Raw genomic sequence first — 51,899 nt, forward strand, 5'->3', positions numbered from 1 at the left:
CTCGGGAGTGAACGCGGGCTCGTACCAGCAGGCCGGCGGCTTCCAGTTGGGGTCGATGGTGGCGAGGTTGCCCCTTTTGTCGCCTCCTCCTCCTCCTCCTCCTCCGCTCGGGTAGGAGATACGGATGCTGGACGTGGAGGCCGACAGGCTCCCGTTGCCGTCGGACTCGCCCTTCGTGTCGTTCTTGGTGTCTCCCTCACCGAAGGCGTGAGCGGTGGTGGCGGTGAGAACGATCGTCATGGCTGAGGCAACGACTCCGGTCAGCAGTCTGCCGTGTCGCGTGCTCCGTCGGCTCATCAGGCGCAGCCTCCCCGCTTCGACGTGGTCGACACGGTCTGCCATACGCCCTGGTCGTTCTTCTGCATCGTGACGGTGTAGGCGACCTCGGGGTCGGTGCCCGCAGGGTTGCCCACTTCCTTGCCCGTCTCGCGGTTCTTCGTACGGGCCTTGCTTTCGTTCGTGCAGTACCGGAGCTGCGCCTTCGTCTTCTTCGCGAAGAGCGCGGCCTTGGGATCGAAGACGGGGAGGGCGCCGACGACGGTGACGTTCTTGTCCGTGTAGGACTTGACCCACTCCCGGTCCTGGGAAAGGCCGGCCTTGGTGTCGTAGAAGGCGAGGGCCTCGCTGTCGGGGTCGTTCGCGATGATCGCCGCGTAGCCCGCCCGGAGCTGTTCCCTGCCGTCGTCGAGTACGGCCTGTTCGTCGGGGTCGCTGCTCGTCCAGTCCTCGAATGTCAGCCGGAAGCTGCTGGGGAGAGTGATCTCGGGGCGTTCGGTGCCGGATGGCCCTGAGGGCGCGGATGCCGACGGCGACGGCGACGAACTGCTCGCCGTGTCCGCGCCCTTGATGTCGTCCGAGGGGGAGTCGGATTCTCCGCCGCAGGCCGTCAGCAGCAGGGTCGCTGCCGTGGTGAGTGCTGCGGCGGTCGTGGTCGGTGCGCGGCGGGCCACGGACGTCTCCCCCTGGTTCGGCTGTGTGTAACGGGAGCGAAGCTATCAGGGGCAGGGCAAGGGGACTTGAGAGGAGCTGGCGGGTTGTGTGGGGAATGTGGGGAGTGTGACGTGGTGAGGGCGAAGGTGCCCTTCGACGGGGACGGTGCGAGTCAATAGGATCTCTGTAGGCTCAGTTCCTTCCTCATCGGCTCGACTCAGCTCGTTCTGCTTCAGGCCGTCACTCCGACTCCTCCCACACCACACGACCCGGGACACCCGCCATGCCACGACGCCGCAGTTCAAGCTCGTCCAGCTCGACGGGAAACCGCAGCGGAGGGTCCGCCGCTCCGCGGAACCGGACGCCGCAGCCCGTGCGGATCCGGCAGCGGACGTTCGGGGACTTCGTCAAGGCGTTCCTCGCCTTCGTGGCGTTGCTCGTGCTGGTCGTCGGGGTGCCGCTCGCGCTCGCCATGACGGCGGGCTGGCCGTTCCCGGAGACCTTCGAGCCCATGGATTGGCTCAGGCGGGATGTCTCCGTCTCCACCTTCCAGAGCATCCTGGTGTTCTTCGTCTGGCTTGCCTGGGCCCAGTTCACCGCCTGTGTGCTCGTCGAGATGAAGGCCGCGCTGTCCGGGGTCGGGGTGCCGGGGCGGGTGCCCGGGGCCGGACCCAGCCAGCTGCTCGCGCGGCAACTCGTCGCCGCACTGCTGCTCGTGGGTGCCGCCGCGGCGAGTTTCACGCCGGGGCTCTCGCAGGTGGGGCAGGGCATGGAGGGCAATCAGCAGTCCATCGCCGCCGCCCAGCAGACGCCGGGGCTGTTCGCCCAGCAGCAGGAGCAGGCCGCCGGGACCGCCGCCGCCCTCGCCGAGCAGGCGTCCCACGCCGCCGCGCACGCCGAGGCCGGCGGTGGCGGTGCGGCCAAGCAGGGTGACACGAAGTTCTACCGGATCCAGCCGCCCGAGGGGCGCCACCACGACTCCCTCTGGGAGATCTCCGAGCGGCACCTCGGGGACGGGCGCCGGTACAAGGAGATCTTCGAGCTCAACAAGGACCGCGTGCAGCCGGACGGTTCGAAGCTGTCCGAGGCCAGCCTCATCCGGCCCGGCTGGATCATGGAGATGCCCGGCGACGCGCGCGGCGGCGACCTCGTCGAGATGCCGGACGACGCCCCCGAGGTCTCGCCGGAGGCGCGGCAGCAGATCCACGACTACGCCAAGACGGGGGACACCGCCCAGGGCGGGGGCGGCAGTGGTGCCGCGCAGGTGTCCCTGCCCGAACAGCGGCCCGCACCCGCACCGACGCCCGAGCCCGCACCTGCGCCCGCGCAGGACGACGCCGGTCACCGGCAGGAGCACGCCGCCTCCGCGCAGGACACCTCCGCCTTCGGCCTGCCCGAAGCCCTGCTCACCGCGCCGCTCCTCGCCGCCGGTCTCCTCGGTGCCCTCGGGCACCGGCGCCGGCAGGCGCTCTGGCAGTCGGCGTTCGGAGGGATCGGCGGACGGCGCGGAATGGAGCCGCCCACGCCGGAGGGGGACGCCCAGGACGCCCAGGACGCGCTGCTCGTCGGCGCCGACCCCGAGGGCGTACGGCTGCTCGACCGGTCGCTGCGCGGGCTCGCCGCGTCCCTCGCCGCCGAGTCCCGCGCGCTGCCGACGGTCTACGCGGCCTGGCTCAGCGACGGCGACCTGCACCTCCAGCTCGCCCAGCCGGCCGGCAAGCCGCCGGCGCCCTGGCAGCTCGGGCAGGACCAGACGTTCTGGATGCTGGCCAAGGACGACGCCGGGCAGTACGAGGACAGTGACACCGCCGCCCCGTACCCCGGCCTGGTCAGCCTCGGCACCATGGACGACTCGCGGCTGCTGCTCAACCTGGAGTCCGTCCCCGGCATCGTCTCGCTGAGCGGCCGCGAGGCCGACCGGGCCGCCGTGTTCGCCTCCGTCGCCGCCGAACTGGCCACCAACGGATGGTCGGACCGGATGACCGTCACCCTCGTCGGGTTCGGTGAGGACCTGACCCCGCTCGCCCCCAACCGGCTCCGCCACCTCGACGACGTCGAGGCGCTCATCGAGACCATGGAGGCCGAGACCCGGCAGCGACGCGGCGCGCTGGGTGCCGCCGGTCACGACTCCGTCCTCACCGGGCGCACCGGACCGGCCCAGCACACCCGTTGGGCCCCGCAGCTCGTCCTGCTCGCCGCCGAGCCGTCCGCCGACGACGCCGTCAAGCTCGCCGAACTCGCCGCCGACGCGAGCCGCCTCGGCATCGGCTACCTCGTCGGCGCCGGGAGCGGCGATCTGCCGGGCGCGGCCTGGGAGATGGAGATCACCGCGGAGGGCAAGCTGCTCGCGCCGCTCCTCGGCCTCGAACTCGACGCGCAGCTCCTGCCCGCCGCCCAACAGCGCGCGGTCGTCGAACTGTTCGTGGAGGCCGACCCGGACCGCGGGCCCGACGGCCCGGTCCACACCCCGCCGTTCCTGGTCGACATCAGCGAACAGGGCCGGCCGGCCGTCTACGCGCGCCTCGTCGGACCGTACGAGATCATCGGGCTCGACACCCCGGACGGGGAGCGCAGCGCCCTGCTCCACGAGGCGCTCGCCCTCCTGCTCCTGCACCGCGAAGGTGTGCACCCGCGCGTGCTGTCCTCCGCGCTGTGGCCGCGCGGGGTCACCGACGACGTGCGCGAGGCGCTCATCGAGCGGCTGCGCGCCTGGCTCGGCACCGACCCCGACGGCACGCCCCGCCTCGGCACGGACCTCACCGGGCGGCTCACCCTCGCCAAGTCCGTCGTCTCCGACCTGGACGTGCTGCGGTCGCTGTACCACGAGGCGACCCAGGGCAAGGGCGTCGACAGCCGGGCCGTCCGCGGGCGGCTGCTCACCGACGCGCTGGTGCTGGTGCGCGGACCGCTGCTCGCCGACCGGCCCGAGGGCCGCTACCGCTGGCTCACCCACGAGATCGTCGACGCCCAGCTCCCGCTGCTGGTCGCGGACACCGGGCTCGCCCTCTCCGAGTTCCACATGGAGAAGGACCGCGCGGAGAAGGCCATCGAGGCGCTGGACGCGGCGCTGCGGACCGCCCCGGTCGACGAGCGGCTGTGGAACGAGCTGCTGCGCGCCACTCACGCCCTCGGCGACCCGGAACGGCTCACCGCCCTCGCCGCCGACCTCATGGGCCGCAGCGGCGCCCGCGGGCTGCCGCCGCGCACCGAGGCGTTGCTCGACGAACTGCTGCCGACCTGGCGCGGCGCGGTCGCGGCGGGATGAGCGCAGAGCGGTGAGCAGGACGATGAGCAGGGCGGGGACGAGCGCGGCGGGGATGAGTACGGGGTGACGACCGGTCTGCTGGTCGCGGCCGCCGCGCTGTGGGGTGCGGCGGCGGGTGCGCTGCTGCCGCGGGCGGCCTACCGGTTCTCCGTACCGGCGGGGGAGGAGTGGCGGGCGGTCTGCCCCGCGGAACACCCCCTGGCGGGCTGGCTCGGAGCGGCCCGGTGCGGGCGGTGTGCGACGGCGCCCCCGTACGGCTCGAGCACCGCCCTCGTCGCCGTCACCGCCCTTGTCTGCGCCGCCCTCGCCGCCGCCACCGGCACGCGGCCCGAGGTGGGCGTCTGGCTGCTGCTCGCGCCGGTCGGCGTGCTGCTGGCGGTCGTCGACTTCCGGGTCCAGCGGCTGCCCGACCCGCTCACCCTCCCGCTCACCGGAGCCGCCCTCGCCCTGCTCGGCCTGGTCACCCTCGTTCCCGAGCACGCGGGCGAGTGGACGACCGCCCTGCTGGGCGCCCTCGCGCTCGGCGCCGGCTACTTCGTCCTGTTCCTCGTCAACCCGGGCGGCATGGGTTTCGGCGACGTGAAGCTCGCCCTCGGCGCGGGGGCCGTCCTCGGCTGGTACGGCTGGCCCACCGTGCTGCTAGGCACCTTCGCCGGGTTCCTGTTCGGGGCGCTGTACGGCGGTGCCCTCGTCGTCACGCGGCGGGCGGGGCGCAAGACGGCCATACCGTTCGGGCCGTTCCTGATCGCCGGCGCGTTCGCCGGGCTGCTGATCGGCGCGTACACGGCCTGACGTCGGGTGCCGTGGACCGCTGGCGTAGGCTGGTCCAGCCCGTCTGCAACCCTTGCGAACCTCACGAACCTTACGAACCTTACGAAAGGGACGCCCGGTGACCGAGAAGGCCGACCTTCAGCCCATCCTCGACCGTGCTGCCGCAGGCGGGCGGATCACTCCCGAAGAGGCGCTCGACCTCTACCGTGACGCCCCGCTGCACGCGCTGGGTGCCGCCGCCGACGCCGTACGCCGCCGCCGGTACGCCGGGACCGAGCACATCGCGACGTACATCATCGAGCGCAACATCAACTACACGAACGTGTGCGTCACGGCGTGCAGGTTCTGCGCCTTCTACGCCGCGCCCAAGGACACCGCCAAGGGCTGGACCCGCGACCTCGACGACATCCTGCGGCGCTGTGCCGAGACCGTCGAACTCGGCGGTACGCAGATCATGTTCCAGGGCGGTCACCACCCGGACTACGGCGTCGAGTACTACGAGAAGCACTTCGCCGCCATCAAGAAGGAGTTCCCGCAGCTCGTCATCCACAGCCTGGGGGCGAGCGAGGTCGAGCACATGGCCCGGATCTCGAAGATGTCGGTCGAGGAGGCCATCACGCGCATCCACGCGGCCGGGCTCGACTCCTTCGCCGGGGCGGGCGCCGAACTGCTGCCCGAGCGGCCGCGCAAGGCCATCGCGCCGCTGAAGGAGTCCGGCGAACGCTGGCTGGAGATCATGGAGATCGCGCACGGGCTGGGCGTCGAGTCGACGTCCACCATGCTGATGGGCACCGGCGAGACCAACGCCGAGCGCATCGAGCACCTGCGCATGATCCGGGACGTGCAGGACCGCACGGGCGGCTTCCGCGCCTTCATCCCGTACACCTACCAGCCCGAGAACAACCACCTGAAGGGCCGCACCCAGGCCACGATCTTCGAGTACCTGCGGATGATCGCCATCGCCCGGCTGTTCTTCGACAACGTCGCCCACATCCAGGGCTCCTGGCTGACCACGGGCAAGGAGGTCGGCCAGCTCTCGATGCACTACGGGGCGGACGACCTCGGCTCGATCATGCTGGAGGAGAACGTCGTCTCCTCCGCCGGCGCCAAGCACCGCTCCAACCGTCTGGAGATCATCGACCTGATCCGCAAGGCGGGCCGGGTCCCCGCGCAGCGGAGCACGACGTACGAGCACATCGTGGTGCACGACGACCCGGCCGACGACCCGGTCGACGAGCGCGTCGTCTCGCACATCTCGTCCACGGCGATCGAGGGCGGCACGGCCCACCCGGAGCTGAAGCTGCTCCCCGCGAACTGACGCGACCGTGCTCACGATCCACGTCGCCGAGGCCACGCCCGAACTGGCCGTCCTGATCGACGGCGCGACCGTCGCCGCCGTCGGCCCGTACGAGGAGCTGGCCGCCGCCCGTCCGCAGGCGCGGGTGCGGCGGTGGCCCGGCATCCTCACCCCCGGGTTGCTCAACCCCTACGGGCCCGAGCTGCTCGAAGGCACCTATCACCCGGACCCGCGCGAGGCCGACGAGTTCGGCACCGAGCCGATCACCGGGGAGCGGGCGCAGGCGATCTTCCGCGCCGACGAGTCACGGCGCGGCGCCAGTGCGCGCCGCGGGGTGCAGCGGCTGCTGGCGCACGGAACGGTCGCCGTCGCGGGCGAGCTGCGCAGCCGACCGGTCCTGGACGCCGTTCGCCGGGCCGGACTCGTGGTGGGCGCTCGCCCGGCGCGCCTGCCGGGGCCGCCGTCCTTCTCGCCGGTGCCGCTCGTCCTGCTGCCGGGGCCGGTTCCGGGCGGCCCCGCCCGGTTCGCGGTGTTCGACGTGGCGGACCGGGCCGAGCTGGTCCGTCATGGGGCGTCGACCTGCGTGGCCACCGTCGTCGGCGGCCGACTGGTGCACCGGCGTCGCTGACGGGCCGACCGGGGCGGCGAGGCGGCGAGGCGGCGGGGCGGCGAGACAGAGGGGACCGACTGAGACAATGACATACACACCGCTCCTGAGACAGCCCCGTACCCGGACAAGTGAGGCCGAACGACAGTGACCCGCGCATCCCTGGACAAGCAGCCGCACGAAGTCGCCTCGATGTTCGACGACGTGGCGGAACGGTACGACCTGACGAATGACGTGCTGTCGCTCGGCCAGGACCGGATCTGGCGCAAGGAGGTGGCGAAGGCGGTCGACGCGCGTCCCGCGCAGAAGGTCCTGGACCTGGCGGCCGGCACGGGCACGTCGTCGGAGCCCTTCGCGCGGACCGGCGCCTACGTCGTCCCCTGCGACTTCTCCCTCGGCATGCTCCGGGTCGGCAAGCAGCGCCGGAACTGGCTGCCCTACACCGCCGGCGACGCGACCCGGCTGCCGTTCAAGGACGACGTCTTCGACGCCGTCACCATCTCCTTCGGGCTGCGCAACGTCCAGGAGACGGACGCCGCGCTGCGCGAGATGCACCGGGTGACCCGGCCCGGCGGACGGATCGTCATCTGCGAGTTCTCGCACCCCACGTGGGCGCCGTTCCGCACCGTCTACACCGAGTACCTGATGCGCGCGCTGCCGCCGGTCGCGCGGTCGGTGTCGTCGAACCCCGACGCGTACGTCTACCTCGCCGAGTCCATCCGGGCCTGGCCCGACCAGCCCGCCCTGGCCGAGCGGCTGCGGGGCGCCGGCTGGACGAAGGTGGCGTGGCGCAACCTCACGGGCGGTGTGGTCGCGCTGCACCGGGGCTTCAAGGCCGGCTGAGGACGGCCGCGCAGGGGGCGGCCGGTTCACGGGGTTCCTCCAGTTCGCGCCGGAGGCCGCCGCCGGGCGGTACGGGGGCGCGCGGCTCGCGCACCCCTCCTCCGCCGTCCCCCTCACCGAAGTCGAACCACACATGGACCAGGGAACCCCTGGGCACCTCGACGCCCGGCTGCGGATACTGGCGTACGACGTGGTCGACGACGGTGCGGCGGAAGTCCGGCCGGTCCGGCGCGTCGAGGTACAGGCCGTGTGCACGGGCGGACTCGCGCGCGTCCACGGCCATCAGGCCGACCAGGCGCGGAACGCGCACTTCCGGTGTCCTGTCGGATGTCCTGGGTGTCACACGCACGGACGTCACCCCCCAGCGGTACCGGCAGGGTAGACCCGGCCACGCGCCGGCAGGAAGCAATGCGTGGCTATCTGTGACAATCAGTCACAATGGGTTGTCGAAGTGGTGGTTCGGGCTTCCGGTTTCCTCCGGGTCTCCGGTTTCCTCCGGCCTCCTCCGGGTCTCCGGTTTCAGAGGGCCAGGCGGTAGCAGTGTCCTTCCCGGCGCGAGACCGGGGTGGTGAACGTCCCGGCGAGACGCATGCCGAGCCGCCGGGTGACCGCCGCCGAGCGGGTGTTGCGGGCGTCGACCATGGCGACCACGTCCGAGACGCCCGTGGCGCGCACCCGCTCCAGGGTCTGCCGGGCGGCGGCGGTCGCGTACCCCCTGCCCCAGTGCTCCCGGCCGAGGCGCCAGCCGATCTCGATCTCGCCCGTCGGGCCCCAGTCCTGCTCCCAGGGCTGGGCGCCCGTGAAGCCGAGGACGCGGTCCGTCTCGTCGACCACGGTCCACAGGCAGAACCCGCGCTCGGCGTCGTGCCGCCGCTGGCGGGCGGTGAGTTCCTCGTAGACCGACAGCTCCGCGGCCTCGCCGCCGTGGAACTCCATGACGTCCGGATCGGCGAAGGTCCGGTGCCAGGCGAAGGCGTCCTCGTGGGTGGGCACACGGAGCCGTACAGCGGGCAGAGCTCGGTTCACGGAGGCAGCCCTTCAGCCGGGTGATCAATTCTGCTGCATAGACTGCCCGTGTCCAGTGCCTGTCGGCACGCAGATATCGAACTTGGGGAGATCCCGCCGTGACCGAGCCCCTCTCCGACAACACCGCCGACGTGATCGTCGTGGGCGCGGGGCCAGCCGGCTCCACCACCGCGTACCACCTGGCCAGGTCCGGTCTCGACGTGCTCCTGCTGGAGAAGACCGCGTTTCCGCGGGAGAAGGTCTGCGGCGACGGCCTCACCCCGCGCGCCACGAAGCAGCTCGTCGCGATGGGCATCGACATCTCCGAGGAGGCGGGCTGGCTGCGCAACAAGGGCCTGCGCATCATCGGCGGCGGTGTCCGTCTCCAGCTCGACTGGCCGGAACTCGCCTCCTTCCCCGACTACGGTCTGGTCCGCAAGCGCGACGACTTCGACGAGCAGCTCGCCCGGCAGGCCCAGAAGGCCGGCGCGCGGCTGTACGAGCGCTGCAACGTGGGCGCGCCGATCATCGACGACCGCACCGGCCGCATCACCGGCGTGAAGGCGAAGCTCGGCGAGGAGAAGCGGGAAGTCACCTTCCACGCCCCGCTGGTGGTGGCCGCCGACGGCAACTCCACCCGGCTGTCCCTGGCGATGGGGCTGCACCGACGCGAGGACCGCCCGATGGGTGTCGCGGTCCGTACGTACTTCACCTCGCCCCGCCACGACGACGACTACCTGGAGTCCTGGCTGGAACTGTGGGACCGCCGCGGCCCGCAGGACCGGCTGCTGCCCGGCTACGGCTGGATCTTCGGCATGGGCGACGGGACGAGCAACGTCGGCCTGGGGGTGCTCAACACCTCGGCCTCCTTCAAGGAACTGGACTGGCGCGAGATCCTGAAGGCCTGGTGCGCCTCGATGCCCGAGGACTGGGGCTACACCCCGGACAACATGACCGGTCCGATCCGCGGCGCCGCGCTCCCGATGGCCTTCAACCGCCAGCCGCACTACACGCGCGGGCTGCTGCTCGTCGGTGACGCGGGCGGCCTGGTGAACCCCTTCAACGGCGAGGGCATCGCCTACGCCATGGAGTCCGCGCAGATCGCCGCCGAGGTCATCGTCCAGGCGCACGCCCGGACGACGCCGGCCCAGCGGGAGATCGCCCTCCAGCGCTATCCGCGCGTCCTGAAGGACACCTACGGCGGCTACTACACGCTCGGCCGCGCGTTCGTGAAGCTCATCGGCAATCCGAAGATCATGCAGATCGCGGCCCAGCGCGGGCTGACGCACCCGATGCTGATGAGGTTCACCCTGAAGCTGCTCGCCAACCTGACGGACCCGACGGGGGGCGACGCGATGGACCGCGTCATCAACGGTCTGAGCAAGGTGGCGCCGAAGGCGTGAGGCGTCCCGCGCGTGCGGGAGCCGTGAGGGGCGCTGTGGGCGGCCGGGGCCGGATGGACGGACCCTCGGCCGCCGAGGCGTGTCCGGGGCGCCGTGAGGGGCCGCCACGGCGCCGCAGGGCGCTCGGTCGATGCGGTGTCACCCCGTCAACGCACGCCGTACGGGTGATGATTCGGGCATGCGGGACATCTTGGCCGGGTGTCCGGGTGAGTGGGGAGCGCGCGAACGGGAGGGCCGCTGCCACCGAGTGGCAGCGGCCCTCCCGCCCGTGCGAACCCGGGCCCGTTCGGGCCCGATCCGTTCGTGGCGACGCGGCTCAGAGCACGCGCACGGCACCCGAGGCGGGGTAGCCGGAGAGGTCCTGGATGACGACGCCCTTGGACGGGTTGGCGGCGTCCAGGTACTGGCCGTCACCGATGTAGACGCCCGTGTGGTACGCGGAACCCTTGCCGCCCCAGTACAGGATGTCGCCGACCTGGAGGTTGGACAGCGAGACGTCGGTGCCGACGGTCGACTGGTCCTGCGAGACGCGCGGGAGGTCGACGCCGACCTGCTTGAACGCGGCCTGCACCAGGCTGGAGCAGTCCCAGGCGTTGGGGCCCGTGGCGCCCATGACGTAGGCGTCGCCCACCTGCGCCTTGAGGAAGGCGATGACGGTCGCGACGCTGCCGCCGGTCGGCGCGGAGGCGGTGACCGCGGTGGCCGCCGCGCTCGTGGCGCCCGCGTCGGCGGTGAGGACGGCGCGCTCCGCGTCGCGCGTGGCGCGCTCGGCGGCGGCCTTGCGGGCCTCCTCGGCGGCCTTCTTCTTCGCCTCGGCCTTCTTCTTGGCCTCGGCGAGGTCGGCCTTCGCCTCCTTGGCGGCCTCGGCCGCGGCGGCGTCCCGCTCGGCCTGCAGTTGGTAGTTCGCGGCGGCCTGCTGGGTGGCCTGTGCGGACTGGGCGACCTGGGTGGACAGGTCGGCCGTCAGGGTGGGCAGCTCGAGGGTCTGCGTCACCGGCTCGGCGGCGTTCGCCGCCGACGCCCCGGCCACTGCCAGAGTGCTGAGAACACCACTGGCGACTCCGGCCCGCATCGCCATCGTGGAGGGCGCGGTGCGGCGGGGTTTCCGGTGGCTGCGTATGTGAGCGGTGTGGGACATGGGAACAACCGGTACCAGGGGCTCCTTCATATCCACAAGAAACGTGTGCTGCGCCACAGTTGTTCAACGGCAGCCGAGAATCCCGGGCGTGTCGCTCTTTATTGACGCCGTAACGGACATTGCGGGCGGGCCGTAATGGGCCCGTGATCACGGTCTTTCATCTTTACGTCCGAATTGCCCCGGCACCTACCATCGCTCGGAACGATTGGCCAAGCCCTCTTCCCTCGTCGCCTCGCAGGGTGTGGCGGAGGTCACGGAACGGTTACCCGTCCCGACGCGTCCGGAATGCGCGCCGTGGTCGGTTGCGGCCGGGTTGCGGTGAGATCGCGAGCGGATCGCGGGTGGGTCACGACCGGATCGCAGCCTGATCGCGGCCGGATCGCGGCGCCGGGACTTCGTGAACGCGTGCACGCGTCCACATCGCGCCTCGCGTCCCCCTGATGTGTGAACGCCTCCTCTAACAAGGGAACGAGTCCAGCGCCAATTTGCATGCAGGGGAACCTTCTTGATATTGAGACGACCCCTCTGACCTGCACTGACGTGGTAAATTGTCACTTCTGGTGACCGCGCGGACGCTTCGCGTGTGAAGATCACTGCTCATCCGGCTTCATGATCGTTCGTCAGGTGGTGGAGATCACAAAGCTTTGGCAATACCCCGTGTCGCAGATCACAGACCTGCGGGCATAGGATGCGGAGCGGTTGGGCTTGTGACCCGCTTCACATGTTCTCGATCTCCGCCGGGGCGGGCGTGGTTCGGGGGACGCGTGGGGCGGAAGTGAGCTCGACTCGCCAGCAGTCAGTGCCGACTGAGAGGAGCGAGGAGCGGTGAACGCGTATGCGCCCATCCTCGTACTGGGAGCCCTCGGGGCAGGCTTTGCGATCTTCTCCGTGGTCATGGCCACGCTGATCGGTCCGAAGCGGTACAACCGCGCCAGGCTCGAGGCCTACGAGTGCGGTATCGAGCCGACCCCCACGCCGGCCGGCGGCGGGCGCTTCCCCATCAAGTACTACCTGACGGCGATGCTCTTCATCGTCTTCGACATCGAGATCGTCTTCCTTTATCCCTGGGCCGTCAGCTTCGACGCGCTGGGGATTTTCGGGCTCGTGGAGATGTTGCTCTTCGTGCTCACCGTCTTCGTCGCATACGCGTACGTATGGCGGCGGGGCGGCCTGGAATGGGACTGAAGGGCCTTTGACCATGGGACTCGAAGAAAAGCTGCCGAGCGGATTCCTGCTGACCACCGTCGAGCAGGCCGCGGGCTGGGTGCGCAAGTCGTCCATGTTCCCCGCCACGTTCGGACTCGCCTGCTGTGCCATCGAGATGATGACCACCGGCGCCGGCCGCTACGACCTGGCGCGTTTCGGCATGGAGGTCTTCCGCGGCTCGCCGCGGCAGGCGGACCTGATGATCGTGGCCGGCCGGGTCAGCCAGAAGATGGCGCCGGTGCTGCGGCAGGTCTACGACCAGATGCCGAACCCCAAGTGGGTGATCTCCATGGGGGTCTGCGCCTCCTCGGGCGGCATGTTCAACAACTACGCGATCGTCCAGGGCGTCGACCACGTCGTCCCGGTCGACATCTACCTCCCCGGCTGCCCGCCCCGGCCCGAGATGCTGATGGACGCCATCCTCAAGCTCCACCAGAAGATCCAGAGCTCCAAGCTCGGTGTGAACGCCGAGGAAGCGGCCCGTGAGGCGGAGGAGGCGGCGCTCAAGGCACTGCCCACCATCGAGATGAAGGGGCTGCTGCGATGAGTGACGCGAAGAACGCCGCGGGTGACGGCGGCGGCGTGAACCCGGAGAAGGACCTCTCGGCGGAGAACCTTCCCGGCAGGCGCGGCGAGGGCGGTGAGGAGATCCGCGTCCAGCGCGGCATGTTCGGCGCCGCCAACGGCGGCGACACCTCCGGTTACGGTGGTCTGGTCCGCTCGGTCCGGCTCCCGGGACCGTCGAACCGCCCCTACGGAGGCTGGTTCGACGAGGTCGCCGACGAACTGGAGGGCGCGCTGGAGGAGCAGGACCTGCTTCCCCGGAACGCCATCGAGAAGACGGTCGTCGACCGCGGCGAACTCACCTTCCACATCGAACGCGAGCACCTGGTCCGGGTCGCGAGGACCCTGCGGGACGACCCCGCGCTGCGCTTCGAACTGTGCACCGGTGTCAGCGGCACCCACTACCCGAACGACAAGGGCCGCGAACTGCACGCCGTGTACCACCTGCGCTCGATCACCCACAACCGGTTGATCCGCCTGGAGGTCAGCGCCCCCGACGACGACCCGCACATCCCGTCGCTGGTCTCCGTCTATCCGACGAACGACTGGCACGAGCGCGAGACGTACGACTTCTTCGGCATCGTCTTCGACGGCCACCCGGCCCTGACGCGGATCCTGATGCCGGACGACTGGCAGGGCCACCCGCAGCGCAAGGACTATCCCCTCGGCGGCATCCCCGTCGAGTACAAGGGCGCCCAGATCCCGGCTCCGGACCAGCGGAGGTCGTACTCATGAGCACTGCCAACCCGTCGCCCGGCCACCACCCCTCATCGAGTCCCTCCGGGACCACCTCTTCGACGGCATCCGCCGCCTCCGCGCGCGAGACCACGGAAGGCACCGTCTACACCGTCACCGGCGGCGACTGGGACGAGGTCGTCCAGACGGCGAGCCGCAGTGACGACGAGCGCATCATCGTCAACATGGGCCCGCAGCACCCGTCCACGCACGGCGTGCTCAGGCTGATCCTGGAGATCGACGGCGAGACCGTCTCCGAGGCCCGCTGCGGCATCGGCTACCTCCACACCGGCATCGAGAAGAACCTCGAGTACCGGACCTGGACCCAGGGCACCACGTTCGTGACGCGCATGGACTACCTGACGCCGTTCTTCAACGAGGCGGCGTACTGCCTCGGCGTCGAGAAGCTCCTCGGCATCGAGGACCAGATCCCCGACCGCGCCTCGGTCATCCGCGTGCTCCTGATGGAGCTGAACCGGCTCTCCTCCCACCTGGTGTGCATCGCGACCGGAGGCATGGAGCTCGGCGCCACCACCATCATGATCTACGGATTCCGTGATCGTGAACTCATTCTCGACGCCTTCGAGCTCATCACGGGCCTCAGGATGAACCACGCGTACATCCGCCCCGGCGGACTCGCCCAGGACCTGCCGCCCGGAGCGGTGGACCAGATCCGCGAGCTCGTGAAGACACTGCGGAAGAACCTCCCGGAGTACGACGCGCTCGCCACCGGGAACCCGATCTTCAAGGCCCGTATGCAGGACGTCGGTTACCTGGACCTGGCCGGCTGCATGGCCCTCGGGGCCACCGGTCCCGTCCTGCGCTCCACCGGTCTGCCGCACGACCTGCGCAAGGCGCAGCCGTACTGCGGGTACGAGACGTACGACTTCGAGGTCCCCACCGCGGACACCTGCGACTCCTACGGCCGCTTCCTGATCCGGCTGGAGGAGATGCGCCAGTCGCTGCGCATCGTCGAGCAGTGCCTGGACCGGCTCCAGCCCGGGCCGGTCATGGTCGCCGACAAGAAGATCGCCTGGCCCGCCCAGCTCGCCATGGGGCCGGACGGACTGGGCAACTCCCTCGACCACATCAAGCAGATCATGGGCACCTCCATGGAGGCCCTGATCCACCACTTCAAGCTGGTCACCGAGGGCTTCCGCGTGCCGCCGGGACAGACGTACACGGCGGTCGAGTCGCCCAAGGGCGAGCTCGGGGTGCATGTCGTCTCCGACGGCGGCACCCGTCCCTACCGGGTCCACTTCCGCGACCCGTCCTTCACCAACCTGCAGGCCATGGCGGCGATGTGCGAGGGCGGCCAGGTCGCCGACGTCATCGTCGCCGTGGCATCCCTCGACCCCGTGATGGGAGGCGTCGACCGGTGACCACCTCATCTTCGGAGCGGGGCGTCAGCCTGGGCATGCCCCAACTGCCCGCGCCCGCCTACCCGGACGGGGTCCGGGCCCGGCTGGAGACCGACGCGCGCGAGGTCATCGCCCGCTACCCGGACTCCCGGTCCGCCCTCCTGCCGCTGCTGCACCTCGTGCAGTCGGAGGAGGGCCACGTCACGCGCACCGGAATGCAGTTCTGCGCGGACGTGCTCGGCCTGACCACGGCCGAGGTCACCGCCGTCGCCACCTTCTACACCATGTACCGGCGCCGGCCGAGCGGTGACTACCAGGTCGGGGTGTGCACCAACACCCTGTGCGCCGTCATGGGCGGCGACGCCATCTTCGAGGAGCTCCAGGAGCACCTCGGCGTCGGCAACGGCGAGACCACCGAGGACGGCAAGGTCACCCTCGAACACATCGAGTGCAACGCGGCCTGCGACTTCGCACCCGTCGTGATGGTCAACTGGGAGTTCTTCGACAACCAGGACCCCCAGAGCGCCAAGCGCCTGGTCGACGACCTGCGGGCCGGCCGCCCGGTCTCGCCCACGCGCGGGGCGCCGCTGTGCACGTTCAAGGAGACCGCCCGGATCCTGGCCGGTTTCCCCGACGAGCGGGAGGGCGCCGTCGAGGCCACGGGCAGCGCGGGACCCGCTTCCCTGACCGGCCTGAAGCTGGCCAAGGGAGAGGCCGCCCCCGCGCGCGTGGTGCACCCGCGCGGCGAGGCGCCCACGGACACCCCGCCGCACGAGCCGTCGCCGACGGAGCACCTCAGCTCGCACGACGCGCCGCAGGACACATCGGCCTCCGATCCGGAGCACCCGGCCGGACCCGTCGCAGAGGAGGGGGAGTGATGACCTTGGCACCCGCCGAACTCAAGGACATCGGTCCGGAGAAGCTGCTCGCACCCGTGCTGTCGGCCTTCTGGGACGAGGACGAGTCCTGGACCCTGGACGTCTACAAGAGGCACGAGGGGTACGAGGGGCTCCGCAAGGCCCTCGCCATGTCACCGGACGACGTCATCGCGTACGTCAAGGAGTCCGGTCTGCGCGGGCGCGGCGGCGCCGGCTTCCCGACGGGAATGAAATGGCAGTTCATTCCCCAGGGAGACGGCAAGCCCCACTACCTGGTGGTCAACGCCGACGAGTCGGAGCCCGGGACCTGCAAGGACATCCCGCTCCTCTTCGCGAACCCGCACAGCCTCATCGAGGGCATCGTCATCGCCTGCTACGCCATCAGGTCGTCCCATGCCTTCATCTACCTGCGTGGTGAAGTCGTCCCCGTGCTGCGGCGGTTGCACGAGGCCGTGCGCGAGGCCCGTGCGGCGGGCCTGCTCGGCGAGAACATCCTGGGCAGCGGACTCGACCTCGAACTCACCGTGCACGCGGGCGCCGGCGCGTACATCTGCGGCGAGGAGACCGCACTGCTCGACTCGCTCGAAGGCCGCCGTGGCCAACCGCGGCTCCGTCCTCCCTTCCCCGCCGTCGCGGGCCTCTACGCGTGCCCCACCGTGGTGAACAACGTCGAGTCGATCGCCTCGGTTCCCGCCATCATGAACCGGGGCAAGGAATGGTTCCGCTCGATGGGCAGCGAGAAGTCACCCGGCTTCACCCTCTATTCCCTCAGCGGCCACGTCGCACGCCCCGGGCAGTACGAGGCGCCGATGGGCATCACGCTGCGCCAGCTGCTCGACATGAGCGGCGGCGTGCGGCCCGGGCACCGCCTGAAGTTCTGGACGCCGGGCGGCTCCTCGACGCCGTTGCTCACCGAGGAGCACCTCGACGTCCCCCTGGACTACGAAGGGGTGGGCGCCGCCGGTTCCATGCTCGGCACGAAGGCGCTCCAGTGCTTCGACGAGACGACCTGCGTCGTACGGGCCGTCACCCGCTGGACCGAGTTCTACGCCCACGAGTCCTGCGGCAAGTGCACGCCGTGCCGCGAAGGGACGTACTGGCTCGTGCAGCTGATGCGCGACATCGAGGCCGGCAAGGGCCGGATGTCCGACCTCGACAAGCTGAACGACATCGCCGACAACATCAACGGCAAGGCGTTCTGCGCCCTCGGCGACGGCGCCGCCTCGCCGATCTTCTCCTCGCTGAAGTACTTCCGTGAGGAGTACGAGCAGCACATCACGGGCCGTGGCTGCCCGTTCGACCCGGCCAAGTCGACGGCCTGGGCCGACCGTACGGAGGTGCACGCATGACTGTGACCACCAGCTCTCCCTCCGGTGGGGGAGAAGCGGCGGTCCCGCCCGAGGACCTCGTGACGCTGACGATCGACGGCGTCGAGACCAGCGTGCCCAAGGGCACCCTGGTCATCCGGGCCGCCGAACAGCTCGGCATCGAGATCCCCCGGTTCTGCGACCACCCCCTCCTCGACCCGGCCGGCGCCTGCCGCCAGTGCATCGTCGAGGTCGAGGGCCAGCGCAAGCCCATGGCCTCCTGCACCATCACCTGCACCGACGGGATGGTGGTGAAGACCCAGCTGACCTCGCCCGTCGCGGAGAAGGCCCAGCGCGGGGTGATGGAGCTGCTGCTCATCAACCACCCGCTGGACTGCCCGGTCTGCGACAAGGGCGGCGAGTGCCCGCTGCAGAACCAGGCGATGTCGCACGGCAACCCCGAGTCCCGCTTCGAAGGAAAGAAGCGGACCTACGAGAAGCCCGTCCCGATCTCCACCCAGGTGCTGCTCGACCGTGAGCGGTGCGTGCTGTGCGCCCGCTGCACCCGCTTCTCCAACCAGATCGCCGGCGACCCGATGATCGAGATGGTCGAGCGGGGCGCGCTCCAGCAGATCGGCACCGGCGAGGGCGATCCCTTCGAGTCGTACTTCTCCGGCAACACCATCCAGATCTGCCCGGTCGGCGCGCTCACCTCGGCGGCCTACCGGTTCCGCTCCCGCCCCTTCGACCTGGTCTCCTCGCCGTCGGTGTGCGAGCACTGCTCCGGCGGCTGCGCCACCCGCACCGACCACCGGCGCGGCAAGGTCATGCGGCGGCTGGCCGCCGACGACCCCGAGGTCAACGAGGAGTGGATGTGCGACAAGGGGCGCTTCGGGTTCCGGTACGCGCAGCAGCGGGACCGGTTGCAGACCCCGCTCGTGCGCAACGCCGAGGGTGAGCTGGAGCCCGCCTCCTGGCCCGAGGCACTGCAGATCGCGGCCCAGGGGCTGCTGGCCTCCCGCGGCCGCACCGGCGTCCTGACCGGCGGCCGGCTCACCGTCGAGGACGCCTACGCGTACAGCAAGTTCACGCGCGTGGCGCTCGACACCAACGACATCGACTTCCGCGCGCGCGTGCACAGCGCCGAGGAGGCCGACTTCCTCGCCGCGCGGGTCGCGGGTCGCGGACACGATCTCGGGGGCGCGTCCGGCCCGCATCCCGGGGACGGTGTCACGTACTCCTCGCTGGAGAAGGCGCCCGCCGTCCTGCTGGTCGGGTTCGAGTCGGAGGAGGAGGCGCCCGGCGTCTTCCTGCGGCTGCGCAAGGCGTGGCGTACCCACGGGCAGCGGACCTTCGCCCTGGCCACGTACGCCACGCGCGGCCTGGAGAAGGCCGGCGGCACGCTGCTGCCGGCGGCCCCCGGCACCGAGACCGAATGGCTGGACGCGCTCGCGAGCGGCGTCGGCCTGGAGGGCGACGGGGCCAGGGCGGCCGAAGCGCTGCGGACCGAGGGCGCGGTGATCGTCGTCGGTGAGCGGCTCGCCGCCGTCGAGGGCGGTCTCACCGCCGCCGTACGGATCGCCACCGCGACCGGCGCCCGGCTGGTGTGGATCCCGCGCCGGGCCGGGGAGCGGGGCGCCGTCGAGGTGGGCGCGCTGCCGTCGCTGCTGCCGGGCGGGCGCCCGGCGACCGACCCGCGTGCGCGGGAGGAGGTCGCCGCCGTCTGGGGCGTCGCCGCTCTCCCGCACCGCTACGGCCGCGACACCGGCGAGATCGTCGAGGCCGCGGCGACCGGCGAGCTGCAGGCGCTGCTGGTCGCGGGCGTGGAGGTCGCCGACCTGCCCGACCCCGCACGCGCGCGTGCGGCACTCGCCGAGGCCGGGTTCGTGGTCTCCCTGGAGCTGCGGCCCGGCGAGGTCACCGAACTCGCCGACGTGGTGCTGCCGGTGGCGGCCGTCGTCGAGAAGGCCGGTGCCTTCCTCAACTGGGAAGGCAGGGTCCGGCCCTTCGAGGCGGCGCTCAAGCCCGACCAGATGACCCGCCCCCTCCCGCCGACCGACGCGCGCGTGCTGCAGATGCTGGCCGACGCCATGGACGTGCACCTGGGCCTGCCGGATCTGCGCACGGTACGCGCGGAGATCGAGCGGCTCGGCACCTGGGACGGCCCGCGGGCCACCGAACCGCTGCGGACCGCGGGCGCGCTGCCCCGGCCGGCCGCCGGGGAGGCGGTGCTGGCCGGACACCGGCTGCTGCTGGACCAGGGACTCCTGCAGCAGGGCGACGAGGCGCTCGCCGGCACCCGGCACGCCGCGCACGCGCGGGTGTCGGCCGCCACGGCCGTCGAGGTCGGCGTCGAGGACGGCGACCTGATCGCGGTGACCGGCACCGCCGGAACGGTCGAACTCCCCCTGAACGTCACCGAGATGCCCGACCGCGTGGTGTGGCTCCCGCTGAACTCCGCGGGCGGCGGTGTCGCCTCCGACACCGGGGCGCTGCCCGGCTCCCTCGTCCGTATCGGCCCGGCGGCACTCGCCGGCGAAGCCCCCGAGGAGGTGGAGGCATGAGCCTGTACTTCGCCGCTGAAGACCTCTCGATGTTCGGCCGCGACCCCTGGTGGCTGATCGCCCTCAAGGCGGTGTTCTGCTTCGCCTTCCTCATGGTGACGGTGCTGATCGCCATCGTGATGGAACGCAAGATCGTCGCCTGGATGCAGCGGCGCATCGGCCCCAACCGGAACGGCCCCTGGGGCATGCTCCAGTCGCTCGCCGACGGCGTGAAGCTGATGCTCAAGGAAGACGTCGTCGTCAAACGCGCGGACAAGGCGGTGTACGTCCTCGCGCCGATCGTCGCGGCCGTTCCGGCCTTCATGGCGATCGCGGTGATCCCCTTCGGGCCGTCCGGCAACGAGATCTCGATCTTCGGTCAGCGGACCACGATGCAGCTCACCGACCTGCCGATCGCCCTGCTCTACATCCTCGCGGTCGCCTCGATCGGCATCTACGGCATCGTCCTGGCGGGCTGGAGCTCCGGATCCACCTACCCGCTGCTGGGCGGTCTGCGCTCCTGCGCGCAGATGATCTCCTACGAGATCGCCATGGGCGCCGCGTTCGCCTCCGTGTTCCTCTACTCGGGCTCGATGTCGACGTCGACGATCGTCGAGCAGCAGGCCGACCGCTGGTACATCCTGCTGCTGCCGGTCTCCTTCCTCATCTACATCGTCACGATGGTCGGCGAGGTCAACCGCGCCCCCTTCGACATGCCGGAGTCCGAGGGCGACCTGGTCGGCGGCTTCAACACCGAGTACTCGTCGATCAAGTTCGCGATGTTCATGCTCGCCGAGTACATCAACATGGTGACCGTCTCGGCCGTCGCCACCACCCTCTTCCTGGGCGGCTGGCGCGCTCCGTGGCCGATCAGCACCTTCTGGGAGGGCGCGAACCACGGCTGGTGGCCGATGCTCTGGTTCATCGTCAAGGTCCAGCTGCTGCTGTTCATGTTCGTCTGGCTGCGCGGCACGCTCCCGCGGGTCCGCTACGACCAGCTGATGAAGCTCGGCTGGAAGGTCCTGATCCCGGTCTCCCTGGTGTGGCTGATGCTCGTCGCCACGGTGCGGGCCCTGCGGAACGAGAACTACGGGTTCACCGACATCGCCCTCTACGTCGCCGCGGCCGTCCTCACCCTGCTGGTGCTGTCCTTCGTCGTCGACATGTTCCGGGCGAGGAGCAAGAAGGGCGAGGAAGCCGAGGAACCCGGCGAGGCCCCGGCCGCCTTCGATCCGATGGCGGGCGGATTCCCCGTACCGCCGCTGCCCGGACAGGAGCTTCCGCCGGTGCCGCGACGGCCCTCGCGCCAGGAACGGAAGCTTGTCGGCAGTGGCGGACCCGATACCCACAGTGACGGATCTCTGGATGGAAAGGAGGCGTCCGATGGCTGAGGAATCCAAGGAGCCCGGGCAGACGAAGCCCGGTTTCCTGAACCCGGTGGCCGGCTTCGGCGTGACCTTCAAGGCCATGTTCAAGAAGCGGCTGACCGAGCAGTACCCCGAGCAGCCGAAGACCACGGCCCCGCGCTTCCACGGCAGGCACCAGCTCAACCGCCATCCGGACGGTCTGGAGAAGTGCGTCGGCTGTGAACTGTGCGCCTGGGCCTGTCCCGCCGACGCGATCTACGTCGAGGGCGCGGACAACACCGACGAGGAGCGCTACTCCCCCGGCGAGCGGTACGGCCGCGTCTACCAGATCAACTACGCCCGCTGCATCCTGTGCGGTCTGTGCATCGAGGCGTGCCCCACGCGCGCGCTCACGATGACCAACGAGTTCGAGCTGGCCGACTCCAGCCGCGCCAACCTCATCTACACCAAGGAGCAGCTGCTCGCCGGTCTGGAGGAGGGCATGGTCGACAGCCCGCACGCCATGTACCCGGGCACCGACGAACAGGACTACTACCGGGGCCTGGTGACCGAGGCCGCGCCCGGCACGGAGCGGCAGGTCGCCCACTCCGAGGGCGAGGTCGTGCAGGAGGCGGACTCGACCTTCGGCGAGGACGAACCGGCCTCGGAGAAGGTGATCCGGGGATGACCGCGTACACCGCGTACACCGCGTCCACCGAGTATCTCGCCGCCTACTCCACCTCCGCCGGAGAGGCCGTCCAGTTCTGGATCCTCGGCACGGTCGCCGTGATCGGCGCGCTGGGCACCATCCTGATGCGGCGGGCCGTGCACAGCGCGCTCTGCCTGGCCGGAACCATGATCGTCCTGGCGGTGTTCTACCTCGCCAACGGCGCCTACTTCCTGGGCATCGTCCAGATCATCGTCTACACCGGCGCGATCATGATGCTGTTCCTGTTCGTAGTGATGCTGGTCGGCGTCACCGCGGCGGACTCCCTGAAGGAGACCATCAAGGGCCAGCGCTGGCTCGCCCTGCTGTGCGGGCTCGGCTTCGGCATCCTGCTGATCGGCGGCATCGGCAACGCCGCGCTCACCGAGTTCAACGGCCTCGGCCAGGCGAACGCGAACGGCAACGTCCAGGGCCTCGCCGCCCTCCTCTTCACCCGGTACGTGTTCGCCTTCGAGATCACCGGCGCCCTGCTCATCACGGCCGTCGTCGGCGCCATGGTGCTCACCCACCGCGAGCGCACCGAGCGGGCCCGGACCCAGCGGGAGCTTTCCGAACAGCGCGTCCGCGAGGGCAAGCACCTCCCGCCGCTGCCGGCCCCGGGCGTGTACGCCCGGCACAACGCGGTGGACATCGCGGGCCTGCTGCCCGACGGCACGCCGTCCGACCTCACCGTCAACAAGACGCTGCGCGAACGGGGTCAGATCCGGGACGTGTCGCGGGAGGCGCTCAACGACCTGCGGGCGCTGGAACAGCGCGCGGAGGAGCGTCTTGAGCGCGCGGCGGTCGAGCCGACGTTCAAGTCGGCGTACGAGCGGGCCGAGGAGGCATCGAAGTGAACCCGGTCAACTACCTGTACCTCGCTGCCCTGCTGTTCACGATCGGCGCCACCGGTGTGCTCATCCGGCGCAACGCGATCGTCGTCTTCATGTGCATCGAGCTCATGCTCAACGCCTGCAACCTCGCGTTCGTCGCCTTCTCCCGTATGCACGGCAACCTCGACGGCCAGATCATCGCCTTCTTCACGATGGTCGTCGCCGCGGCGGAGGTCGTGGTCGGGCTGGCGATCATCGTGTCCCTGTTCCGTTCCCGCCACTCGGCCTCGGTCGACGACGCCAGCCTGATGAAGCTGTGAGGGGTCGGTAGACCGTGACTAACACAGAGAACCTGATCGCGCTGCTGGTGGCGGCGCCCCTGCTCGGAGCGGTGGTCCTGCTGTGCGGCGGCCGCCGACTGGACGCCGTCGGCCACTGGATCGGCACGGCGCTCGCCGCCGCGTCCTTCGTGGTCGGCCTCGTCCTCTTCACCGACATGCTGGGCAGCGCCGCCGGCGACCGCACCCTGACACAGCACCTGTTCAGCTGGATCCCGGTGGAGGGCTTCCAGGCGGACGTCGCCTTCCAGCTCGACCAGCTGTCGATGACGTTCGTCCTGCTGATCACCGGCGTCGGCTCGCTCATCCACCTGTACTCGATCGGGTACATGGAACACGACGAGCGGCGCCGCCGCTTCTTCGGCTATCTGAACCTGTTCCTCGCGGCGATGCTGATCCTCGTCCTCGCCGACAACTACCTGCTGCTGTACCTGGGCTGGGAGGGCGTCGGTCTCGCCTCCTACCTGCTGATCGGTTTCTGGCAGCACAAGCCCAGCGCCGCGACCGCGGCGAAGAAGGCCTTCCTGGTCAACCGTGTCGGTGACATGGGTCTGTCGATCGGGATCATGCTGATGTTCCTGTGGTTCGGCACCTTCGCCTTCGGGCCGGTGCTCGGCGGCCACGGGGAGGCCGGGCTCGCCGGTGCCGCCGGCGAGGGCAAGCTCACCGTGATCGCCCTCATGCTGCTGCTCGCGGCCTGCGGCAAGTCCGCCCAGGTGCCGCTGCAGTCCTGGCTCGGGGACGCGATGGAGGGCCCGACCCCGGTCTCGGCCCTGATCCACGCCGCGACCATGGTCACGGCGGGCGTGTACCTGATCGTCCGCTCCGGGGCCATCTTCAACGGCGCCCCCGACGCGCAGCTGGTCGTCACCATCGTCGGCGCGGTCACGCTGCTGTTCGGTGCGATCGTCGGTTGCGCGAAGGACGACATCAAGAAGGCGCTGGCCGGTTCGACGATGTCGCAGATCGGCTACATGGTGCTCGCGGCGGGCCTCGGCCCCATCGGCTACGTCTTCGCGATCATGCACCTGGTGACGCACGGCTTCTTCAAGGCCGGCCTGTTCCTCGGCGCCGGTTCGGTCATGCACGGCATGAACGACGAGGTCGACATGCGCCGCTACGGCGGACTGCGCACGTACATGCCGGTCACCTTCATCACCTTCGGCCTCGGGTACCTCGCGATCATCGGCTTCCCGGGCCTGTCCGGCTTCTTCTCCAAGGACAAGATCATCGAGGCGGCCTTCGCCAAGGGCGGCACCGAGGGCTGGATCCTCGGCGGCGCGGCCCTGCTGGGCGCCGCCATCACCGCGTACTACATGACGCGCGTGATGCTGATGACGTTCTTCGGCGAGGAGCGCTGGCGCAACGCCCCGACGCCGTCCCCGGCCGCACCTGACGTGGAGCCCGCCGCCGAGACCCGCGGCGAGGCCGGTTCCGGACATGCCGCTGCCGCGGCGGGCCCGCCCGACCCGCACGAGTCGCCGAAGGTCATGACGATCCCGATGATCGTGCTCGCCTTCGGGTCGGTGTTCGCGGGCGCGTTCTTCGGCATCGGAGACCGGTTCCTGAACTGGCTGAAGCCCGTCACCGGTTACGACCACGGCAACGCGCCGATCAGCGCCCTGACGGTCACGAGCGCCACGGTGGTCGTGATGGTCGTCGGCGTGGCGATCGCCTGGGGCCAGTACGGGCGCCGCCCGGTCCCGGCCGTCGCCCCGCGCGGGTCGCTGCTCACCCGGGCCGCCCGGCGCGACCTGCTCCAGGACGACTTCAACCATGTGGTCCTGGTACGTGGCGGTGAGCACCTCACGCGCTCCCTGGTGTACGTCGACCACACCCTGGTCGACGGGGTCGTCAACGGGACGGCGGCCTCGTTCGGCGGTCTGTCCGGACGGATGCGCAAGCTGCAGAACGGCTTCGCGCGGTCGTACGCGGTCTCGATGTTCGGCGGCGCGGCACTCCTGGTCGCCGCGACCCTGCTGATGAGGGCGGTCTGATACCGATGTCCTTTCCTCTGCTGACAGCGACGGCGGCGCTCCCGGCCGTCGGGGCGATCGCCACGGCCGCCGTACCGGCCGCGAAACGCACCGCCGCCAAATGGCTGGCCCTGCTGGTCTCGATCGCCACCCTGGTGCTGGCGATCGTCGTCCTGGTGCGCTTCGACCCGGGCGGCGACCGCTACCAGCTCACCGAATCACACGCCTGGATCGCGGAGTTCGGCGTCCGCTACGAGCTCGGGGTGGACGGCATCGGGGTCGCGCTGATCGCGCTGACCGCCCTGCTGATCCCGTTCATCGTCCTCGCGGGCTGGCACGACGCCGACCCCCTGGAGACCGGCAGCAAGCGATGGCGGCCGACGCAGGGCTTCTTCGCCCTGATCCTGGCCGTCGAGGCGATGGTGATCCTCTCCTTCGAGGCCACCGACGTCTTCCTCTTCTACATCTTCTTCGAAGCCATGCTGATCCCGCTGTACTTCCTGATCGGCGGCTTCGGGGACCGGGCCCACCAACACGGCGAGCAGGTGGCCACGACGCAGCGTTCGTACGCGGCGGTGAAGTTCCTGCTCTACAACCTGGCCGGCGGTCTGGTCATGCTGGCCGCGGTGATCGGGCTGTACGTGGTCGCCGGGAACTTCTCCCTCACGGAGATCGCCGAGGCGCGGGCCAACGGTTCGCTCCAGATGGCGGCGAGCACCGAGCGCTGGCTGTTCCTCGGGTTCTTCTTCGCCTTCGCGGTGAAGGCGCCGATGTGGCCGCTGCACACCTGGCTGCCCAACGCCATGCAGGAGTCCACCGCTCCGGTCGCCGTGCTCATCACGGCCGTCGTGGACAAGGTGGGCACCTTCGCGATGCTGCGCTTCTGCCTCCAGCTGTTCCCGGAGGCGAGCAAGTGGGCGACGCCCGCGATCATGGTGCTGGCCGTCATCAGCATCATCTACGGGGCGCTGCTCGCGGTGGGCCAGCGCGACATCAAGCGGCTGATCGCGTACGCGTCGATCTCGCACTTCGGCTTCATCATCATGGGCATCTTCGCGATGACCAGCCAGGGCCAGTCCGGGGCGACGCTCTACATGGTCAACCACGGGATCTCGACCGCCGCCCTGCTGCTGGTGGCCGGGTTCCTGATCTCGCGGCGCGGCTCCCGGCTCATCGCCGACTACGGCGGGGTGCAGAAGGTCGCGCCGGTCCTCGCCGGCACGTTCCTGATCGGCGGTCTGGCGACGCTGTCGCTGCCGGGGCTGGCGCCGTTCGTCAGCGAGTTCCTGGTCCTGGTCGGCACGTTCACGCGCTACCCGGTGATCGGCGTCATCGCCACCTTCGGCATCGTGCTCGCCGCGCTCTACACCCTCGTCCTCTACCAGCGGACGATGACGGGCCCCCTCAGGCCCGAGCTTGCCAAGATGCCCGATCTGCGGGTGCGTGAGATCGCCGTGGTCGCGCCGCTGATCGTGCTGCTGGTCTTCCTGGGCGTCTACCCGAAGCCCGTCACGGACATCGTGAACCCGGCGGTGAAGCAGACCATGTCCGACGTGCAGAAGAAGGACCCCCAGCCCGAGGTGGAGGCGGCCAAGTGAGCGCATCAGCCGTCCACAGCCTGTGGACAACTGCGGCCGACCCGATCTCGAGGATCGACGCGCCGAAGATCGAGTACGCCCAGCTCGCCCCCGTCCTGATCATCGTCGGCGCGGCGGTCGTCGGGATCCTGGTCGAGGGCTTCGTACCGCGCAGGTTCCGTTACCACGCACAGATGTTCGTCGCGACGGCCGCGGTCGTCGCCGCGTTCGCCGCGGTGGTGGCGCTCGCGGCCGCCGGGTACGGCACGACCAGGGCGGGCATCGCGGCGATGGGCGCGATCGCCGTCGACGGACCGGCCCTGTTCCTGCAGGGCACGATCCTGCTGACGGCCCTGGTCGGCCTGTTCACCTTCGCCGAGCGCAGGCTCGACCCGGAGGTGCAGGGCAACCGCGTCGACTCGTTCGCCGCGCAGGCCGCGGCCGTGCCGGGCAGCGAGAACGAGAAGAGGGCGGTCAAGGCCGGGTTCACCACCACCGAGGTGTTCCCGCTGCTGCTCTTCGCCGTCGCCGGCATGCTGGTCTTCCCGGCGGCCAACGACCTGGTGACGCTCTTCGTGGCCCTGGAGGTCCTCTCCCTCCCGCTGTACCTGCTCTGCGCGCTGGCCCGCCGCAAGCGGCTGATCTCGCAGGAGGCCGCGGTCAAGTACTTCCTGCTCGGCGCGTTCGCCTCCGCGTTCCTCCTCTTCGGCATCGCGCTGCTGTACGGCTACGCGGGCTCGATGTCGTACGCGAGGATCGCGCAGGTCGTCGACGGCACGATCCCGGAGGTCGACCCGGCCCTCGTCAACACCATGGGCAACGACGCGCTGCTGCTGGTGGGCGCGGGTCTGCTGATCATGGGCCTGCTGTTCAAGGTCGGTGCCGTCCCCTTCCACATGTGGACGCCGGACGTGTACCAGGGCGCGCCCACCCCGGTGACGGGCATGATGGCGGCGGCGACCAAGGTGGCGGCGTTCGGCGCCCTGCTGCGGGTGCTGTACGTCCTGCTCCCCGGCCTGCGCTGGGACTGGCGGCCGGTCATGTGGGCCGTGGCCATCGTCACCATGCTGGGCGGCGCGATCTTCGCGATCACCCAGACCGACATCAAGCGGTTGCTGGCGTACTCGGCGATCTCGCACGCGGGCTTCGTCCTCGCGGGTGTCATCGCGGCCACGCCGGCCGGCATCTCGTCCGTCCTCTTCTACCTGGCGGCGTACTCGTTCGTGACGATCGGCGCGTTCGCGGTGGTGACACTGGTGCGGGACGCCGGAGGCGAGGCGACGCACCTGTCCAAGTGGGCGGGGCTCGGACGCCGTTCGCCCCTGGTGGCGGCGGTGTTCGCGGTGTTCCTGCTCGCCTTCGCGGGCATTCCGCTGACCTCCGGCTTCGCCGGGAAGTTCGCCGTGTTCAAGGCGGCGGCGGAGGGCGGCGCGGTGCCGCTGGTCGTGGTCGGTGTGATCGCGTCGGCGATCGCGGCGTTCTTCTACATCCGGGTGATCGTCCTGATGTTCTTCAGCGACCCGCGGCCCGAGGGCCCGACCGTCGCGGTGCCGTCGCCGTTGACGATGACGGCGATCGGACTGGGCGTGGTGGTCACGGTGGTGCTCGGTGTGGCACCGCAGTACTTCCTGGAGCTGGCGGGCGACGCGGGAGTGTTCGTGCGCTGACGCACGGCGGTACGAAGAGGCCCGGTTCTCTCTGGGGAACCGGGCCTCTTCGCGTGCACGCCGAGCCCCGGCGGCGGACCCGGGTGCGGACCGCCTGGTCATGGTTCTCCGGCTGCGGCGCCCGTGAGGGAGCGGCGGCCGGGTCGGTGGGCCTGTGGAAAACCCCGGGGCTGTCGGTGCGGGCACCTATCGTGGGTGCAGCGGACGCAGTGGACGCAGCGGACGCAGTGGTCGAGGGACGGCTTACGGGGGCACGGTGACGAGCGGTAGTGGTGGGATGACTGTGATGGAGAGCGAGGCGCGGGCCACGCTGCAGCGGGTGTTCGGGTTCGAGGCCTTCCGCGGTGAGCAGGAAGCGGTGATCGAGCATGTGATCGCGGGCGGGGATGCCGTGGTCCTCATGCCGACCGGTGGCGGCAAGTCCCTGTGCTACCAGATCCCGGCCCTGGTCAGACCGGGTACGGGGGTCGTCGTCTCCCCGCTGATCGCGTTGATGCAGGACCAGGTGGACGCGCTGCGGGCGCTCGGTGTGCGCGCCGGGTTCATGAACTCCACGCAGGACTTCGACGAGCGTCGTGTGGTGGAGGCCGAGTTCCTGGCGGGCGAGCTGGATCTGCTGTACCTCGCGCCGGAGCGGCTGCGGCTGGACAGCTCGCTGGAACTGCTCTCGCGGGGGAAGATCTCCGTCTTCGCGATCGACGAGGCGCACTGCGTGTCCCAGTGGGGGCACGACTTCCGGCCGGACTACCTCACGCTGTCACTGCTCGGGGAGCGCTGGCCGGACGTGCCCCGGATCGCGCTCACCGCGACGGCCACGCACGTCACGCACCGGGAGATCACCGAGCGGCTGGCCATGCCGGACGCCCGGCACTTCGTGGCGAGCTTCGACCGGCCCAACATCCAGTACCGGATCGTGCCGAAGGCCGACCCCAAGAAGCAGTTGCTGGACTTCCTGAGCGAGGAGCACGCCGGCGACGCGGGCATCGTCTACTGCCTCTCCCGCAACTCCGTCGAGAAGACGGCCGAGTTCCTCAGCCGCAACGGCATCGAGGCGGTGCCCTACCACGCGGGGCTGGACGCGGGGACGCGCGCCGCGCACCAGGCCCGTTTCCTTCGGGAGGACGGCCTGGTCGTGGTGGCGACCATCGCCTTCGGGATGGGCATCGACAAGCCGGACGTCCGGTTCGTCGCCCATCTCGACCTGCCCAAGTCCGTCGAGGGCTACTACCAGGAGACGGGCCGCGCCGGCCGCGACGGGCTGCCGTCCACGGCCTGGATGGCGTACGGCCTGGGCGACGTCGTGCAGCAGCGCAAGCTGATCCAGTCCGGCGAGGGGGACGAGGCCTTCCGGCGGCGGGCCGCCCGGCATCTGGACGCGATGCTCGCACTGTGCGAGACGGCCGGGTGCCGGCGTGCCCGGCTCCTGGCCTACTTCGGCCAGGACGACGCGGCCCCGGGCGGCTGCGGCAACTGCGACACCTGCCTCACCCCGCCGGAGACCTGGGACGGCACCGTCGCGGCCCAGAAGGTGCTGTCGACGGTGGTCCGGCTGCAGCGGGAGCGCGGGCAGAAGTTCGGCACGGTGCAGATCGTCGACATCCTGCTGGGGAAGCGCACCGCCAAGGTCATCCAGTTCGACCACGACCAGCTGTCCGTGTTCGGGATCGGTGAGGATCTCAGTGAGGGCGAGTGGCGGGGCGTGGTCCGGCAGTTGCTGGCCCAGGGGCTGCTGGCGGTCGAGGGCGAGTACGGCACGCTGGTGCTGACCGAGGCCAGCGGGGCGGTGCTGCGTCGCGAGCGGGAGGTGCCGCTGCGCAAGGAGCCGAAGAAGCCGGTGACTTCCCGGTCGGGGGCGTCGGGGACGTCGGGTTCCGGGCGGGGCAAGGCCAAGGCCGTCGCGGCCGAGCTGCCCGAGGAGCTCGTGCCGGTCTTCGAGGCGCTGCGCGCCTGGCGTGCCGAGCAGGCCCGCGAGCAGGGTGTCCCCGCGTACGTCATCTTCCACGACGCCACGCTCCGGGAGATCGCCACGGTCCGGCCCGGTTCGGTGGCCGAGCTCGGCGGGATCAGCGGGGTGGGCGAGAAGAAGCTCGCGACGTACGGGGAGGGTGTGCTGAGGGTGCTGGGGGAGCTGGGCGGGCGGCCGGGGACCGAGGCCCGCGCCGGGTCGCAGGACGCGGCTGCGGACGCCATCGGTTCCGCGTCGGACGACTGGCCCGAGCCGGACGCCGAACCGGAACCGGACGACTGGATGTAGTCCGTCGCCGGCCTTTCCGGACAACACGCTCAGGGCAGGGCGGTGAGGCCCGGGGCGAAGGTGATCAGCAGGGGGAGGAGGGGGACCAGGGCCGCCGCTGTCGTCGTCAGGGCGCGGTCGCGGCGGCCGAGGCGGGGCGGGGGCTTCAGCAGGCGGTCGACGCGTTCGCCGAGCAGGCGGTGGCTGGAGGCGCAGGACAGGACGCCACGGTGCTGGTTGAGCTCGATCAGCGCCAGTGCCGTGGTCAGGTGGCCGCAGCGGCGGGAGGCGGTGTCGTCGGCGGCCAGTTCGACCAGGCGGTGGGTCTGGTCGCAGAAGTGGGTGAACAGCGGGACGCGGGGGAAGCCGGTGGCCAGAGCGGTGGAGAGGTGCAGCAGCCAGTCGTGGTGGGCGCGGGCGTGGCCGCGTTCGTGGGTGAGGACGGCGTCGATCTGGTGGTCGGTGAGGCGGCGCAGGGCACCGGTGGTGACGATCAGCTGGGGCGGGCTGCCCGGCATCCACCACGCGTCGGGGTACTCGTCCTCCAGCACCAGCAGGGGGCCGCGGGCGGAGGGGAGACCGGCGGGCAGGTCGGGGGCGCGTTCCAGCAGTTGTGCGCGGGCCTGGGCACGGCGTCGGCGGGCGTCGGCCAGTTCCCGTACGAGCATGGCCGTGGTCCAGGCGGCGCCGCAGGCCAGCAGCAGGGTGAGGGCGGCCGTCCACGGCGGGGCGGCGGACAGGTCGTAGGCCGCGGTCACCGCGGGCGGGGCCGGCGCGAAGAGCTGGGCGCGTACGGTGCCGAAGACGGCCGCGGCGCCCAGGGCGAGTGCGGTCACGCAGCACAGCAGGACCGTGGCGACCAGACACTGCCAGACCCACAGGGCGACCACCGGTTCCCGCTCCGGCCAGTCGGCCCGGGTCAGCGCGCGAGGGACGGGCCCGGCGGCCGTCACGGCGACAACGCTCAGCAGGAGCAGGCAGAGGGTCATGCCAAGGGCTCCGGATCCTGTCGGCAGAGGGGGACTTCGGATCGTGCGGACATGCGGGAGCCGCACACCGCCCGACGCCAAGTATGACGGTGAAGGGCGGTGTGCGGCAGGGGGGCGACGGAGATCGGAGAGTGCGCGGAAGGACGCCCTGCGGGAGGCGACCCCGGGGCGGGTGGAACGGGCGGGGCGGGTGGGATCGACCCGGCCCGGTCGCCGGGGTCAGCCCGCGGGCGTCACCCGCCCCGTGACCTCGCCGAGGCCGACGCGGACACCGTCCGGTCCCGGGGCCCAGGCCGACAGGGTCACCACGTCGCCGTCCTCCAGGAACGTCCGCTTTCCGTCGGGGAGTTCGAGGGCGTCCCGCCCGTTCCAGGTCAGTTCCAGCAGAGACCCGCGTTCCCGCTCGGCGGGGCCGCTCACCGTGCCGGAGCCGTAGAGGTCGCCGGTGCGCAGGGAGGTGCCGTTCACGGTCATGTGGGCGAGCTGCTGGGCGGCCGTCCAGTACATGGTGGAGAAGGGGGGCTCGGAGACGACGTGGCCGTTGACGGCCACGGAGATCCGTAGGTCGTAACCGCCGGGTTCCTCGTCCGTGTCGTCCAGGTACGGCAGCAGCTCGTGCGTGCGCTCCGGTGGCGCCACCCGGGCCTCTTCCAGGGCGTCCAGGGGGGTGATCCAGGCCGACACCGAGGTGGCGAAGGACTTGCCGAGGAACGGGCCGAGGGGGACGTACTCCCAGGCCTGGACGTCGCGTGCGGACCAGTCGTTGAGGAGGCAGAGGCCGAAGACGTGGTCACGGAAGTCGCCGAGCGGCACCGGTCGGCCCCGCTCGGACGGCGCCCCGACCACGAAGCCGACCTCGGCCTCGATGTCCAGCCGGACCGACGGGCCGAAGACCGGGGCCGGGTCGGTCGGTGCCTTGCGCTGCCCCGAGGGCCGCACGATGTCCGTGCCGGAGACCAGCACCGTGCCGGAGCGGCCGTGGTAACCGATCGGCAGGTGCTTCCAGTTCGGGGTGAGGGAGTCGGCCGCGTCGGGGCGGAAGATCCGGCCGACGTTCCGTGCGTGGTTCTCGGAGGCGTAGAAGTCGACGTAGTCCGCGACGTCGAAGGGGAGGTGCAGGGTCACCGAGGACAGCGGGTGGAACAGCGGCCCGACGGTCTCCCGGTGCGCCGGGACGGTCACCCAGGCCGTGAGCGCCCGCCGCACGTCGGACCAGGCCGTCCGGCCCGCCGCCAGCAGCGGGTTGAGGGTCGGTCGGGCGAGCAGGGAGGCGTACGGGGAGCCCAGGGCGTGTGCTGCCGCGCCGGCGTCGAGGACGTGGTCGCCGAGCCGGACGCCCACCCTCTGCTCCGTCGAGCCGGGAGGAGAGAACACGCCGTACGGCAGGTTGTGCGGGCCGAAGGGATCGCCCTCGGGGACATCGAAGGGGGGCATCGGGTGCTGCCTCGCTTTCGTGTGCGCAGGTGCTCTGGTGCTTCACGTGTCCGTGGTCGTGCCACACGTTACGGGTGCCGCGGTGGTCTTGGGCAGAGGCGAAGGGGCGGGTCCGGGGTGACGGGCGGCGGGGAGGCGGGTTCATGTGCCGCTTCCCCTTGCGTACCGGAAGTTATCCACAGGACGCGACGCAATCTTGACGGAGCGGTGCGAACGGGGTGACTCTGGGCGGGTGCCGGAAGGCCTCGGGGAGGGGGCGTTCCGATGGCACATCAGGGGGACGGATGGCCACAGGGGAGGCCGGTCCGGGCTCGGCGCGCTCTGGCTCGCAGTCGAAGAGGCTGGAAGAGGTCATGCGCGGCCGGCTCGGCCGGGAATGCGTGTACGTGCCGTCGTGCAGGTTCGGGCTGTTCGTGGCGTTGCGCCACTGGTGCCCGCCCGGCGGCAGGGTGTTGATGTCGCCGGTCAACGACGACGTCATCTTCTTCGTGGTGCTCGCGGCGGGGCTGCGCCCGGTGCAGGCGCCGTTGAACCCGCTCGACGCGTCCATCGACACCGGTGCCGTGCCCGACGAGGTGTGGGGCTCGCTGTCCGCCGTACTGACCACGAACCTGTACGGCAACCCGGATCCGGCACCGGAACTGCGGTCCCGCTGCGATGCGTTGGGCATCCCGTTGTTCGAGGACGGGGCGCACGCCATCGGCAGCGAGGTCGGCGGGCGGCCGGTCGGCGCCTGGGGCGATGCGTCTGTTTTCAGCCTTTCCAAGCATGTCGGCGCCCAGACGGGGGGCATCCTCTCGCTGGCCGACCCGGGCCGGAGCGCAGCGGTGCGGGAGGACTGCGCCGAGCTGCTCGCCCCACGCCGGATGGCGTCCGAACTCACCTATGTGGTACGGCCGTACGCCGAGGCCGCCGTGCGGGGGCTCGGGCTGCGCCGGGCGGCCTGGGCCGCGATGGGGCTGCTGGGACTGACGGAGCGTGAGGGGATCCGCATGCCCCTGCGTCCGGACGCGCTGGCCGACGCCGTGCGCTCCGCCCCGGATCTGGCCGCGCACGATCCCTGGGTCAGGGTCGACATGCACGACTACCGGCTGGAGCCCGGCCCCGTGCGCCTGCGCCGGGTCCGGCGCGGGCTCGGGCGGCTGGACGACGTACTGGCTGCCTCCCGCGCGGGCACGGAACTGCTGCTGTCGACGCGGTGGGCCCGGCCGCGTCCGGGCGGTGCGGCGCAGCCGCTGTTCCGGGTGCCGTTGCTCGTGGCGGACCGGGACGCCGCGATCGAGGCGCTGGCACGGCGCGGCATCGTCGTCGGCTACCTCTACGATCCGCCCCTGGACGACTACGCGGGAGCGGCGTTCACGGACCCGTCGCCCGCGCCCGAGGGCGCTCGCTGGTTCGCGCGGCACGCGCTGCCGGTGGACCCGCTGCGGGCACGGGAGGCCGTCGAGGTGCTGGAACGGTCCGGGGCACGGCCGGCCGAGCCGCCCGAGGCACGGGCCGAACCGGAGCCACCAGCGGCGCCGGGGTCACCAGCGGCACCGGAGGGACCGGAGCGGCGCGGGGTGGTACGGCCGGGGAACACGGCGAGAGGGCTGGGGCCGCCCCGTGACTGAGATCCAGGTGCACGAGCCCGCCGTGGTGCGCAGCGGCGCCGGCCCCGGACCCGCCGACCGCAGACCCGGCTCCGACTCGCTGTTCAAGAACGCCTACTTCCTGATGCTCAGCACCGGCGTGTCCGCGGTCCTCGGGCTGGGCTTCTGGCTCGTGGCCGCGCGCTACTACTCCGAGGAGGCGGTCGGCGAGGGCTCCGCCGCCATCGCCGCGATGCGGCTGCTCGCCAGCATCACCGCGACCACGATGATCGGCGCCGTGGTCCGCTTCGTGCCGCGTGCCGGCCGCGAGACGGGGCGCCTGGTGTGGAGTGTGTACGGGGCGAGTTCGCTGGTCGTCGCCCTGGCCGCGGGTGTCTTCCTGCTCACGCTGGATCTGTGGGGCGCGTCGTACGAACCGCTCGGCACACCGCTGGCGGGCGCGCTGTTCGTCGCGGCGTGCGTGGCGTGGGCGCTGCTCACACTGCAGGACGGGGTGCTCACTGGCCTGCGGAAGACGGAGTGGGTGCCCGTCGGGAACGCCGTCTTCTCCACCGGGAAGCTGGTCCTGCTGGCCGTCTTCGCGAGCGCGCTGCCGGTGCTGGGCATCTTCGTGTCCTGGGCCGTCGCGATCGCGTTCTCCACACTGCCGCTCGGCTGGCTGATCTTCCGCCGTCTCATTCCGCGCCAGGCCGCCGCCGACGGTGACCGGGAACCGCCCAAGGTCCGGGACATGGGCCGTTTCCTGGCCGGAGACTCGCTCGGCGCCCTGTTCAGCCTGGCGATGATCAACCTGCTGCCGGTGATGGTCGCGGTGCGCTTCAGCGCCGCCGACAACGGCTACTTCTACGTGGCGTACACCGTCGGCGGCACCATGGAGTTCATGGCCATCAACATGGCCTCGTCGCTCACCGCCCACGCCTCGCACGACCCGCGGCAACTCGCGGACGGCGTCCGGGGGGCACTGCGCCGGATGGCGTTGCTGCTGGTGCCGGTGGTGCTGGTGCTCGTGGTCTTCGCGCCGCAGATCCTCACCCCGTTCAGCGCGGACTACGCCGAGCACGGCTCGGCCGTGCTGCGGCTGCTCGCGCTCGGGGCGCTGCCCCGGGTGGTGGTGGAGCTGTACATCGGGGTGCTGCGGGTGCAGGGGCGCACCGGTGTGCTCGCCGCCCTCCAAGGGGCCATGTGCGTGCTGGTACTGGGCAGCGCGGCCGTGCTGTTCAGCCCCGCGGGGATCGCGGGGGCCGGGTGGGCGGTGCTGATCAGCATGACGTTGATCGCCGTCGTCTCGGTCTTCGGACTGCGGTCGGCGCTGCGCGGCACGCGCGACGGACCCCTGGAGCAGGACGGGCCGGACCGGGCCGGCCGGGCCCCCGCCGGGTCCGCCTACGGCACCCGCTGGGCGAAGCTGAACGCCACCGCCGGGTACGGCACGGGTCGGGCCCGCCGGGCCGCCTGCGAGGACAGGGGAGATCCCGGGCAGGACGGCGACGACACCGTCACGTTGTTCATCGGCCGCCCCGGTTACGAACGGGAGGCGCTCCAGGCGGACACGCTGGCGTTCATCGTGCGGTCCCGCCCTGCGGACGCGGAGGAGGACACCGGTCCCGGGACGGGGGAGGGGGGCGGGGAGTCGCCCACTCCACGGGACGCACCGGGCCGGGACGACAGACCGCCTGAGCGGCATGGACCGCATGAGCCGAAGAAGCACGAGGAGCGGAAGAAGCACGAGGAGCCGGAGGAGCAGAGGGAGGGGTCCGCACGGGACGCGTCGCGGGACGGCGTGGAGGACGCTCGCCCCGTCCGGTCCGGTGCCCACCGTGTGGTCCCGTCGCCGTCGACCGGTGACGAGACCGAGCGGCGCCTGCGTGACGTCCTCTGGGTGCTGCTCGGACTCGCCACCGTCGTCTTCTGGGTGTCGGTGCGCTCACTGCCCTGGTTCGGCGGATCCGGGCGGGAGGAACCGGGAGAACTGACGGGGCGCCTCTTGCTGGAAGGGCTGCCGCTTTCGGCGCTCGCCGCCGGGGGAGTGCTGCTTTTGGTCTTCGTCGCCTCGGTGACGCTGTGCACGCGACCCGACCCCTGGCTCCCCGGCGCCGCGCTGGGCTCCGCCCTGCTCGCCCTGTACGCCGCGCCCGTCGCCCTCGGCTGGCCACCAAGGCCGTTGGACGGGGCGTTGTACGAGCAGACGGCCACATTTCTCGCGGACGCGATGGGACTCGCCGGCCCCGAGCCCCTGCTGCGCTGGACACCGCCGGTCTGCCAGTTGCTGTGTCTCGTCCCGCTGTGGCTGCTGTCGGCGCGCGCGGGCAGCAGGCCGTCCTGGCCGGGACGCTGGGGGGCGCTGTACCTCGTCGCCGTGGCCGGCTGGGTGTGGCGGGACGCGCTCGCACCGGTGGCCCCGCCCCTGCTCGCCGCGCTGCTTCTCCTGCTGCCGTTCCTCCACCTTCCGCCGCTGCGCCTTGCCGTGTCGGCGACGTGGCCGCCCGACCGTGGACGACCGAACGGCTGAACCGACGACCGACCGAAACGACCGACACGTTCCGGAACCGAACCGCCAGGGGGGAACCACCGTGCGTCCGCCAGCCACTCCACGCGAGAGATCCGCGTCCGAGCCCGCGCCCGCGCCCGAGAGCACACCGGCGTCGGCCGCCCCCGCCGAACCGCATGCGCGGACCGAGTCACGGACCGATGCGCGGACCGATCCTTCCTCGGAGTCGTCGACCCCCGCCCATGAGCCCGTGACGGATCTTTCCGACCTGCCGCCCCTCTGGTCCGTGCCCCGTCTCCTCGCGTTCCGGCCCGCGGTACCGCTGGTGACGGCGCTGGCGCTGTGGCTGTACGCGGTCCGGCACACCGACGTGTCGCACCTCGACGACTACGGCCTGGTCACCGCGCTCCACCCGAGCTTCTGGGCCGGCCTCGCCGTGCTCACCGCCGGCTTCTGGTTCACGGTCCGCGACCGGCGGCGGTCCGGCGGCTGGCCGGCTGCGTACGTGCTCGGCCTGCTGGTGATGGAGCGGGCCACTCAGGCCGTGCTCTACCCGACCCCGCTGTACGCCTGGGCGTGGAAGCACGACGGCGTTGTCGACCACCTGCTGACGGCCGGCGGGCTCCAGAACGCCGACCAGGTCGGTGACATGGCGGTCTACGACCAGTGGCCGGGTTTCTTCGCCGCGCAGGCGGCGTTGGTGCGGCTGCTGGGCGTGGACTCGGCGGCGATGTACATGGCGTGGTGGCCGCTGGCGTCCAGCCTGATGCTGCTGCTCCCGCTGCTGCTGATCTACCGCACCTTCACCGAGGACCGGCGGCTGATCTGGACCGCGGTCTGGCTCTTCTACGTCGCCAACTGGGTGGGCCAGGACTACTTCTCCCCCCAGTCCGTCGCCTTCGCGCTGCATCTCGGCGTGCTGGCCGTGGTGCTGCGCAGGTACGGCCGTTCCGGCGCGGGCGGCGGGCGGCGCGGGCAGGCCGTCTGGACCGTCCTCGTCACCCTGCTGGTCACGGCGATCGTCATCTCGCACCAGCTCACACCCGGCATGCTGGTCGTGTCACTGCTCGCGCTGTGGCTGCTGCGCCGCCACCGTGACTGGGTTCCGGTGGCCACCACGGTCGTCATCTTCCTGGCCTGGTGTCTGACGGCCGCGCTGCCCTTCCTGTCCGCCGCGCTGCCGGACATGATCCGCGCGGTGGGCGACGTCGGCGGCAACGTCGAGACGGGGTACGGCACCACCCCGACCGGCACCGGGGCGGTGGCGACCTCGTGGGCGGCCCGGCTGCTGTCGGGTTCGGTCCTGCTGCTGGCGGCGGCCGGAGTGTGGCGGCAACCCGTGCTGCGGTACCGCGCGATGCCGTTGCTGGTGATCACGGCGGCGCCGCTGCCGATGTTCGTGGCGAGCAGCTACGGCAGCGAGATGATCTTCCGGGTGCTGATGTTCATGCTGCCCGGCGTCGCCTTCTTCGGCGCCGCCGCACTGCTGCCCAAGGTGCGTACCCTCGCCGCCACCGAGGCGGCGGCGGAGGCGGCGGCCGAGGCCCGCCGGAAGGGCGAAGCCCGTGCGCGCCACGGCTTCGGTTTCCGTACCGGCTTCGGCGTCCGGGTCTGGGGCCCGCTCCTGGTGCTGCTCGCCGGGACCCTGGCGTTCGTCCCGAGCTACTCGGGCAAGGACAGGATCAGCTACTTCCCGCCGCAGGAGGTGGCCCTGGTGCGGCAGCTCTTCGACGAGGCGCCCGAGGGCTCGCTGGTCGTCGCCGCCAACCGCAACTACCCGCTCGCCTACGCCTCGTACGGGAGTGTCGACCACTACTGGTTCCTCGAGGACGACCGGAGGCACGTCGACGAGATCGTGCGGGACCCGGCCCGCACCCTCGCCACCGACATGGCCGGGGTGGAGCGCCCCGCTCGGGCCTACTTCCTGTTCACCCGGAGCCAGTCGGCCAACTCCGAGATGAACGGGCAGCTCACCGGGGCCCAGCTGGACCGCGTCCGGGAGTCCGTCGCCGCGTCGCCGCGGTTCCGGCTGGTGGCAAAGACCGGTGCGGGAGTGGTCTACGAGCTGAGACCGGAGGAGGAAGCCGGAGCAGGGGGAGACGGGGCAGGGGAAGCCGGAGCAGAGGGGACGGAGCGATGACACCGCAGGACTTCGTGATCAGGATGCTCCCGCCGTTCGGCGGCTGGCTGGCGCTGGCCGCGCTCGCCCTCCCCGGCGGATCGCCGCTGCGGGGTGCGGCCGTCGTCGTCTTCCTGGCGGCGGGGCCCGGCGCCGCCCTGGTCGGCCTCTGCGGTCCCGCCCTGCGCATGCGCGCGGCGCGGGGACCCGTCGAGCGGCGCGCCCCCGACTTCGCCCGCCACTCCGACCTGCTGGAACGACTGATGCTGGTCGTGTTCGTCAGTCTCGGCGCGGTGATGATCGTCGCGACGGTGCTCATCGCCACCCGTGCCTTCAGCGCGCAGCGCGTGCTGTTGGCCCTGACGCTGCTGACCACGCTCGCCGCGTTCTTCCCGCGGCTGCGTGCCTCCCCGCCGAGGACACGGAAGGGTTCCGTCCTGTGAGGTTCGCCCGTCCCTTTCACCGTATCGCCGCCGCCCTGCGCCGCGCCCGGCGCTTCACCGGCACGAACACCACCGCGCACCCGGGGCCCGGCCCCGGCACCGGTCGGCACCGCACACCCGGAACCAGGCCGGCCGCGAACCGCCGGCGGTCGTTGATCACCTCCGCCGCGGTCGTCTGCGCGGTGCTGGTCGCCGTACTCGCGTTGCGCGACGCCTCCGGGCCGTCCGGCTCGGAACCCTCCGGAATGGGCGAGGAGTGCCGGCCCACGGAGCTGCTCGAACCGCCGTGCGGTGCCTGGTTCGGGGCGTTCGTGCCGCACGAACGGGCCGACCTGGAGGACAGGGTGAAGGCCTACGAGCAACGAGTGGGCCGCAAGCTCGACATCGTGTACACGTACCACGACATGTCCCTGCCCGAAGGCACCCGCAGGGAGGGGCAGTTGCTGAGCCCGGAGGAGCAACGGGTCGGCGAGGACCGCATGCTGCTGCTGTCCTGGGAGAGCAAGTGGTGGGGCGGCACGAAGGAACAGCAGCCGACGTGGCAGGAGATAGCCGACGGTGACCTGGACGCGACCGTGATCGACGTCCAGGCCCGGCGCGTCAAGGACTACGGGCAGCGCACCGGGAAGAAGGTCTTCCTCTCCTTCGACCTGGAGATGGACACGCGCACCCCGGACAACGGCACACCGGCCCAGTACGTGAAGGCGTACCGGCACATCCACGACCGGTTCCGGGAGCTGGGCGTGGACAACGTGGTGTGGACCTGGATCATCACCGGGTACCTGAGTCACGGTGACCTGTTCAAGGGGATGTACCCGGGGGACGAGTACGTCGACTGGATCGGCTACAACCAGTACAACTACTACCGCTGCCACAAGACGAAGTGGCTGACCTTCGAACAGACCCAGACGGCCACGCACGACTGGATACGCGAGAACATCTCCGCCGACAAACCGCTGATGCTCTCCGAGTTCGGCTCGGCGGCCGACGACTCGCGGCCGGAGCGGCAGGCCGAGTGGTATGCGCGGGTACCGCCCGTACTGAAGGGGCTGGACGGGGTCAAGGCCGCGCTCCAGTGGAACCACCGTGACCCCGGACCGCACTGCGATCTGGCCGTGGCCAACGAGGCGGCGTGGGAAAGCCTGCGCGAGGTGGTGTCCGACCCGTACCTGAACCAGCCGACGAAGTGACGTGACCGGGCGGCCGCCCCGACATGGCCGCTCCGGCACGGTCACCCGGACACGGCCGGAGCGACCGCCCGGTCCGTTCAGCCCGCGAACTCCGGTCCGCGCAGGGCGGCTCGGGCGTGCCGGTACCAGCGCCAGCCGATCGTCTTCGGGCCGTCGCGGTAGGGGGCGACCCGGGCTCCGCCGCCCGCCAGCCAGGTGGCGACGTCGGCGACGGTGTGGCCGCGGCGGACGATGAGGCGGGCGATGCGGTAGCGCTCGTCGCGGTCCGAGCTGAGCGCGTGCCGCACCGCGGTCGCCGTCTCGTAGCCGGCGCGGGACGCCATGGCCCTCACCCGAGGGCTGTTGTAGCCGTGCGGGTAGGCGAGGTGGGGGACGGGATGGCCGAGGGTGTCCTCCAGCACGGCCTTGGAGTCGACCAGTTCGGTGCGCAGCTGCCCGGCGGTCAGTGTGTCCAGCTGGGCGTGGCTGACCGTGTGGCTGCCGATCTCCATGCCGGAACGTTCCAGCGCCGCCACCCGGTCCAGGGTCATCATCGGCGCCGGCGGGAGCAGGCTGCGGCCGCCCGGGGTGATGGCGCCGGTGGTGAGGTACGCGGTGGCGGGCAGGGCGCGTTCGGCCAGTGCCTCCGCGGTGGGGCCGGGCAGGTCCGCGAAACCGTCGTCGAAGGTGAGCAGCACCGGCCGGGGCGGCAGCGGCGCGCGTCCGGCCAGATGGTCGGCGAGAGCGCTGATGGTGACGGGCGTGCGGCCGCTGTCCACGACGGCGTCCAGATGGGCCGCGAACTCCCGGGGCGTGACGGTGAACTCGGCGATCCAGCCGGGCGGATCGTCCATCACGGCGTGGTAGAGGAACACGGGGATGGCCTCCGGACCCCGCGACGAAGCCGTCATCTCGTCCCCCACCCCGTCCGGCTCCCCGCCGCCCGCCGGGCCCGCAGATAACCGACCGGGCCGTACAGCATCCCCTTGCGCTGCAGACGCGAGAGGCGACGCGGCCATGGATGCGTGCGGGTGTCGTGGTCGCCCGGCGCGGCCCCCCGGTCACCGGGGGCATCGGCGCCACCGCCGTCACCCCCGCCGGTGTCCCGTACGGCGGTCAGCCCGCGGGCGTGGGACAGACCGCGGGGCACCCGGGCGAGGAACGCCGGCAGCAGCGCGGGCCGGTTGACCAGGATCGCGGTGAGGTAGGCGGTGAGTCCGGCACCGTAGCCGAACGCCTGGGTCTCCAGGTCGGCCCAGGTCTCCCGGTGGTGGTGCCACACCAGCGCGCCGGGCGTGTAGTGAAGCCTGTGTCCCTGGGCGAGGACCCGGACGAACCCGTAGAGGTCGTCGCCGCCCCGGGCTGGTGTTCCGGCCCCGGTGGCCGGGTCGAAACCGCCGACCCCGCGCAGCGCCTCCGCACGGAACGCCATGTTCGCGCCGGAGCCGAACCGGCCCGCGGTGAAGGGGAACAGCGGCTCGTCGCGGGGTGGCTCCTTCGGGTCGTACGTCGTCGGGGTGAACCCCTTCGCGAAACCGCCGTGGCTCTCCAGCAGGACCTGGGCCGGGGTGCGGAGCCGGGCGGGCAGGATCAGACCGGTGGCGCAGCCGAGCCCGGGGTCGGCGGCGAAGGGCGCGGTCAGCTCGGTGAGCCAGCAGGGGTCGGCGACGACGTCGTCGTCGGTGAACGCGATCACCTCGCCGCGGGCGGCGGCGAGCCCGGTGTTGTGCGCGGTCGCGAGCCCGGGGACCGGCTCGCACACGTACCGCACGCGCTCCCCGTACTTCCGCTCCACCAGGTCACGCGTCTCGTCCGACACGGGCGCGTTGTCGACGACGACGACCTCGAAGCCCGGATGGTCCTGCGCGAGGATCGAGTCGAGCGCGCGGGCAAGCTGTCCGGCCCGCTCCCGGGTGGCCACGACGACCGAGGTGTGGGGCGGCGGCGGTCCGGCGGCCACGGAGCTCTCCGCGCCCTGCCCCTGTCCTCGCCCCTCCGCCGGCTCCTGCCCGTGCGCCCGCCGTGCGAGCGCCGCCAGGACCGTTGCCGGATCGGCCCCCTCCGGCACCCGTCCCAGCAGCGTGCCCACCGGCCGGCCGGCCCGCCTGACCAGTACGAACACCTCTCCGTGCGTCACCGGTGGGCTGCCCGGGCCGGGTCTGAGGGCGGTCCCCTCACCGTTCAGGTCCAGTTCGGCGACCTGAACCGCTCCGATGTCCAGGAACCGCCGTATCTCCTCCTGCGTACGTGCCGTGCGGGCCACGAGCCCTCCCCCTCCTCATGAACGGTCCTCATGAACGGTCCTCGCGAACTGTCCTTACGAACGGCCCTCATGACCGGCGCAGCCGCCCCGCCCCCTTCAGCGCCCGCGACGCCAGCGACGCGAGACGAGGGTGGGCGCGGACGAAGCCGTGCGCACGGCGTACGGGCTCGCGGCGCAGCAGGTGCAGCGCGGCGCCCAGGCCCGGACGCATCACCTCTCCTTCGTAGACGGCGAGTTCGCCCGTCTTCAGCGAGTCCTTGTACTCGGCCGGGCCGCGCCCCATGTCGAGCAGGCCGATGCCCTCGCCGGCCGCAGCCTCCGCCATGCGCAGATGCAGCACGAGCCCCGGCGAGTACTTCGCGAACTCCACGTCGTACGCAGGGAACCAGCAGGCCAGGACCGAGGCCGAGCGCAGGCCGAAGTGCGCGGCGACGGGGCGGTCCCCGGCGTACAGGACGGACAGCGTGCCCGTGCACTCCGGTGCCCGGGTCTCGGCCAGGCGGCCCACGAGCCGCGTGATCCACTCCTGCGCGAACCGGTCGCGCCGCCCGGTCCTGCGGTACTGGGCCGACTTCCACTCGATGAGAGCGCGCAGGGCGGCCGGTTCGCGTTCGTCGAAGACGAACCGCACCGGTCCGGCCGCCTGGCGGCCGAGCCTGCGCTCCTTGGCCAGTGTGGTCTTCAGGAACTTCGGCGACTGGGTGCGCAGTACGGACTCGTAGGTCTCGTAGCCCTTCTCCACGTCGATGACATAGGTGGCGTGCTCTTCGGCCGCGTGCGGGACGAACAGGGCCTGGCCCGCCTCCAGGTTGTCGAAGGCGAAGCTCGACACCGAGCAGGCGCGCAGCAGTTCACCGGTCTCCGGGGTGAGGCCCGGACGCAGGACGGCGCCCTGGCAGTCCGACACCCCGAGTCCGATCGCCCGGCCCTGCCCCAGCGCGCCCCGCTCGTAAGGCAGGAAGCCGGCCGGTTCGGCGGACGTCCCCTCGTACAGGACCGCCACCCGGGCCTGCGGCCGCACCCGGGACACGGCGGTGGCGAACTCCGGTTCCATGAAAGGGCTGCGTGGTGCGTCCGTCGCGGCGCGCAGCTCACGCCAGCGTTCCCGCTCCCCCTCGCCGAGCTCCTCGAGCCTCAGCACACGTGTGCGTCCACTGCTCACCTGACCCCCCGATCAAGTCCCCCCTGGACTCTTGGAAGGTACCGTTCGGGACCACCAGGACGGTAGGTAGCGGACCATGTTGTTGCCAAGTGGTGCAGAGGCCTTTAACAGGTCCGTACCCGGTGATGACGGAAGCGGCCGGGCGCGCGGTCGTGGCGGGCCGGGCGCGCGGTCGTGGGGGAGCGGTCGCGCGGTCGTGGGGGAGCGGTCGCGCGGCGACGGCCCGGTGGTGGGGCGCGAAGGATAAGGGGTGCGGGCGTACGGACGGAGACGTTCCGGGCGGGGGTGAGTCGGGTGGGCGTGGTGTCCGTATTCTCTGATCATGGCCGCACCCACCGATTGTTCACTCATCGCCACCGACCTGGACGGGACGCTGCTGCGCGGCGACGACTCTCTCTCCGACCGGTCTCTCGCCGCACTGGCACTGGCGACGCGGGCCGGTGCCCGGCATCTCGTGGTGACGGGCCGCCCGGCGCCCGGAGTGCGGCCGCTCCTGGACAGGCTGGGGAGCACGGAGCTCGCGGTGTGCGGACAGGGCGCGCAGGTGTACGACGCCGGCGCGAACCGGCTGCTCCACTCCGTCACGCTGGACCGGGAACTGGCGGAGACCGCGCTCGGCAAGATCGAGGCCGAGGTGGGGGAGGTGTACGCCGCGGTCGACCAGGACGGGATCGACGGACTCACCCTGATCGAGCCGGGCTATCGGATGCCGCACCCGACGCTGCCCGCCGTGCGGATCGGGCGACGGGACGATCTGTGGGTCCTGCCGATCACCAAGGTGCTGTTGCGTCACCCCTTCCTGAGTGACGACGAGTTGGCGGCGACGGCGCGTTCGGTGGTCGGTTCGCTGGCCACGGTCACCATGTCGGGACCGGGCACCGTGGAGCTCCAGCCGTGCGGTGTCACCAAGGCGACGGGGCTGGCACTGGCCGCCGAGCACCTGGGGCTGAGCCGGGAACGGACCGTCGCCTTCGGCGACATGCCCAATGACATCCCGATGTTCCACTGGGCGGCCCACGGCGTCGCCATGGCCAACGCGCATCCCGAGCTGAAGGCGGTGGCCGACGAGATCACCACGACGAACGAGGACGACGGCGTGGCCGTCGTCCTCGAGCGGTTGTTCGGCGGAGCGGACGGGGCGGGGCGGGACGGCACGCGCCCCGACACGTGCCGTCCCGGCCTCAGCCCCGAGGGGTGAACCCGTGGGCCGGGTGTGCCCCGGTGCGCCCGGACGTCTCAGTAGGCGCCGAAGACGTTGTCGATCGAGCCGTAGCGGTCCGCCGCGTAGTTGCAGGCCGCCGTGATGTTCGCGACCGGGTCGAACGGGTCGAAGGCCGTGCCGGGCACGTGGTACGCCTGGAAGGTCGGGTCGATGACCTGCAGCAGGCCCTTCGACGGGGTGCCGGCGACGGCGTTGGAGTCCCACAGGTTGATGGCCTGCGGGTTGCCGGAGGACTCGCGCATGATGTTGCGGTGGATGGAGTCGTAGCTGCCGGGGATGCCGTGCTGCGCCATGATCGACAGCGACTCGCGGATCCAGCCGTCGAGGTTGTCCGGGTACGCCGTCTCGGTGCCGGCGGTGGCCGGGGCGGACGACACGGGGGTGGCGGGAGCGGCGGAGGCGCTGGTGGCGCCGAACACCGGAAGGGCGATCGCGGCCACGCCGGCGACGGCGAGGGAGCGGACGAGGCGGGTGCGGCCGAAGCGGCGCTGACCGGATGCGGGCATGGCGGGCATGTGTGCGTTCCTCTCCTACGCCTACGAGGTGAGCTGTCGGGTTCGGGCGGGAGAGTGCCCGGCCGCGCCCCTGAGGGCATGGCTTCACCCCGAGCCGTCCCGGTGCGAACCGGTCCGGCGACTTACCTGGGTCCCCCGCTCCTGCCGTGCGTGAGTGAGTTGATCGACGGGTGGCGCGGGCGGCGGCAGGATTCGGCGTCCGCCCGACAGGCCGGGAACGTATGCGAGAGCACATGTCAGGAACAAGTGCGAGCGTCACGTATGACGCCGTTTGATCTTGTCTTGGGCTATTTGGGGTACTTGATCCTTTGCGAGTGTCAACGGTCAACTCGCTTTCAGCGCAAGGGAGGACGCCCGCGCGGTGAGTCGCGAACGTGCCGGGATGTGCGTGACCGACCTCACTGGCCGCATCGTGCGGGAGCATTTGCCGTCAACGGGGATTCGTTTGACAATTGCGGCGAATCGGGCAGCGGGGCGGGCAGGATGGATCGGGTGTCGGGATGTGGCTCGGCGCACGCCCGGCGCGAGGGCGGGAAACGTCCGGAAAGTTGGCAAATGTCCACTGCTGTCAACTGATCGGAAACGATCTGATGGTGATCCGATATCGGAGGGCGCCGTGAGGTGCCGTCCGCGCGTGCTGGGGTGAGTTTGGGGAATGTGGGTGCTGGCGGTGATCGAAACATGACCGGATACGCTGACTCGAGTGATGTCAGCGACCCATCGACAACCAGCGACCCATCGGTAGACGGTGCAAGACGTCTGAGCGCCAGTGGACACCAGCAGACAGGAGACCCCTCGTGACCGTCGTCGGGCCATTCGGGCTGAGCGTGCGGGACCAGGCTCTGGAAGCCGATGTCCGGGCCGGGATGACGGCTGTCGAGGAAGGGCTGCTCGAGGCCACCAAGAGTGAGGTCCCCTTCATCACGGGTGCCGCTCAGCACCTGGTACGGGCCGGCGGCAAGCGGTTCCGGCCGCTGCTCGTGATGCTCGCCGCCCAGTTCGGCGACCCCTACGCGCCCGGCGTCGTGCCGTCCGCCGTGGTCGTGGAGCTGACCCACCTGGCCACGCTGTACCACGACGACGTGATGGACGACGCGGGTGTGCGGCGCGGGGTGCCCAGTGCGAACACCCGCTGGGGCAACTCCGTCGCGGTCCTCACCGGCGACTTCCTCTTCGCGCGCGCCTCGCACATCCTGGCCGACCTCGGGCCGGAGGCCGTACGGGTACAGGCGGAGGCGTTCGAGCGGCTGGTCTCCGGTCAGATCCTGGAGACCGCGGGGCCGCAGGACGGCCGCGACCCGGTCGACCACTACCTGGACGTCCTGGGCGGCAAGACCGGCTCACTGGTCGCCGTCTCGTGCCGGTTCGGCGCCATGATGGCCGGCGCGGACGACCCGGTCGTGGACGTGCTGACCCAGTACGGCGAGCGGCTCGGGATCGCCTTCCAGCTCGCCGACGACGTGCTGGACATCGCCTCCGACTCCCACGAGTCCGGCAAGACCCCGGGCACCGATCTGCGCGAGGGCATTCCGACCCTGCCCGTGCTGCGGCTGCGCGAGCGAGCGGCCCGGCTGGGCCTGCCCGAGGACATCGCGCTGTGCGAGCTGCTGGACTCCGACCTCAGCGACGACGGCCGGCACGCCGAGGCACTGCGACTGCTGCGCGCACACCCCGCGCTGGAGCAGGCCCGCCGGGACACCGTGCGCTATGCGCAGGAGGCGCGCGCGGTGCTGGCCCCGCTGCCGGAGTGCGAATCGAAGACGGCCCTGGTCGAACTGTGCGACGCGGTGGTGCACCGGGCCGGCTGACCCGCCCGCCGCCTCCCCGACCCCTACTGGTCGGGGGAGGAAACACCTCCTCGTGTCATACCGCAGCAGTACACGGAGTTGAGTCCGGGGTCTGACGCTTCCTCTTGCGGTGTTTGGTCAGATGGACCATGACGGACACCACTCCTCACCGATTCGGGTGAGAATGGCGGCTCAGGGTGTGACCGGTGCGAGGAACACGAGACGCGGGCCGCCGCCGACCACGGAGGTAAGGCACACATGGCACCGTACGAATCCGACGACACGACGACCGCGGGGGCGACCCGCGAGCCGGGCGCGGGCCGGCGCAGGGCCGCGCGGTACGTCGTCCCGGTCACGGTGATGGGAGTGGCGGCCGCGACCATCGGGCTCGTCCCCGCGATCGCGAACTCCGGCGACCCGGACCTGCCGGAGATCACCGCCGCGCAGCTCATCGAGAAGATGGCCGAGTCGGACACCGAGCGACTGTCCGGCACCGTGAAGATCACCACCGACCTCGGACTGCCGGACCTCGGCGGCCTGGAGAGCAGCCTGACCTCCGGCGCCCTGGACCGCGGCGAGGGCGGTTCGTCCGCCGACCCGTCCGCCAAGCTCGCCGAGCTGGCCTCCGGTACGCACACCCTGCGCGTCGCGGTCGACGGCCCCGACCGGCAGAAGGTGTCGCTGCTCGAGAACGCCGCCGAGTACAGCCTGATCCACAACGGCAAGGACGTCTGGGGCTACGACAGCGCGTCCAACGAGGTCTACCACGGCACCGTCGACGAGTCCGCCGAGGGCGAGGGCCGGGAGCAGCAGCCCCCGGCCACGCCGAAGGACTTCGCCGAGGAGGCGTTGAAGGCGGTCGACGACACCACGTCCGTCACCGTCGACGGCACCGCGCAGGTGGCCGGCCGCGACGCCTACAAGCTGGTCGTCAAGCCCAAGCAGTCCGGTTCCACGGTCGGTGCGATCAGCATCGCGGTGGACCACCGGACCGGGACGCCGCTGAAGTTCACGCTGACCCCGGCGAGCGGCGGTGCCGCCGTCGTGGATGTCGGCTTCACCAAGGTCAGCTTCGACCGGCCGGCCGCGTCGACCTTCGACTTCACCCCGCCCAAGGGCGCCAAGGTGACCGAGGAGGGCGCCCTGGAGGACGGGAAGAAGGACGGGGAGCCGACCGGCAAGCCGGAGGGCGCCCCGAAGTCCGGGGAGGACCTTTCCAAGGGGCTCGACGGGCTGAAGGTGCTGGGCGAGGGCTGGAACTCCGTCGCCACCTTCGACACCGGCGCCGAGGGGGGTCTGCCCACCGGTTCCGAGGGCGGTGACCTCGGCGGTTTCCTCGGCTCGCTCGGCGACCAGGTGAAGGGCGAGTTCGGCACGGGCACCGTGTTCAGCACCCGCCTGGTCAACGCCCTGTTCACCGAGGACGGCAAGGTCTACGTCGGTGCCGTCACGAAGGACGCGCTGGTGAAGACCGCCAACGAGGCGAAGTAACGGGGAAGCAAGGGGAGGGGAAGCGGGTCCCGGGGCGGCGACACACATCCGTGCGTGGTCCGGCCCGGAAGCCGAGCATCACACGATCGGGTCAACCCTCTTTCGGGTAAGCCCCCGGCAAGCAGTTGACGACCCCACCGCGCCGAGCGCCTGCCGTTGCTCCGCCGCCCGTGCCACGGCGAGCAGCAGCGCCTCCCGCCCGTGCGGTGCCACCAGTTGGAGCCCGGCCGGGCAGCCGTCGTTGCCGAACCCGGCCGGGAGGCTCAGCGCGGGGTGCCCGCTCACGTTGAACGCCCAGGTGAGCGCGGTGGAGTAGACGTCACCGGGCCCCTCGTGGCCGTGCGGCGCGGTGGGCGCCGTGGGTGTCAGCAGCAGCTCGGCGTGGGCGAAGAGGTGGGCCAGGCGCCGGTCGTTCGCCACCCGAATGCGGTGGGCGTCGGCGAGGCCGGGGCGGGACCCGCCGGGGGCGCGCAGGGCGAGCCAGGCCGGCGCGGGGTCCAGGAGCAGCGGAGGCTCCGCCGACTGTACGGGCCGTACGGTTCGCGGGGGCCGTACGAGCCGTACGACTCCGGCGTCGACGAGCCGGTCGACCGCGGCGCGGGCCAGCGCGACGGGCTCCTCGTCGGGGTCGGAGAAGCCGAGGTCGGGGGACCAGAGGGCGGTGCGGGGGACCGACGGCGGCGCTTCGACGGCGGCGGGCGCCGACACCGCCCGCCACCAGGCCGTCGCGTCCGCTGCCGTCCGGGTGAGGACGCCGGGTGCCGCGAGACCCGTGCGGTCGGGCGACGGGAGGCGGCCGTTGGTGACCTTCAGGCCGACGACCCCGCACCACGCCGCCGGGATGCGTACCGACCCCGCACCGTCGCTGCCCGCCGCCAGCGGCACCAGCCCCGCCGCCACCGCGACCGCGGCCCCGGCCGAGGAACCGCCCGGAGTGCGGTCCGCCCGCCACGGGTTGACGGTCCGTCCGCGCGCCCCGAGCCCCCAGGTCTGCCAGGGGGTGCCGGGCCCGGGCACGGCGGTGGCACCCACGGCGACACCACCGGCCGCGAGCAGCGGACCCGCCGCCCGGAGCCCGTACCGCCCCTTCACGGCGATCGGCACCCCGGCCAGCGGCAGCCACTCACCCGAGCCGGGTGGACCCGCATCGACCCGGGCGTCCACCTCGGCCGCTCGCCGCAGCGCCTCCTCGGCCCACACCTCGGTGAACGCGCACAGCACCGGATCGGCCCGCTCGATCCGCGCCAGCGCCTCCGCGACCACCTCGACGGCCCGCAGCCTCCGCGTGCGCACCGCGGCGGCGATCTCCGCCACCGTCTCGGACGGAGCGACCCCCGCCGGTCTCCTCACGCCCGGCTCCTTCCCCGCTCGCGCTGCGGATACGCTGGAGCCGAGATGCGTGAGGACGAAGAGACCGAAGCCGCCGTCGACGGCGACAGTGTGGACACGATGCTGGCCGAGTGGCGCAGCGAGTGGCCCGAACTGGACGTCTCGTCCACCGAGGTGATCGCCCGTCTGATGCGTACGGCCCGGCTCTTGGAAGAACGGTTCGTGGCGCAACTGCGCCGCGTCGGCGGCATGCCCATCGCCAATCTCGGGGATTTCGACGTGCTGCACGCCCTGCGCCGCAGCGGCCCTCACTACGCGTTGACGCCGGGGCAACTGCGCCAGGCGCTGATCGTGTCGTCCGCCGGTCTCACCGGGAGGTTCAACCGGCTGGAGCGGGAGGGCTGGATCGAGCGCGGCCCGTCCCCCGACGACGGTCGAAGCACTCTGGTCCGTCTGACGGAGGAGGGCCGGGCGAGTGTGGACCGCGTGCTGGAAGCGCACTTCGCCCTGGAGCGGGAGGCGCTCTCCGTGCTGGACCCGGAGGAACGCGCGGCGATCAGGGGCGGCCTGCGCAAGCTCCTGGTCTCCCTGGAGGACGACACCCGCTGACGGAACGGCGGCGGGGGCGTCAGGCCGCCCCCGCCGCCGTCCCCAGGATCACCGCGATGCAGAGACCGATCAGGCCCATGGTGACCACGGTCATGGCAACGGCGGTGTCCCGGGTGAAACGGCGGTGGCGGGCCGCGTACTGATCCTCGACCTGCTGTATGCGCTCCGCGATGCGGCGTGTCGTCTCGCGGGCGTACGCCACCTGCTCCCGGGCGTACGCCTCCTCGACCACGAGACGCTGGTCCGTGGTGAGGCCGGACAGAGTCCAGGCGAACTCGTGCGCTTTGCGGTGGGCCTCCAGGCGGTGGGCCTCTTGGTGGAGGAACCCCTCGAGCTGGTGCAGGCCGAGAGCGGCTTCATGACGGGCATCCATGGACGGCTCCTGAACGTTCTCGATCCGAAAAGGACGGGTGACCGAACCTGTCAGTTCCGGCCGCTGGTGGACCCCTGCTTCTCCGCGTCGTCGCCGGTGACGAGCTCGGGGTGATCGACCTCGGGGTGGTGGAGGTCGAAGGCGGGTGAATCGCTCCGTATCTGCGGCAGGGTGAGGAAGTTGTGCCGCGGCGGCGGGCACGAGGTGGCCCACTCCAGGGAGCGGCCGTAGCCCCACGGGTCGTCGACCTCGATCTTCTTGCCGTACTTGGCCGTCTTCCAGACGTTGTGGAAGAACGGCAGCAGCGACATGCCGAGCAGGAACGAGGCGATGGTGGAGACCGTGTTCAGCGCGGTGAAGCCGTCGGCCGCCAGGTAGTCCGAGT

43 protein-coding genes, 1 pseudogene and 1 riboswitch (1 of these 45 only partly in view) are annotated in these 51,899 nt (G+C 71.3%); of the genes and pseudogenes, 30 read left to right on the plus strand and 14 right to left on the minus strand.

Annotation, left to right across the window (positions count from 1 at the left end; translation table 11 throughout):
* A protein-coding gene (locus AB0I73_RS05255; RefSeq protein ID WP_363033931.1) for a hypothetical protein crosses the window boundary here: on the minus strand, positions 1 to 240 show its 5' portion. 792 nt of this gene lie to the left of the window's left edge; the window shows 240 of its 1,032 coding nt (coding positions 1-240); the start codon lies at positions 238 to 240; the stop codon falls past the left edge of the window.
* A 56-nt stretch (positions 241 to 296) separates the two neighbouring features.
* Positions 297 to 950 (minus strand): hypothetical protein, encoded by a 654-nt coding sequence (locus AB0I73_RS05260; RefSeq protein WP_363033933.1) that lies wholly within the window; start codon positions 948 to 950, stop codon positions 297 to 299.
* 263 nt (positions 951 to 1,213) lie between these two features.
* On the opposite strand from AB0I73_RS05260, the gene AB0I73_RS05265 reads away from it, so the two are divergent.
* The 5 genes from AB0I73_RS05265 to AB0I73_RS05285 all read left to right on the plus strand — a co-directional run bounded on the left by AB0I73_RS05265 (position 1,214) and on the right by AB0I73_RS05285 (position 7,713).
* The gene (locus tag AB0I73_RS05265) at positions 1,214 to 4,195 is read left to right on the plus strand and encodes a BTAD domain-containing putative transcriptional regulator (protein ID WP_363033934.1); all 2,982 of its coding nucleotides are present in this window, start codon (positions 1,214 to 1,216) and stop codon (positions 4,193 to 4,195) included.
* Positions 4,196 to 4,258: 63 nt separating this feature from the next.
* Positions 4,259 to 4,987: an A24 family peptidase gene (locus AB0I73_RS05270; protein ID WP_363033936.1), complete on the plus strand. Its 729-nt coding sequence runs from the start codon at positions 4,259 to 4,261 to the stop codon at positions 4,985 to 4,987.
* A gap of 97 nt (positions 4,988 to 5,084) precedes the next feature.
* Positions 5,085 to 6,284, plus strand: a complete 1,200-nt coding sequence (gene mqnC, locus AB0I73_RS05275; protein WP_363033938.1) for a cyclic dehypoxanthinyl futalosine synthase — start codon at positions 5,085 to 5,087, stop codon at positions 6,282 to 6,284.
* A gap of 7 nt (positions 6,285 to 6,291) precedes the next feature.
* The gene (locus tag AB0I73_RS05280; protein WP_363033940.1) at positions 6,292 to 6,891 is read left to right on the plus strand and encodes a hypothetical protein; all 600 of its coding nucleotides are present in this window, start codon (positions 6,292 to 6,294) and stop codon (positions 6,889 to 6,891) included.
* Between the two features lie 126 nt (positions 6,892 to 7,017).
* Positions 7,018 to 7,713 carry a demethylmenaquinone methyltransferase gene (locus tag AB0I73_RS05285; RefSeq protein ID WP_363033942.1) on the plus strand — a complete coding sequence of 232 codons (696 nt, stop codon included), beginning with the start codon at positions 7,018 to 7,020 and terminating at the stop codon, positions 7,711 to 7,713.
* Here AB0I73_RS05285 and AB0I73_RS05290 read toward each other — a convergent pair.
* Entirely contained in the window at positions 7,700 to 8,023 is a 324-nt protein-coding gene (locus tag AB0I73_RS05290) for a PASTA domain-containing protein (RefSeq protein WP_363033944.1), read from the minus strand. The two genes, AB0I73_RS05285 and AB0I73_RS05290, sit on opposite strands and share 14 nt — an antisense overlap.
* A gap of 209 nt (positions 8,024 to 8,232) precedes the next feature.
* Positions 8,233 to 8,739, minus strand: a complete 507-nt coding sequence (locus AB0I73_RS05295) for a GNAT family N-acetyltransferase (protein ID WP_363033946.1) — start codon at positions 8,737 to 8,739, stop codon at positions 8,233 to 8,235.
* 98 nt (positions 8,740 to 8,837) lie between these two features.
* Between AB0I73_RS05295 and AB0I73_RS05300 the strand changes: the two genes are divergently transcribed.
* Positions 8,838 to 10,121 carry a geranylgeranyl reductase family protein gene (locus AB0I73_RS05300; protein WP_363033948.1) on the plus strand — a complete coding sequence of 428 codons (1,284 nt, stop codon included), beginning with the start codon at positions 8,838 to 8,840 and terminating at the stop codon, positions 10,119 to 10,121.
* Between the two features lie 316 nt (positions 10,122 to 10,437).
* Here the strand turns inward: AB0I73_RS05300 and AB0I73_RS05305 are convergent, their stop codons facing one another.
* Positions 10,438 to 11,289 carry a C40 family peptidase gene (locus AB0I73_RS05305; RefSeq protein ID WP_363033950.1) on the minus strand — a complete coding sequence of 284 codons (852 nt, stop codon included), beginning with the start codon at positions 11,287 to 11,289 and terminating at the stop codon, positions 10,438 to 10,440.
* A gap of 795 nt (positions 11,290 to 12,084) precedes the next feature.
* On the opposite strand from AB0I73_RS05305, the gene AB0I73_RS05310 reads away from it, so the two are divergent.
* The 15 genes from AB0I73_RS05310 to recQ all read left to right on the plus strand — a co-directional run bounded on the left by AB0I73_RS05310 (position 12,085) and on the right by recQ (position 30,550).
* Positions 12,085 to 12,444, plus strand: coding sequence for an NADH-quinone oxidoreductase subunit A (locus AB0I73_RS05310; protein ID WP_055570452.1), 360 nt, complete (start codon positions 12,085 to 12,087; stop codon positions 12,442 to 12,444).
* A 13-nt stretch (positions 12,445 to 12,457) separates the two neighbouring features.
* On the plus strand, positions 12,458 to 13,012 hold the full coding sequence (locus tag AB0I73_RS05315; RefSeq protein WP_363033953.1) for an NADH-quinone oxidoreductase subunit B family protein: 555 nt from the start codon (positions 12,458 to 12,460) through the stop codon (positions 13,010 to 13,012).
* The gene (locus tag AB0I73_RS05320) at positions 13,009 to 13,764 is read left to right on the plus strand and encodes an NADH-quinone oxidoreductase subunit C (protein ID WP_363033955.1); all 756 of its coding nucleotides are present in this window, start codon (positions 13,009 to 13,011) and stop codon (positions 13,762 to 13,764) included. Before AB0I73_RS05315 ends, AB0I73_RS05320 begins: the two co-directional genes overlap by 4 nt.
* Complete coding sequence (locus AB0I73_RS05325; protein ID WP_363033957.1) at positions 13,761 to 15,146, plus strand: NADH-quinone oxidoreductase subunit D; 1,386 nt, start codon at positions 13,761 to 13,763, stop codon at positions 15,144 to 15,146. Before AB0I73_RS05320 ends, AB0I73_RS05325 begins: the two co-directional genes overlap by 4 nt.
* Positions 15,143 to 16,003, plus strand: coding sequence for an NADH-quinone oxidoreductase subunit NuoE (gene nuoE / locus AB0I73_RS05330; protein ID WP_363033959.1), 861 nt, complete (start codon positions 15,143 to 15,145; stop codon positions 16,001 to 16,003). Before AB0I73_RS05325 ends, nuoE begins: the two co-directional genes overlap by 4 nt.
* Positions 16,000 to 17,352 (plus strand): NADH-quinone oxidoreductase subunit NuoF, encoded by a 1,353-nt coding sequence (nuoF, locus tag AB0I73_RS05335; RefSeq protein WP_363033961.1) that lies wholly within the window; start codon positions 16,000 to 16,002, stop codon positions 17,350 to 17,352. Before nuoE ends, nuoF begins: the two co-directional genes overlap by 4 nt.
* Complete coding sequence (locus tag AB0I73_RS05340; RefSeq protein WP_363033963.1) at positions 17,349 to 19,874, plus strand: NADH-quinone oxidoreductase subunit G; 2,526 nt, start codon at positions 17,349 to 17,351, stop codon at positions 19,872 to 19,874. Before nuoF ends, AB0I73_RS05340 begins: the two co-directional genes overlap by 4 nt.
* Positions 19,871 to 21,244: an NADH-quinone oxidoreductase subunit NuoH gene (nuoH, locus tag AB0I73_RS05345; protein WP_363033965.1), complete on the plus strand. Its 1,374-nt coding sequence runs from the start codon at positions 19,871 to 19,873 to the stop codon at positions 21,242 to 21,244. Before AB0I73_RS05340 ends, nuoH begins: the two co-directional genes overlap by 4 nt.
* On the plus strand, positions 21,237 to 21,887 hold the full coding sequence (nuoI, locus tag AB0I73_RS05350; RefSeq protein ID WP_363033967.1) for an NADH-quinone oxidoreductase subunit NuoI: 651 nt from the start codon (positions 21,237 to 21,239) through the stop codon (positions 21,885 to 21,887). Before nuoH ends, nuoI begins: the two co-directional genes overlap by 8 nt.
* Positions 21,884 to 22,762, plus strand: coding sequence for an NADH-quinone oxidoreductase subunit J (locus AB0I73_RS05355; protein WP_363033969.1), 879 nt, complete (start codon positions 21,884 to 21,886; stop codon positions 22,760 to 22,762). The genes nuoI and AB0I73_RS05355 overlap by 4 nt, the downstream gene beginning before the upstream one ends.
* On the plus strand, positions 22,759 to 23,058 hold the full coding sequence (gene nuoK, locus AB0I73_RS05360) for an NADH-quinone oxidoreductase subunit NuoK (protein ID WP_003974374.1): 300 nt from the start codon (positions 22,759 to 22,761) through the stop codon (positions 23,056 to 23,058). Before AB0I73_RS05355 ends, nuoK begins: the two co-directional genes overlap by 4 nt.
* A 14-nt stretch (positions 23,059 to 23,072) precedes the next feature.
* A complete protein-coding gene (nuoL, locus tag AB0I73_RS05365; protein WP_363033971.1) occupies positions 23,073 to 25,073 on the plus strand; it encodes an NADH-quinone oxidoreductase subunit L in 2,001 nt (666 codons plus the stop codon).
* A gap of 5 nt (positions 25,074 to 25,078) precedes the next feature.
* Entirely contained in the window at positions 25,079 to 26,650 is a 1,572-nt protein-coding gene (locus AB0I73_RS05370; protein ID WP_363033973.1) for an NADH-quinone oxidoreductase subunit M, read from the plus strand.
* Positions 26,647 to 28,296 carry an NADH-quinone oxidoreductase subunit NuoN gene (gene nuoN / locus AB0I73_RS05375; RefSeq protein WP_363033975.1) on the plus strand — a complete coding sequence of 550 codons (1,650 nt, stop codon included), beginning with the start codon at positions 26,647 to 26,649 and terminating at the stop codon, positions 28,294 to 28,296. The genes AB0I73_RS05370 and nuoN overlap by 4 nt, the downstream gene beginning before the upstream one ends.
* Before the next feature lie 277 nt (positions 28,297 to 28,573).
* Positions 28,574 to 30,550 (plus strand): DNA helicase RecQ, encoded by a 1,977-nt coding sequence (recQ, locus tag AB0I73_RS05380; RefSeq protein ID WP_363033977.1) that lies wholly within the window; start codon positions 28,574 to 28,576, stop codon positions 30,548 to 30,550.
* A 29-nt stretch (positions 30,551 to 30,579) separates the two neighbouring features.
* Here the strand turns inward: recQ and AB0I73_RS05385 are convergent, their stop codons facing one another.
* Both AB0I73_RS05385 and fahA read right to left on the minus strand, forming a co-directional pair.
* A complete protein-coding gene (locus tag AB0I73_RS05385) occupies positions 30,580 to 31,518 on the minus strand; it encodes a M56 family metallopeptidase (RefSeq protein WP_363033979.1) in 939 nt (312 codons plus the stop codon).
* Between the two features lie 219 nt (positions 31,519 to 31,737).
* On the minus strand, positions 31,738 to 32,952 hold the full coding sequence (fahA, locus tag AB0I73_RS05390; RefSeq protein ID WP_363033981.1) for a fumarylacetoacetase: 1,215 nt from the start codon (positions 32,950 to 32,952) through the stop codon (positions 31,738 to 31,740).
* Between the two features lie 284 nt (positions 32,953 to 33,236).
* Between fahA and AB0I73_RS05395 the strand changes: the two genes are divergently transcribed.
* From AB0I73_RS05395 to AB0I73_RS05415, 5 genes are all read left to right on the plus strand, one after another.
* Positions 33,237 to 34,565, plus strand: a complete 1,329-nt coding sequence (locus AB0I73_RS05395; protein ID WP_363033983.1) for a DegT/DnrJ/EryC1/StrS family aminotransferase — start codon at positions 33,237 to 33,239, stop codon at positions 34,563 to 34,565.
* 22 nt (positions 34,566 to 34,587) lie between these two features.
* Entirely contained in the window at positions 34,588 to 37,053 is a 2,466-nt protein-coding gene (locus tag AB0I73_RS05400; protein WP_363034033.1) for an oligosaccharide flippase family protein, read from the plus strand.
* Positions 37,054 to 37,282: 229 nt separating this feature from the next.
* A complete protein-coding gene (locus AB0I73_RS05405; protein WP_363033985.1) occupies positions 37,283 to 39,172 on the plus strand; it encodes a glycosyltransferase in 1,890 nt (629 codons plus the stop codon).
* Positions 39,169 to 39,594 (plus strand): hypothetical protein, encoded by a 426-nt coding sequence (locus AB0I73_RS05410; RefSeq protein WP_363033987.1) that lies wholly within the window; start codon positions 39,169 to 39,171, stop codon positions 39,592 to 39,594. Before AB0I73_RS05405 ends, AB0I73_RS05410 begins: the two co-directional genes overlap by 4 nt.
* On the plus strand, positions 39,591 to 40,784 hold the full coding sequence (locus AB0I73_RS05415; protein ID WP_363033989.1) for a glycosyl hydrolase: 1,194 nt from the start codon (positions 39,591 to 39,593) through the stop codon (positions 40,782 to 40,784). The genes AB0I73_RS05410 and AB0I73_RS05415 overlap by 4 nt, the downstream gene beginning before the upstream one ends.
* A gap of 77 nt (positions 40,785 to 40,861) precedes the next feature.
* Here the strand turns inward: AB0I73_RS05415 and AB0I73_RS05420 are convergent, their stop codons facing one another.
* The 3 genes from AB0I73_RS05420 to AB0I73_RS05430 form a co-directional block, all read right to left on the minus strand.
* Positions 40,862 to 41,674 carry a polysaccharide deacetylase family protein gene (locus tag AB0I73_RS05420; RefSeq protein WP_363033991.1) on the minus strand — a complete coding sequence of 271 codons (813 nt, stop codon included), beginning with the start codon at positions 41,672 to 41,674 and terminating at the stop codon, positions 40,862 to 40,864.
* Positions 41,671 to 43,026, minus strand: a complete 1,356-nt coding sequence (locus tag AB0I73_RS05425; RefSeq protein ID WP_363033993.1) for a glycosyltransferase — start codon at positions 43,024 to 43,026, stop codon at positions 41,671 to 41,673. Before AB0I73_RS05425 ends, AB0I73_RS05420 begins: the two co-directional genes overlap by 4 nt.
* 67 nt (positions 43,027 to 43,093) lie before the next feature.
* Entirely contained in the window at positions 43,094 to 44,167 is a 1,074-nt protein-coding gene (locus AB0I73_RS05430) for a GNAT family N-acetyltransferase (RefSeq protein ID WP_363033995.1), read from the minus strand.
* A gap of 343 nt (positions 44,168 to 44,510) precedes the next feature.
* Here AB0I73_RS05430 and AB0I73_RS05435 point away from each other — a divergent pair, with 343 nt between their 5' ends.
* Positions 44,511 to 45,386 carry an HAD family hydrolase gene (locus tag AB0I73_RS05435; protein WP_363033997.1) on the plus strand — a complete coding sequence of 292 codons (876 nt, stop codon included), beginning with the start codon at positions 44,511 to 44,513 and terminating at the stop codon, positions 45,384 to 45,386.
* A 38-nt stretch (positions 45,387 to 45,424) separates the two neighbouring features.
* Here AB0I73_RS05435 and AB0I73_RS05440 read toward each other — a convergent pair whose 3' ends face one another.
* Positions 45,425 to 45,916, minus strand: a complete 492-nt coding sequence (locus AB0I73_RS05440) for a transglycosylase SLT domain-containing protein (RefSeq protein WP_363034036.1) — start codon at positions 45,914 to 45,916, stop codon at positions 45,425 to 45,427.
* Positions 45,917 to 45,928: 12 nt separating this feature from the next.
* Positions 45,929 to 46,092: riboswitch (cyclic di-AMP (ydaO/yuaA leader) on the minus strand.
* A gap of 630 nt (positions 46,093 to 46,722) precedes the next feature.
* Between AB0I73_RS05440 and AB0I73_RS05445 the strand changes: the two genes are divergently transcribed.
* Positions 46,723 to 47,733, plus strand: coding sequence for a polyprenyl synthetase family protein (locus AB0I73_RS05445; RefSeq protein ID WP_363033999.1), 1,011 nt, complete (start codon positions 46,723 to 46,725; stop codon positions 47,731 to 47,733).
* A gap of 237 nt (positions 47,734 to 47,970) precedes the next feature.
* Entirely contained in the window at positions 47,971 to 49,203 is a 1,233-nt protein-coding gene (locus tag AB0I73_RS05450) for a DUF2092 domain-containing protein (protein ID WP_363034001.1), read from the plus strand.
* Between the two features lie 78 nt (positions 49,204 to 49,281).
* Here the strand turns inward: AB0I73_RS05450 and AB0I73_RS05455 are convergent, their stop codons facing one another.
* On the minus strand, positions 49,282 to 50,553 hold the full coding sequence (locus tag AB0I73_RS05455; protein ID WP_363034003.1) for an amidase: 1,272 nt from the start codon (positions 50,551 to 50,553) through the stop codon (positions 49,282 to 49,284).
* A gap of 45 nt (positions 50,554 to 50,598) precedes the next feature.
* Here AB0I73_RS05455 and AB0I73_RS05460 point away from each other — a divergent pair, with 45 nt between their 5' ends.
* Positions 50,599 to 51,141 carry a MarR family transcriptional regulator gene (locus AB0I73_RS05460; RefSeq protein ID WP_363034005.1) on the plus strand — a complete coding sequence of 181 codons (543 nt, stop codon included), beginning with the start codon at positions 50,599 to 50,601 and terminating at the stop codon, positions 51,139 to 51,141.
* A gap of 19 nt (positions 51,142 to 51,160) precedes the next feature.
* On the opposite strand, the gene AB0I73_RS05465 is transcribed toward AB0I73_RS05460, so the two are convergent.
* The gene (locus AB0I73_RS05465) at positions 51,161 to 51,514 is read right to left on the minus strand and encodes a hypothetical protein (protein WP_363034007.1); all 354 of its coding nucleotides are present in this window, start codon (positions 51,512 to 51,514) and stop codon (positions 51,161 to 51,163) included.
* A gap of 116 nt (positions 51,515 to 51,630) precedes the next feature.
* Positions 51,631 to 51,899 (minus strand): annotated as a pseudogene (locus tag AB0I73_RS05470) (cytochrome ubiquinol oxidase subunit I); the annotation flags it as partial.

This window comes from Streptomyces sp. NPDC050388 (assembly GCF_040655635.1).
GTDB lineage: Bacteria > Actinomycetota > Actinomycetes > Streptomycetales > Streptomycetaceae > Streptomyces.

Coding starts and splice junctions, on each gene's coding strand:
- AB0I73_RS05265 (WP_363033934.1), top strand. CDS start 1,214: ATGCCACGACGCCGCAGTTCAAGCTCGTCCAGCTCGACGGGAAACCGC.
- AB0I73_RS05305 (WP_363033950.1), bottom strand. CDS start 11,289: ATGAAGGAGCCCCTGGTACCGGTTGTTCCCATGTCCCACACCGCTCAC.
- AB0I73_RS05315 (WP_363033953.1), top strand. CDS start 12,458: ATGGGACTCGAAGAAAAGCTGCCGAGCGGATTCCTGCTGACCACCGTC.
- AB0I73_RS05320 (WP_363033955.1), top strand. CDS start 13,009: ATGAGTGACGCGAAGAACGCCGCGGGTGACGGCGGCGGCGTGAACCCG.
- AB0I73_RS05325 (WP_363033957.1), top strand. CDS start 13,761: ATGAGCACTGCCAACCCGTCGCCCGGCCACCACCCCTCATCGAGTCCC.
- AB0I73_RS05340 (WP_363033963.1), top strand. CDS start 17,349: ATGACTGTGACCACCAGCTCTCCCTCCGGTGGGGGAGAAGCGGCGGTC.
- nuoH (WP_363033965.1), top strand. CDS start 19,871: ATGAGCCTGTACTTCGCCGCTGAAGACCTCTCGATGTTCGGCCGCGAC.
- nuoI (WP_363033967.1), top strand. CDS start 21,237: ATGGCTGAGGAATCCAAGGAGCCCGGGCAGACGAAGCCCGGTTTCCTG.
- AB0I73_RS05355 (WP_363033969.1), top strand. CDS start 21,884: ATGACCGCGTACACCGCGTACACCGCGTCCACCGAGTATCTCGCCGCC.
- AB0I73_RS05370 (WP_363033973.1), top strand. CDS start 25,079: ATGTCCTTTCCTCTGCTGACAGCGACGGCGGCGCTCCCGGCCGTCGGG.
- recQ (WP_363033977.1), top strand. CDS start 28,574: ATGACTGTGATGGAGAGCGAGGCGCGGGCCACGCTGCAGCGGGTGTTC.
- AB0I73_RS05385 (WP_363033979.1), bottom strand. CDS start 31,518: ATGACCCTCTGCCTGCTCCTGCTGAGCGTTGTCGCCGTGACGGCCGCC.
- fahA (WP_363033981.1), bottom strand. CDS start 32,952: ATGCCCCCCTTCGATGTCCCCGAGGGCGATCCCTTCGGCCCGCACAAC.
- AB0I73_RS05395 (WP_363033983.1), top strand. CDS start 33,237: ATGGCCACAGGGGAGGCCGGTCCGGGCTCGGCGCGCTCTGGCTCGCAG.
- AB0I73_RS05410 (WP_363033987.1), top strand. CDS start 39,169: ATGACACCGCAGGACTTCGTGATCAGGATGCTCCCGCCGTTCGGCGGC.
- AB0I73_RS05420 (WP_363033991.1), bottom strand. CDS start 41,674: ATGACGGCTTCGTCGCGGGGTCCGGAGGCCATCCCCGTGTTCCTCTAC.
- AB0I73_RS05435 (WP_363033997.1), top strand. CDS start 44,511: ATGGCCGCACCCACCGATTGTTCACTCATCGCCACCGACCTGGACGGG.
- AB0I73_RS05440 (WP_363034036.1), bottom strand. CDS start 45,916: ATGCCCGCATCCGGTCAGCGCCGCTTCGGCCGCACCCGCCTCGTCCGC.
- AB0I73_RS05450 (WP_363034001.1), top strand. CDS start 47,971: ATGGCACCGTACGAATCCGACGACACGACGACCGCGGGGGCGACCCGC.
- AB0I73_RS05460 (WP_363034005.1), top strand. CDS start 50,599: ATGCGTGAGGACGAAGAGACCGAAGCCGCCGTCGACGGCGACAGTGTG.
- AB0I73_RS05465 (WP_363034007.1), bottom strand. CDS start 51,514: ATGGATGCCCGTCATGAAGCCGCTCTCGGCCTGCACCAGCTCGAGGGG.